The 47,410-nt window shown below is 45.8% G+C and carries 42 protein-coding genes and 1 pseudogene; 28 read left to right on the forward strand and 15 right to left on the reverse strand.

What is annotated here, in order from left to right:
* Positions 1-147 precede the first annotated feature (147 nt).
* Positions 148-357, forward strand: coding sequence for a hypothetical protein (locus RMO52_RS04845; protein WP_309743382.1), 210 nt, complete (start codon positions 148-150; stop codon positions 355-357).
* A 203-nt stretch (positions 358-560) separates the two neighbouring features.
* On the opposite strand, the gene cofH is transcribed toward RMO52_RS04845, so the two are convergent.
* Positions 561-1,724, reverse strand: coding sequence for a 7,8-didemethyl-8-hydroxy-5-deazariboflavin synthase subunit CofH (gene cofH / locus RMO52_RS04850; RefSeq protein ID WP_396134889.1), 1,164 nt, complete (start codon positions 1,722-1,724; stop codon positions 561-563).
* A gap of 294 nt (positions 1,725-2,018) precedes the next feature.
* Between cofH and RMO52_RS04855 the strand changes: the two genes are divergently transcribed.
* From RMO52_RS04855 to purL, 4 genes are all read left to right on the forward strand, one after another.
* Entirely contained in the window at positions 2,019-2,723 is a 705-nt protein-coding gene (locus RMO52_RS04855) for a TIGR02466 family protein (protein WP_309744738.1), read from the forward strand.
* 373 nt (positions 2,724-3,096) lie between these two features.
* Positions 3,097-3,441, forward strand: a complete 345-nt coding sequence (locus RMO52_RS04860) for a hypothetical protein (RefSeq protein WP_310411406.1) — start codon at positions 3,097-3,099, stop codon at positions 3,439-3,441.
* A 33-nt stretch (positions 3,442-3,474) separates the two neighbouring features.
* The gene (locus RMO52_RS04865; protein ID WP_310411409.1) at positions 3,475-4,500 is read left to right on the forward strand and encodes an agmatinase family protein; all 1,026 of its coding nucleotides are present in this window, start codon (positions 3,475-3,477) and stop codon (positions 4,498-4,500) included.
* A 279-nt stretch (positions 4,501-4,779) separates the two neighbouring features.
* Positions 4,780-8,604: a phosphoribosylformylglycinamidine synthase subunit PurL gene (purL, locus tag RMO52_RS04870; RefSeq protein WP_310411412.1), complete on the forward strand. Its 3,825-nt coding sequence runs from the start codon at positions 4,780-4,782 to the stop codon at positions 8,602-8,604.
* A gap of 83 nt (positions 8,605-8,687) precedes the next feature.
* Here the strand turns inward: purL and RMO52_RS04875 are convergent, their stop codons facing one another.
* On the reverse strand, positions 8,688-9,623 hold the full coding sequence (locus RMO52_RS04875; protein WP_309743287.1) for a ribonuclease Z: 936 nt from the start codon (positions 9,621-9,623) through the stop codon (positions 8,688-8,690).
* 279 nt (positions 9,624-9,902) lie between these two features.
* On the opposite strand from RMO52_RS04875, the gene RMO52_RS04880 reads away from it, so the two are divergent.
* From RMO52_RS04880 to RMO52_RS04905, 6 genes are all read left to right on the forward strand, one after another.
* The gene (locus RMO52_RS04880) at positions 9,903-10,127 is read left to right on the forward strand and encodes a DUF2281 domain-containing protein (protein ID WP_309743289.1); all 225 of its coding nucleotides are present in this window, start codon (positions 9,903-9,905) and stop codon (positions 10,125-10,127) included.
* A complete protein-coding gene (locus RMO52_RS04885; protein ID WP_309743291.1) occupies positions 10,124-10,507 on the forward strand; it encodes a type II toxin-antitoxin system VapC family toxin in 384 nt (127 codons plus the stop codon). Before RMO52_RS04880 ends, RMO52_RS04885 begins: the two co-directional genes overlap by 4 nt.
* A 103-nt stretch (positions 10,508-10,610) precedes the next feature.
* Positions 10,611-12,104 carry an AAA family ATPase gene (locus tag RMO52_RS04890; RefSeq protein WP_310411416.1) on the forward strand — a complete coding sequence of 498 codons (1,494 nt, stop codon included), beginning with the start codon at positions 10,611-10,613 and terminating at the stop codon, positions 12,102-12,104.
* 260 nt (positions 12,105-12,364) lie between these two features.
* Positions 12,365-12,916: an SH3 domain-containing protein gene (locus RMO52_RS04895; RefSeq protein ID WP_310411419.1), complete on the forward strand. Its 552-nt coding sequence runs from the start codon at positions 12,365-12,367 to the stop codon at positions 12,914-12,916.
* A 197-nt stretch (positions 12,917-13,113) separates the two neighbouring features.
* Positions 13,114-13,323 carry a hypothetical protein gene (locus RMO52_RS04900; protein WP_309743104.1) on the forward strand — a complete coding sequence of 70 codons (210 nt, stop codon included), beginning with the start codon at positions 13,114-13,116 and terminating at the stop codon, positions 13,321-13,323.
* A gap of 315 nt (positions 13,324-13,638) precedes the next feature.
* Positions 13,639-13,938: an RNA-binding protein gene (locus tag RMO52_RS04905; protein WP_309743106.1), complete on the forward strand. Its 300-nt coding sequence runs from the start codon at positions 13,639-13,641 to the stop codon at positions 13,936-13,938.
* Positions 13,939-14,057: 119 nt separating this feature from the next.
* Here the strand turns inward: RMO52_RS04905 and RMO52_RS04910 are convergent, their stop codons facing one another.
* The 5 genes from RMO52_RS04910 to RMO52_RS04930 all read right to left on the reverse strand — a co-directional run bounded on the left by RMO52_RS04910 (position 14,058) and on the right by RMO52_RS04930 (position 19,605).
* Positions 14,058-14,552 carry a hypothetical protein gene (locus RMO52_RS04910; protein WP_310411422.1) on the reverse strand — a complete coding sequence of 165 codons (495 nt, stop codon included), beginning with the start codon at positions 14,550-14,552 and terminating at the stop codon, positions 14,058-14,060.
* A 228-nt stretch (positions 14,553-14,780) separates the two neighbouring features.
* Complete coding sequence (locus RMO52_RS04915) at positions 14,781-15,761, reverse strand: RNA polymerase sigma factor, RpoD/SigA family (protein WP_310411425.1); 981 nt, start codon at positions 15,759-15,761, stop codon at positions 14,781-14,783.
* A 582-nt stretch (positions 15,762-16,343) separates the two neighbouring features.
* The gene (locus RMO52_RS04920) at positions 16,344-17,576 is read right to left on the reverse strand and encodes a DUF445 family protein (protein ID WP_310411428.1); all 1,233 of its coding nucleotides are present in this window, start codon (positions 17,574-17,576) and stop codon (positions 16,344-16,346) included.
* Between the two features lie 170 nt (positions 17,577-17,746).
* Entirely contained in the window at positions 17,747-19,408 is a 1,662-nt protein-coding gene (locus tag RMO52_RS04925) for a DNA phosphorothioation system restriction enzyme (protein ID WP_310411430.1), read from the reverse strand.
* Positions 19,409-19,455: 47 nt separating this feature from the next.
* Positions 19,456-19,605: a hypothetical protein gene (locus RMO52_RS04930; protein WP_309738840.1), complete on the reverse strand. Its 150-nt coding sequence runs from the start codon at positions 19,603-19,605 to the stop codon at positions 19,456-19,458.
* Between the two features lie 35 nt (positions 19,606-19,640).
* On the opposite strand from RMO52_RS04930, the gene petD reads away from it, so the two are divergent.
* From petD to RMO52_RS05005, 15 genes are all read left to right on the forward strand, one after another.
* Positions 19,641-20,123, forward strand: a complete 483-nt coding sequence (gene petD, locus RMO52_RS04935; protein WP_309738839.1) for a cytochrome b6-f complex subunit IV — start codon at positions 19,641-19,643, stop codon at positions 20,121-20,123.
* A gap of 9 nt (positions 20,124-20,132) precedes the next feature.
* Positions 20,133-20,756: a cytochrome b N-terminal domain-containing protein gene (locus RMO52_RS04940; protein WP_310411434.1), complete on the forward strand. Its 624-nt coding sequence runs from the start codon at positions 20,133-20,135 to the stop codon at positions 20,754-20,756.
* A 235-nt stretch (positions 20,757-20,991) separates the two neighbouring features.
* Entirely contained in the window at positions 20,992-23,712 is a 2,721-nt protein-coding gene (locus RMO52_RS04945) for a TnsA endonuclease N-terminal domain-containing protein (RefSeq protein WP_310411437.1), read from the forward strand.
* Between the two features lie 2 nt (positions 23,713-23,714).
* Positions 23,715-24,896, forward strand: a complete 1,182-nt coding sequence (locus RMO52_RS04950; RefSeq protein ID WP_310411439.1) for an ATP-binding protein — start codon at positions 23,715-23,717, stop codon at positions 24,894-24,896.
* The gene (locus RMO52_RS04955) at positions 24,883-25,824 is read left to right on the forward strand and encodes a TniQ family protein (RefSeq protein WP_310411441.1); all 942 of its coding nucleotides are present in this window, start codon (positions 24,883-24,885) and stop codon (positions 25,822-25,824) included. The genes RMO52_RS04950 and RMO52_RS04955 overlap by 14 nt, the downstream gene beginning before the upstream one ends.
* Positions 25,825-26,101: 277 nt before the next feature.
* Entirely contained in the window at positions 26,102-26,509 is a 408-nt protein-coding gene (locus RMO52_RS04960) for a TniQ family protein (RefSeq protein ID WP_310411444.1), read from the forward strand.
* 89 nt (positions 26,510-26,598) lie between these two features.
* Complete coding sequence (locus RMO52_RS04965; RefSeq protein WP_310411446.1) at positions 26,599-29,826, forward strand: DUF499 domain-containing protein; 3,228 nt, start codon at positions 26,599-26,601, stop codon at positions 29,824-29,826.
* 114 nt (positions 29,827-29,940) lie between these two features.
* Complete coding sequence (locus RMO52_RS04970; RefSeq protein ID WP_310411451.1) at positions 29,941-30,369, forward strand: hypothetical protein; 429 nt, start codon at positions 29,941-29,943, stop codon at positions 30,367-30,369.
* A gap of 452 nt (positions 30,370-30,821) precedes the next feature.
* Positions 30,822-31,595 carry a TIGR04255 family protein gene (locus tag RMO52_RS04975; protein WP_310411454.1) on the forward strand — a complete coding sequence of 258 codons (774 nt, stop codon included), beginning with the start codon at positions 30,822-30,824 and terminating at the stop codon, positions 31,593-31,595.
* Positions 31,592-32,164 carry a hypothetical protein gene (locus RMO52_RS04980; RefSeq protein ID WP_310411457.1) on the forward strand — a complete coding sequence of 191 codons (573 nt, stop codon included), beginning with the start codon at positions 31,592-31,594 and terminating at the stop codon, positions 32,162-32,164. The genes RMO52_RS04975 and RMO52_RS04980 overlap by 4 nt, the downstream gene beginning before the upstream one ends.
* Positions 32,165-32,167: 3 nt before the next feature.
* Positions 32,168-32,728, forward strand: a complete 561-nt coding sequence (locus RMO52_RS04985; protein ID WP_310411459.1) for a hypothetical protein — start codon at positions 32,168-32,170, stop codon at positions 32,726-32,728.
* 168 nt (positions 32,729-32,896) lie between these two features.
* Positions 32,897-35,710, forward strand: a complete 2,814-nt coding sequence (locus tag RMO52_RS04990; protein WP_310411462.1) for a DUF1156 domain-containing protein — start codon at positions 32,897-32,899, stop codon at positions 35,708-35,710.
* A 2-nt stretch (positions 35,711-35,712) separates the two neighbouring features.
* Positions 35,713-38,913 carry a helicase-related protein gene (locus tag RMO52_RS04995; RefSeq protein WP_310411465.1) on the forward strand — a complete coding sequence of 1,067 codons (3,201 nt, stop codon included), beginning with the start codon at positions 35,713-35,715 and terminating at the stop codon, positions 38,911-38,913.
* Between the two features lie 194 nt (positions 38,914-39,107).
* Complete coding sequence (locus RMO52_RS05000) at positions 39,108-39,719, forward strand: hypothetical protein (protein ID WP_310411469.1); 612 nt, start codon at positions 39,108-39,110, stop codon at positions 39,717-39,719.
* The gene (locus RMO52_RS05005; protein ID WP_310411472.1) at positions 39,712-40,569 is read left to right on the forward strand and encodes a hypothetical protein; all 858 of its coding nucleotides are present in this window, start codon (positions 39,712-39,714) and stop codon (positions 40,567-40,569) included. The genes RMO52_RS05000 and RMO52_RS05005 overlap by 8 nt, the downstream gene beginning before the upstream one ends.
* 96 nt (positions 40,570-40,665) lie before the next feature.
* On the opposite strand, the gene RMO52_RS05010 is transcribed toward RMO52_RS05005, so the two are convergent.
* Positions 40,666-41,127: a hypothetical protein gene (locus RMO52_RS05010; protein ID WP_310411475.1), complete on the reverse strand. Its 462-nt coding sequence runs from the start codon at positions 41,125-41,127 to the stop codon at positions 40,666-40,668.
* Positions 41,128-41,469: 342 nt separating this feature from the next.
* Between RMO52_RS05010 and RMO52_RS05015 the strand changes: the two genes are divergently transcribed.
* The gene (locus RMO52_RS05015; RefSeq protein ID WP_310411478.1) at positions 41,470-41,934 is read left to right on the forward strand and encodes a hypothetical protein; all 465 of its coding nucleotides are present in this window, start codon (positions 41,470-41,472) and stop codon (positions 41,932-41,934) included.
* 79 nt (positions 41,935-42,013) lie between these two features.
* Here the strand turns inward: RMO52_RS05015 and RMO52_RS05020 are convergent, their stop codons facing one another.
* Both RMO52_RS05020 and RMO52_RS05025 read right to left on the reverse strand, forming a co-directional pair.
* Positions 42,014-42,199 carry a hypothetical protein gene (locus tag RMO52_RS05020; protein WP_310411480.1) on the reverse strand — a complete coding sequence of 62 codons (186 nt, stop codon included), beginning with the start codon at positions 42,197-42,199 and terminating at the stop codon, positions 42,014-42,016.
* Positions 42,196-42,348: a ribbon-helix-helix domain-containing protein gene (locus RMO52_RS05025; protein WP_310411483.1), complete on the reverse strand. Its 153-nt coding sequence runs from the start codon at positions 42,346-42,348 to the stop codon at positions 42,196-42,198. Before RMO52_RS05025 ends, RMO52_RS05020 begins: the two co-directional genes overlap by 4 nt.
* Before the next feature lie 168 nt (positions 42,349-42,516).
* Here RMO52_RS05025 and RMO52_RS05030 point away from each other — a divergent pair, with 168 nt between their 5' ends.
* Positions 42,517-42,834, forward strand: a complete 318-nt coding sequence (locus RMO52_RS05030; protein WP_310411486.1) for a hypothetical protein — start codon at positions 42,517-42,519, stop codon at positions 42,832-42,834.
* A 354-nt stretch (positions 42,835-43,188) separates the two neighbouring features.
* On the opposite strand, the pseudogene RMO52_RS05035 reads toward RMO52_RS05030, so the two are convergent.
* The 5 genes and pseudogenes from RMO52_RS05035 to RMO52_RS05055 all read right to left on the reverse strand — a co-directional run.
* A pseudogene (locus RMO52_RS05035) lies at positions 43,189-43,653 on the reverse strand (Clp protease N-terminal domain-containing protein); the annotation flags it as partial.
* 40 nt (positions 43,654-43,693) lie between these two features.
* Positions 43,694-45,289: a leucine-rich repeat domain-containing protein gene (locus RMO52_RS05040; protein ID WP_310411489.1), complete on the reverse strand. Its 1,596-nt coding sequence runs from the start codon at positions 45,287-45,289 to the stop codon at positions 43,694-43,696.
* 129 nt (positions 45,290-45,418) lie between these two features.
* Entirely contained in the window at positions 45,419-46,021 is a 603-nt protein-coding gene (locus tag RMO52_RS05045) for a hypothetical protein (protein ID WP_310411492.1), read from the reverse strand.
* A gap of 18 nt (positions 46,022-46,039) precedes the next feature.
* Complete coding sequence (locus tag RMO52_RS05050) at positions 46,040-46,738, reverse strand: SOS response-associated peptidase (RefSeq protein WP_310411494.1); 699 nt, start codon at positions 46,736-46,738, stop codon at positions 46,040-46,042.
* Between the two features lie 235 nt (positions 46,739-46,973).
* Positions 46,974-47,204, reverse strand: a complete 231-nt coding sequence (locus tag RMO52_RS05055) for an MbcA/ParS/Xre antitoxin family protein (protein ID WP_310411497.1) — start codon at positions 47,202-47,204, stop codon at positions 46,974-46,976.
* Between the last annotated feature and the right edge of the window lie 206 nt (positions 47,205-47,410).

Below are 47,410 nucleotides of genomic sequence, written 5' to 3' on the forward strand. Positions count from 1 at the left end.
CAATAAATCCACACTTGCTCGACACGATCGATCCCTGGTAGATCGATCGCCGTAGCTCGGAAATCTCCATAATTTAAAATCCTAAAATCGTGGAATCCGGGATACAATTGCCTTGAGTGTGAGTAAGTATAAATAACTATCAAAGCTATGTCGCCCAGTTCCCTAACCCCAGTTGCGCCCCGATCTACTACCCAAGAGCGTGCAGTTGGATCTGCTAATTCAGAGTACGAGCAGCAAATTGCCAAATTGACCAAAGCTCTATATCCAGCCGATAGACAAGAAAAATTCCTCGAACTGCAAGCAGAAGTTGACACCCTGTTATGCCAGTTGCAAGCATTGCAGACAGTGCGCGTGTAGATTTTGAGTCAGCACAACTTTTCGACCGTTTAAAATACCAGCCTCATCCAATCTTAAAATTACAAACAGAGCGATCGAAGATATTTCGATCGCTTTGTCTTTAGATCTAGATTCGTGATGGTGCGTTACGCCTACACCAGAGCGATAAATTAACGGTAGGGTGCGTTACTGCGCAAGCATAACGCACCAATTCTCTGGTCGATCTAAAGTAATTCGTATAGAGTACTACGCTGCCGATAATCCCGATCGAGATCGCCAATCGCCCCCTGCAACTGAGCAACCGATAAACAAGTCCCGCCTTTGGCTCCCGCCATCATGGTAATATGCTCCTCCATCAACGTGCCGCCCAAATCGTTGCATCCCCATGTGAGCGCAGTTTTCGCGCCTTCTAGCCCCAATTTGACCCAACTGGGCTGATGATTGGGGATGTAGTTACCCAAGAAAATGCGCGCGACAGCCGTGAGTAAGAGATTGTCAGCCAGAATGGGCTGATCGCGTCCGACACGACTGCGCAGCGGTGCGGGTGCAGATTCACCCACAAAAGGAAGAATGATAAATTCGGTAATGCGCGTGGGATACTCAGACTCGATCGCGTATTGTTGAATTTGTTTTAACTGCTCTAAGTGCGCGATTTGCTGGCTGGGAGTCTCGATATGTCCGGCTAACAGCGTACTAGTCGTGGGTAGCCCCAATCGATGAGCCGTAGAGATAATCTCAATCCACGTCGCACTAGAGATCTTTTCCGGGCAAATTACCCGCCGCACCGTATCATCGAGTACCTCCGCCGCCGTTCCTGGCATCGAACCGACACCAGCACGTTGGAGCGCCATAATTACATCAGCATAACTCAACCCATCTTGACGGGCGATAAACTCTACTTCTTGGGGTGAGAAAGCATGAAGATGGAGTTGCGGAAATGTCGTTTTAATCGCACTAACTAACTCTACATAATAAGTCAGCGATCGACCCCCAATCTTGGCACCGGGATGTAAACCGCCCTGCATACAAATTTCCGTCGCCGAGAGCGAGACAGCATCAGCGGCTTTAGCTAAAATCTGTTCGGTACTCAACCAAAATGCGCCCTCAGTACCTGCATCGCGCCGAAAAGCGCAGAAACTACAGTGCTGCTCGCAAATATTGGTGAAGTTAATATTGCGATTGATAACATAGGTAACTGTATCGCCAACTTGCTGGTGTCGAAGCTTGTCGGCTGTCAACCGAATCTGCTCGATAAGATCGGGACTAGTTTGAATCAGGAGCAAGAGTGCATCGGCTGTAGAAATATCCTCGCCTTGCAAGGCTCGATCGAGAATCCGCTCGACCGTGCTAATGTCTGAAGCAATAGTAGAAGCGGCAATTTCAGACATATAGAAATGATAACCAGAATGGAAAATGAACGAGTCAGCGATTGGTGAATATTAGTCCGATCGAGTTCCAATCATTATAGCCACTCTAGTTGAATAGAACTCGAACATTTATAAAATAGACCGAGCCTGAAATCTAGATGGTGGTGGGAAGCGGTTCCCTATTCCCTATTCCCTATTCCCTAAAGCCTATTCCATATTCCCTAAAGCCTAAAACCTAAAGCCTACCGATCGCATTGATGTCACTGACTTGCTAAACTCGATCGGGGAACTAGCGATATTGAGGAAAAGATTTTTATGCCGATCGAGACTTTGTTTCCACTGGCAATTTATTATGAAGATCTGCAAGATGCTGCCAAGCATCAACAAACCTTACTCGATGCGGTATTACAGCTAGAGCGAGAAGGTGGCGAACGCCGTAACTATCCAGAAATGGCCTGGACGGGCGATCTTCATGGCGTGGCTCAAATTCATACCAATCCGGCGTTTGTGTGGATTGTGGAGCAAGTAGAGCGGCATACAGCGATCTATTTGCTAGAGCTGGGAATCGATCTGAGCAAGGTCGATTTATATATTCAGCGGGCATGGCCGATCGTTTCACGGACAGAGCAAGAAGTTGGTGCCCATTGTCACAATACCGCTCACGTTAGTGCTGTTTACTATATTAAAGTCCCGAGCGAGGGGACTTACGATCCGGGGCGGCTGGTGTTTATTGATGAGGCGTTGGTAAATGAGGTGAGTCCGGGATTGGGCAGTGAAAATACCGATATCATTGCTGAAGATAACTACCTCAACCAGCTTCAAGCAGCCTATCTCCCTGTCGAGGGCAGATTATTGATGTTTCCCGCCAAGCAACGTCATGCTGTCACGATGAATGAGACGGAGGAGCTACGCGTCTCTCTATCATTCGATATCGTGCTGACAGCCAAGGGTGCGGCGTCGGGTGCGTATGAGTTCTTGACACCACCACCTACTCAGTGGCAGCAGTTTAAGTCTCATTGATAATTGATAATAAACCAGTCCACGAAGGCGGACTTTGTAGCGTTAGCCCCGATTTCAATCGGAGGCGATGCTAGTGCGGAGCAAATATCCCTAACCCGTTGGCGTAGCCTCTCCGCTAGGAGAAACTGATGTTAGACTAGCAAGATTTACGGCGATCGCCAACCTCAGCCGCCGTTACTCACAGCTTGTACCAGGGAACATTAAGCAAAGTAAATATAGTCGAAGCAGATAAGATTGCGGTCAAAACTGGTGAATATTAGCTACAGCGATGATTTGATGCCAGTTTTGCTGGTATGTACCCGGTTGACTAACCTCGCTGCGATCGGTTAGTGTTCAGAATCAAGTGGCGTTAATCTTTAAGATTAATTAATTTATGAAAAGATTTTTACTTCTATTTCTGTCGGCACCTACAGCTCTTAGTACGATTTTACCGTTTGTGACCGCAGCACCCGCTCTGGCTGGTAACAAACCAAGCCTTGACAATAAGTTTTGCGTCAGCACTCACAATCGACTCGTGTGCGTCAAATCTTCACAACTAGCAAGTAACGACCCCAGAGCAGTTCTCATCGCTAAAGCTGCCGCAGAAGCCAAAGATCCCGATGCTTTCGTCAATTTTAGCGATGAAGAAAGTGATGCCGCCGCAGCAATGTTTGGTTGTGACTGCCCTGCTTGTATTCGCTCCTTGCGTCACCTGCGTGTTATGGCTCAAGTTAGTTAGACTAGTAGCTAGTCGATAGTTGAGAGTGGCGCGATGAATAATCTAGATAATTACGATCCTAGTGGTGTCGGGCAGGTCAATGGCAACTTATTTGGCTTGCCGTTCGATTACGATTCGGCACAGACGATCGTCTTTGGTGTGCCGTGGGAAGTGACTGTTTCATACAATCCCGGAACAGCAGCAGCACCGCAACGGATTCTCGCTGCTTCGCCGCAATTAGATTTATATGATTTTGACAATCCTCAAGGCTGGCAAGGGGGTATTTATATGCCGCCGATCGATCCAGATCTGCTGGCAAAAAACCATTATTATCGCCAACAAGCAGCCTTAATTATCGATCGATTGGAGCAGGGTAAATCGCTGGATTTAGCACCAGATTTAAACCCAGTATTAGCCGAGATAAATCAGGCTGGAAGAGATCTCAATCGGTGGTTGTTCGATCGCACTCAAGCCGCGATGAATGCTGGCAAAAAAGTTGGTGTCATCGGTGGCGATCATAGCGTGCCATTGGGTTACATGCAGGCTTTAGCCGATCGATATCCCGATTACGGCATTCTCCATGTAGATGCTCATTCAGATTTGCGCGATGCTTATGAGGGCTTTGAATTTTCTCATGCGTCGATTATGTTTAATGCGCTCAAAATTCCCCAGATTTCTAAGCTGGTACAAGTAGGAATTCGGGATGTTTCTCAAGTAGAAATCGAGACGATCGAGCAGTCTCAAGGACGGGCGATCGCCTACTATGATTCACTCCTCAAACAACAGATGTATTCAGGTGCTAGTTGGCTGAGCATTTGTCAAGAAGCGATCGCTCATTTGCCGCAGCAAGTTTATATCAGTTTCGATGCCGATGGCTTAGATCCCAAACTATGTCCGAGTACGGGGACTCCGGTACCTGGCGGGATGGAATTGGAGCAAGCTTTTTGCTTGTGCCGCGAAGTGATTCGCAGTGGACGAAAGATAATTGGGTTTGATGTTTGTGAAGTGGGAAATGCCGAATGGGACGGTAATGTAGGTGCGAGAATTGTTTACAAGTTAATCAATTTAATGAGTTTGTAGTGGATAGTGGATAGTGGATAGCTTGCACTGTTGGCGTAGCCTGCCGTAGGCATAGTGTGGATGGGCGACCGACATCACAGGGCGAGATTGTCTATGTTCTCAAGTGGGAAAAGAGTAAGTTTTGTGGGCAATCGCCCAGCAGCACTTCTGGCTATCCACTATCCACTATTCACGTTTCACTATCCGATGTAAGGATATTTATCTTCAAATCAGCTTCCGGCGCAGATAGTGTTAAAATTTTTGTCCCACCCTGCTTTTATTTTCCCTACTACTGCACACATGACCCCATCCCCCTTCACCGACGCTGAAATTGCCGCTCAGGGCATCAAACCCAATGAGTATGCAGAAATTGTCAAAAGACTGAATCGGCACCCCAACAAGGCCGAATTAGGGATGTTTGGGGTGATGTGGTCGGAGCATTGCTGTTATAAAAATTCGCGTCCTTTGCTCAAGCAATTTCCGACGACGGGCGATCGCATCCTGGTCGGGCCGGGTGAAAATGCGGGGGTGATCGACTTGGGTGACGGACTGCAACTAGCTTTTAAAATCGAGTCTCACAATCATCCTTCGGCGGTCGAACCTTTTCAAGGTGCGGCGACTGGGGTAGGTGGGATTTTGCGGGATATTTTTACCATGGGTGCGCGGCCGATCGCAATTCTCAATTCGCTGCGGTTTGGCGACCTTAAAGATGCCAAAACCCGCCGCTTATTTACAGGTGTCGTGGCGGGGATTTCCCACTATGGTAACTGCTTAGTCGGTTCGGAAACCTTCATCTGGAGAGACGAGCGGGGGATTCACTGCGACACGATCGGCAATTTTGTCAATACCCATTTGCCAGCTCAGGCGCATACTCACGAACTGCCCTTGGGCATCGAGACACTCTCCCTCGACCCCAAAACCAATCGCAGTTGTTGGCAACCCGTTACCCGGATCTTCAAACGCCAGACAGATAAGCTGGTAAATATCCGCACCTCCTTGGGGCGTAGCCTAACAGTCACCCCAGATCACCCGATGTTACGGGTGGAAGCTGAAAATAAAGTGCGGATTCGCTACGCTCAAACCTTGCGCGTCGGCGATAGTCTGCCGATCCTTCAGCAGCTCCCCGAACTTGGGCAACCGCCACAGCCACTCGATTTAATTGCGCTAATTAAGCCAGAACATCAGATCGATCGAGAGTTGTGTATCAAGCTCCCCGATGCTTGGCAACCGACGGATCTAATTCGGACTACGCTCGAATTATTTGAACCCTCGATCCAAAAACGCAACCATTACCTCAGTACCAAAACCTTACCCCTAGAGCGATTCCTCAATCTCGAACAGCTCCTGGGATTCGATCGCGCCCTCAATTTCTCCCGTGCGGATCTCAAAATCGGTCAACATGGGAAAGATGACTGGTTGCCTGCAATAATCGAGCCAGATGCCGCTTTTGCCCGTCTTGTGGGCTATTATGTCGCCACGGGAATGGTCTCGCCAGCGGGTAATATTTACCGGATTTTCTTTAACTTCAGCCATCATGAAGCGGCAGCGGCTACCGATGTGATGGCGATCCTCCACGATTTAGGGATCGAAGCAAGTACCAAACAGCGCACATCTGGCATGGCAGTATGCGTCTCATCCTGGCTATTGGGCTATTTATTCATCCACGCCTGGGCATGTGGGAATGAATCGACACACAAACGCCTGCCCGATTTTGTGTGGGAATGGGATGCCTCATTGCAACAAGAATTACTCAAAACTCTCATTCGTAATAACCCGACGATTCCTAGTCCCACCAGTGGTTTAGCAGCACAAGAGAAAATTTTCTGCTCCACTTCTAGCCGTCAATTATTCGACCAACTGATGCTGTTGGTGCAAAATCAAGGCATCCTGCCCCAAGTCCACCATCGTCCGGCTTCAGTGGGCAAAATCAAAGGACGAGAATTTGATTATGCTGCCCTGTGGCAAATTGAAGTTCGCCGCGATTGGATGTCTAGTCGTCCCCCAGCCATGCCCGTTCAGCAGCGGGAAGTCGGCAATGTCGCCACTCAGACTAGCACGGCGGTTTCGACTCTCGCAACAGTCAAGATTCACAGCATTGCCACCCACAATGTCGCACCCTGCGATGTCTACGATGTGGAAGTCGATCGCACGCATTTATTCGTAACTAGTTCCGGCATTATCGCTCATAATTGCGTCGGTGTGCCGACAGTGGGCGGCGAAGTGTATTTCGACCCCGCCTACAGTGGCAATCCCTTAGTCAATGCGATGGCAATGGGGTTGATGGAAACAGCCACGATCGTCAAATCCGGCGCAGCAGGTATCGGCAATCCCGTCCTGTATGTGGGTTCTACCACCGGACGCGACGGCATGGGCGGTGCGAGTTTTGCCAGTGCCGAACTAACTGCCGAATCGATCGACAATCGCCCCGCCGTCCAAGTTGGCGACCCCTTCCTCGAAAAATCCCTGATTGAAGCTTGTCTGGAAGCGTTCAAGACTGGCGCAGTCGTCGCCGCGCAGGATATGGGTGCGGCGGGCATCACCTGCTCTTGCTCGGAAATGGCCGCTAAAGGTGGCGTGGGGATTGAATTCGATCTCGACTTGGTACCCGCCCGCGAACCCGGCATGGTGCCCTATGAATACCTCCTCTCCGAATCCCAAGAACGGATGCTCTTTGTCGCCCACAAAGGACGCGAACAGGAGCTAATCGATATCTTCGAGCGGTGGGGACTCCATGCCGTCGTCGCTGGGACGGTAATTGCCGAACCGATCGTCAGAATCTTATTTCAAGGCGCGATCGCGGCGGAAGTGCCCGCAACAGCCCTGGCAGATAACACCCCGATTTACGAGCGGGAATTGATGCAGGAGGCTCCTGAATACGCCCAAACAGCCTGGGCATGGACACCAGACCAGTTACCCCCAGCCACCCCCCAAGGCATCGAAATAAACGGCAAATCCCACACTTGGAATGACGTTCTGTTGACCCTCCTCGATACCCCCTCGATCGCGTCCAAACGCTGGGTGTATCGTCAATACGACCACCAAGTTCAAAATAATACCGTCATGCTCCCCGGCGGTGCCGATGCCGCGATTATCCGCATCCGCCCCTTAGAGCCGATCCAAGGTCGCCAATCCACGGTTAATAACCCCAATCTCGGCGTCGCCGCCACCGTAGACTGCAACCCCCGCTACGTCTATCTCAACCCCTTAGAAGGCGCTAAAATGGTCGTCGCCGAAGCCGCCCGCAACCTTAGTTGCGTCGGCGCAGAACCCGTCGCCGTCACCGACAATCTCAACTTTGGCAGCCCCGAAAAACCGATCGGGTATTGGCAACTCGCTAACGCCTGCATGGGTTTAGCCGAAGCCTGTACCAAATTTAATACCCCCGTCACAGGTGGTAATGTCTCCCTCTATAATGAAACCTTCGATCCCGCAGGCAATCCCGTCCCGATTTATCCCACCCCCGTCGTTGGAATGGTCGGCATCGTAGAGGATATTACCAAAATCTGCGGTCAAGGCTGGCAAAATTCCGGCGATCTCATCTACCTAATGGGTGTACCGACAACCCTAGGGTACCCACAAGCGGCGTTTTTATTCGGGGGTTCCCCCCGAATAGAAAAACGACAAGACGGGGCACCCCTACAGGTGACTTTAGGCGCTTCTGAATATCTCGCCACCCTGCATCAAACCGTCGCCGGACAACCCCCAACCGTGAATTTCGACCTCGAACTCCAAGTTCAAGCCGCCTGTCGCCACGGGATTCAGCAAGGCTGGATTAAATCGGCTCATGACTCCGCCGAAGGTGGTTTAACCGTCGCGCTGGCGGAATGTTGTATCTCTGGAAACAAGGGTGCGACGATCGAGATTGGCGCAGTCGAGAGTCGGTGGGATACGGTGTTATTTGGGGAAGGTGGCGCGAGAATTATCGTCTCGATCGAGCCTACTTATCAAGCTGAATTCGAGGCTTATTTAAACACCAATGTGACTGACGCTTGGCAATATTTAGGCGCTGTCGGTACTGCTGACGATCGGTTTCAAGTAACTGCGGAAACTAACTTAATCGATCTCGATATCGCCGCAATTACCGAAACTTGGGCAACTGCGATCGAGCGTCGTTTGGATGTCTAGTTAGGAATAAGGATTAAATAACTTGCGTAGGTTGGGTTTAAGCCCGCGAAACCCAACTCTCTAGGGATGTTGGGTTTCTTAAGCTAATCGATCCGCCGTGCGATCTCATGAGTCATCAGATCGTAAGCCATCCGCGTATTCGGAAAAATCGCCCGTGCAGCTTGTAACAAATCGTCCAAACCGATCGGGCTACCTGGTGAGTAACGGGGGCTAAAATGAGTCAGAATTAATTCTTTAGCTCCAGCACCTAGAGCCACTTGTGCCGCCATTGTCGAGGTCGAATGCAGCCTGTCGAATGCCATATCGGCATCTTGATGGGCAAATGTCGATTCGTGAATCAACACATCAGCATCCGCCGCCAGCTCGATCGAATTCTCACAGAACACCGTATCGGTACAGTAGACAAACTTGCGTCCGATCTCAGTTTCACCACACAAATCTCGACCATTAATAATTCTGCCATCTGGTAAAGTTACCACCTCACCATTTTTTAACTTCCCATAAATTGGCCCCGAGGGAATGCCTAATGCCTTCGCCTTTTCGAGATTAAATCTGCCGGGTTTATCGGTTTCACTGACACGATAACCGTAAGCCGGAACCTTATGCTTGAGCGGAATACAAGTGACTGTAAAATCAGCTTCTTTGTAGACGATCCCTGGCTCGATCGTGTGAACTTTCAGCGGATAATTAAGATGAGTATAAGAGTATTTCTGACACGCGCGGAGATACTCATCTAAACCTTTAGGGCCATAAATGTCAATTCGATCGGGACTACCTGCCATGCCGTAGGTCGCCAGCAAGCCCATCAATCCGAAAATATGATCGCCATGCAGGTGCGTCACAAAAATCCGCCGAATCTGGCTGATTTTGACATCGCAGCGCAATAATTGATGCTGAGTCGCTTCACCGCAATCAAATAACCACACCTCGGCCCGTTGCGGGAGATTGAGGGCGATACTAGAAACATTGCGTGTCCTGGTGGGGACACCTGAAGATGTGCCGAGAAAAGTGATTTGCACGTTACTTCGATCTGTCGATCGAGACTGATTGAAACTGCGCTGAGTGGGCATTGACGATCGCGATCGCCTGATGACCCATCCAGATATTATGGATAGTCATGTTGCCACAGGATAACAATATTTTACCCTGCCGATCGATAACCGCACCGGAAATCTTCGCTTTGCTTTACGACTCATTAACGGAAAGGTATTGTCTATGCTCACAGAGAAATATGCCCGAGTTGGCGATCGCGCTGACCTGCTAACCTTCTACAATTAAGGTGTAGTCACACTAAAACTATGCAAGTATCTGTAACAGAAGCCGCAGCTAACCTGGACGAGTTAATCCAAGCTGCCATCAGTGGTGAAGAAGTAATTGTGCTTAACGGCGATCGACCTGCAATTAAATTTACACCGATAGAATCGGTGAAACCTCGTCCAAAATTTGGAAGTGCTAAGGGGCTAGTTTGGATGTCTGAGGATTTCGATGAGCCGTTGGCAGAAATGCAGGAGTATATGGAGTGAGGCAATTACTCGATACGCATACTTTTTTGTGGTTTGTGATGGGAAATCCCCGCATTACGGCAAAATTGAGAGCGCAGATCGAAGATAATGAGAATCTTGTCAGCACTGTTAGCATTTGGGAGATAGCGATAAAATACGGAATTGGCAAGTTAAATCTTGAGATACCTTTCGATGATTTTATCGATCGACAAATAATTCCCAATGGTCTTCAAATATTAGATATTAAACTAGAACATCTCAAGCTAGTCTCCGCTCTGCCACTCCATCATCGCGATCCGTTTGACCGTCTGCTAATTGCTCAAGCAATAACAGAAGACATCTTACTTATCAGTGCCGATCGAGTATTTTCGCTCTATCCAGTTCGATCGATGTGGGAATAGTGGCTAGATGTCCAGCTTGTTGAGTGTAGATTGTATTAAGCTAGGAACAGATATCGAGCTGCAATCTGGGAAATCCCGAGCCGAAGCGCTTGGCGACCATATTATGACCTTTAGTACCGAATTTGAATTACTTCTGCGGGCGCGATCGCCGCTGATATACATCCCCACCACCGAAGAAGAACGGGTAGAGGGATCGATCGCCAAAGTTGCCCAGCAGCAAGGCAATCGTCCGGTGTATATCTGGGATTTTGTCGATGGTTATCAGGGCAATCCCAACGATTTGGGCTATGGTAAACGCAACCCATTGCAAGCTCTCGAATTTGTCGATAAACTCAGTCCCGATATCTCAGGCATTTTTATTCTCCGCGACTATCACCGCTTTCTCGAAGATGTCTCGATCGCCCGAAAGCTCCGCAATCTCGCCCGCAAACTCAAATCCGAACCGAAAAATATCGTCATTCTCTCGCCCCAGATTACCATCCCCAGCGACCTGAGCGAAGCGATCGTCCTGTTAGAATTTCCCCTCCCCACCGCTACAGAAATCAAAGTCGAGATCGAGCGATTGACTAAAGCGACTGGCAATAACTTGACAAATCAGCAGTTGGACGATCTGGTTCGTGCCTGTCAAGGCTTATCACTAGATCGGATTCGCCGCGTTTTAGCACGCGCGATCGCTACCCACGGCGAGATTCGCCCCGATGATGTCGAACTGGTACTGACCGAAAAACGCCAAACCATCCGCCAAACCCAAATTCTCGATTTCTACCCCGCCAAGGAACAGATTACCGACATCGGTGGCTTAGATAACCTCAAAGACTGGTTGCTGCGTCGTGGTGGCTCCTTTTCCGATCGAGCGCGTCAATATGGTCTCCCGTATCCGCGAGGGCTGCTCCTGGTCGGAATTCAGGGCACTGGTAAATCACTCACTGCTAAAGCGATCTCGCATCACTGGTATTTGCCGCTGTTGCGGTTGGATGTCGGACGCTTATTTGGCGGATTGGTGGGTGAATCCGAATCTCGGACTAGACAGATGATTCAGCTCGCCGAAGCACTCTCGCCCTGCGTGCTGTGGATCGATGAAATCGACAAAGCTTTTGCAGGTATCGATGGTAAAGGCGATGCGGGTACATCCAGTCGTGTATTTGGGACGTTCATCACTTGGCTGACTGAGAAAACCTCCCCCGTGTTTGTCGTCGCCACGGCAAATAATATCGATTCCCTCCCGGCGGAAATGCTCCGCAAGGGAAGGTTTGATGAGATTTTCTTTGTGGGCTTACCCACTAGAGCCGAACGTCGCGCCATTTTTAACGTCCATCTAACAAAACTGCGTCCCCATAACCTCGCTCAGTACGATCTCGATCGATTGGCGTATGAAACTAATGATTTTTCAGGTGCCGAAATCGAACAAACTCTCGTCGAAGCCATGCACATCGGCTTTAGTCAAAACCGCGATTTCACCACTGATGATATTCTAGAATCAGCCACCCAAATGATCCCCCTCGCAGTCACCGCCCAAGTCCAAATTCAATTCCTCCAAGACTGGGCGAATTCTGGTAAAGCACGACTCGCTTCTCGGCAAGCTTTAGGTAAGGGATAGGGTAAGAGGTAAAAGGTAATAGGTAAAAGAGCCAGTTTTTTAGCCTCCTAGTTACACATCCCCTCGATCCCTTTTACTTAGCATTTCCACTGAAAAAGCGCAGGTATTAACATTGGAAAATACGACGCTGGTGGAGCTTCGGCGAAGTAGTTACCCATTACCCCTTACCTCTTACCTCTTACCTCTTACCTCTTACCTCATACCCCTTACCCCTTACCACTTACCCTATCCCCTAACCCCTATTCCCTATCCCCTAATTTATGAATGTCGCCCTAAAATCGCTTCAACTCATCCTCGGTATGCTGACTGGACTGGTTGGCATCATTGGAGTCTTAGGTGGGGCGGGTTACTACTTCTTTGTCACTCAGATGAGTACCCGTCCGCCTAAACCCGTCTTTGCGGAGGAACGGGATGGGGGTAAATCGCTAGCAGCTAAACCTAAAGCCAAAACTGGTGCGAAACCCGCACCAGCACCAGTTAAAAACCCTCAAAATCCCGACGCAGCAGGAAAGCCACCGCCCGAAGCTTTTGATGCCAAAGTTGTCTGGAAAGATGGATTGTCACTTAAAAAAGACCCCGATTCGGGTGCCGAGAAAGTTGGAAGTGTGGCATTTAATGGCAAAGTCGCGATCGTCAAAACTAGCGACGATAAGCAGTGGGTACTGATTCGATCTCAAGTGGATAATGCCGAAGGGTGGGTGAAAGCTGGCAATATCGACAAAGCAGCCGCCGCCGCAAATGAAGTCCAAGCGGCTCCCAAACCAGCCACACCCGTTAGAACTAGAAACATCAGAAGAGTCAGATCGCAGTAGAGGCTTTAGGCTTTGGGCTTTAGGGGAAAGGGGAAAGGGGAAAGGTAAAAGGTAAAAGGTAATGGGTTTAGACTCTCTCCTCGTCTCCTCGTCTCCCAGTCCCCCCATCTCCCATCTACCCTCTACCCTCTACCCTCTCTTTATCTGTTTGAGCTAAGATCGAAAGAGATCTTCTCCAGGTTAACCCGACAGGTCCTATGCCATTTAACGAACTAACACCGATTCTGAAAGAACTTGCCAAAGAACCTGCGGCTTTTTGCAGTGGGTTCATCTCTGGGGCGCTCCGGCTCAACTTGACGGATGACCCCGTTAGAACCTGGCTGGAAAAGCAAGCTGGATTTACGCCAACAACCAGTCAAACTGGAACTAACGATCGCCAAAGACCGCAATCGATCGATATCGACTAGATCGACGAGGAGATTTGTACCGATGGCTTTATCCGATCTGAGCCAATCCCTAGCTACCCAGAAAAGTCTTTAAACTTGTAGTCTGGACGACTCAGAAAACCTAGGAGATCGGGTATGATGAAAATAATAATTACTAGTGCAGTTCGATCGTGGGAGAGCTTTGTAGTTTAGACAGCTACCTATCCTAAGTTAGTCGTTCTAAAATCATCATAGCCCACTAGAATCGATCGGACTTAGTTACGTCGCCTTGTAGCGAACGTCCTATTGTCTGTTTGCTGTCTGGTAACTTTCTCGTCCAGCTTTATCGATGCTCACATGACCATTTATATCGGAAACCTATCTTACCAAGCCACCGAAGAAGACTTAAAAACAGTTTTTGAGGACTACGGCACAGTCAAACGAGTTGTACTCCCTACAGATCGCGAGACTGGCAGAATGCGTGGCTTTGCTTTTGTTGAAATGTCTGACGACGCCAGTGAAGATAACGCAATTACCAACCTTGATGGTGCTGAATGGATGGGTCGTTCGCTCAAAGTAAATAAAGCACGTCCCCGCGAAGAAAGTGGCGGCGGTGGCGGTCAAAATCGTGGAGAATTCCGCAAGCCGTCTTACTAGAACCCGCTCTACAGATTCATCTCGATTGCGGTACTAGCGATCGCAATCGAATCATTCTATGTTGATGGTGAAGGTATCCATGTTACCTTCACTCTTTTGCGCTGGAATTTGCGATCGGATTAATTATTAATTAATTTAAGTTGTAGTTTACAAATACCTAAAATCCGGCGATCGTTCTGACTAACTTTGCTCAGAAGTTGATAGTTAGGTTGCCCCATCAGCGGCTGTTTGCTGGCACTTAGACCACGCTGATTATAAGTAAGTGTAGATTTTGACTTCCGACCGTCGAATGGGTCGATAATGGTCAAATTTAGCCGTGCTTCTTTAAATTGTCCATAGAAGCAACTAAACTCCGATCTTGGTAAGTAAAAAGCACCGATCGCCCGATCGCGGGTCGTTTCCAGAATAATATATTCTTTACCTACTACATCCGGTCGATCGGATTCACCATAGAGATACACGCCATTGGCAATTGAATTGGCACTCGACTGCTGCCTCTGAGCTAGAGCGCCCGGATCGCCGGGAATAACTAATAGGGCGATCGCGATCCTGGTCAGCCAGGATTTTTTACGGCGGTGGATTGACTGTAATAAAGCAATAACTACGCTCGACACTCACCCCTTCCCGAACAATAATTCATGATGGTATCAGACCGAATAATGGGAGCTACATTTCAGATTGTGTCTATCTATTATTATCCAGCATTTATCAGTATCCAGGACTATTGGGCAACAAAGTTATTTAGTGCTAATGATGCGGCAATCTCATTAGTATCGACCAAAAAGTCGGGGCAATTCATGAATTGCCCCGACTTTTTGGCGATTCGAGCTAGAAGACAACATCTAACTCGCTACATAGTCGCGGAAACTGCTATGACGGCGGCGAAAATGCGACAGCGCTTGATGTTCTAGTTGGCGCACTCGTTCGCGGCTGAGATTGAGGATTTCCCCCACCTTCGCCAGTGACAGCTCCGCACCACCTTCCAAACCAAAGCGCAAACTAATTACGTCCTGTTGCTGACTGGTGAGTTCGGCGAGCGTGGAATGTAGCTCTTGGCGCAAAGACTCTTGAACGGTGTACTTCTCGGGAGAAATCCCGCCATCTTCGAGCAGTTCCGAGAGTTCGGTGTCCTGATGATCGCCGACGCGGACATCGAGCGAGATCGGCTGACGGGAGATGTTGAGATAGTCCCGAATCTGTGCGGGTTCGAGTTGGAGCGCGACGGCGATTTCGGCTGAGGTCGCACTGCGTCCGAGTTGTTGGGACAGCTCGCGCTGGGTTTTTTTGATTTTGTTGAGTTTTTCGGTAATATGAATGGGTAAGCGGATCGATCGACCTTGTTGAGCGATGGCGCGGGTAATTGCTTGGCGAATCCACCAGTACGCATAGGTTGAGAACTTATAGCCGCGAGTCGGATCGAATTTTTCGACGCCGCGTTCTAGTCCCAGGGAACCCTCTTGAATCAAATCGAGGAATTCGAGATTGCGCTTTTGGTATTTTTTGGCAATGGCGACGACTAAGCGCAGATTGGCTTCGATCATTTTCTGCTTGGCTTGCAGACCCAACCGTAATACTCGATCGAATTCGGCTGTGGATAGCTTAGCTTTTGCCGCCCATTCTGTTGTCGTCGGCGGACGATCTAAGGCCTGTTCTAGGCTCTGTTTGACCTCTTGTAAGAGCATCATTTGTTGCACTTGCTTACCATAGCAAATCTCTTGCTCTTGGGTGAGCAATGGAACGCGACCGATTTCGTGGAGATAGGTGCGCACCATATCGCCGGAATAGTGGGTTTGACCGATCGTTCGAGTTTTAACACTAGGCATGAGTTTCTATTTAACTCCCTTTACAAGTGGCTAGTAAAACTTTTCACCAGACTACTGTTTCTATCTTCACATTCGATGTGGATCGCAATGAAGATAAGCTGGTAAATGGATTGATAGTAGATGTCTCCATCTGGGCACAGCTTGAGCTGGGGTATTCTCCGGTGCCTTAAAAATAATGACGTAAATAGCTAGATTAAAGTTCTCCACTATCTAAAAACATAGCAGTCTAGGTCGAGGTGAAAACTTAATTAATCATTAAGTTAGGCTTTAGGCTTTAGGCTTTAGGCTTTAGAAATAATATGTAGGGTGGGCAGTGCCCACCAGCTAGGTTTCAGACGTTAGCTACTTAATAAACAATTGCATCTGTCTACTTTATTTGTAACAACTGGGGTAAATTGTTCTTAGCTTATAGATAGTGGGCAGTGCGATTAGGTATTAGGCTTTAAGATTTAGGCTTTAGGTTTTAGAAAAAATAGCACTTTTCACCCGAAGAGATATCTACAACCTAATACTCAGCCTTGAAAATCTAAAGCCTAATAACCGATCCCTAATACCTAATCCCTAAAGCCTAATACCTAACACCTAATTCTGGAACCAAAGAAATCCGGTTTGCATCAAACCGACGATAAAGCCGAGAATCCCGCCGAGATTGACAATGCCTTGCAGTTCGCTTTTGACAATGCCTTGAATTCCCGCTTCGAGTTCGGCGGGAGAAGTCGCTTTTACCCTGTCGATGATTACTTGGTCGATATTGAGGATCGGAATGACTTGGGTGACGATTTGTTCGAGATCGCGTTCTAAATAACGATCGATAATAATGGCAAGTTCCGCACTGACGACATCCAATGAAGATGTCAAAATTGTCGAACTGCGGAGCCGACCGATAACTACATTGGCAATCCCATCCCAATCGATCGAATCTGTTAGTCCTTGAATGAGTTCGACGCCTTTGTTCTGCATGTAGCTCCGGACATTGACGCTAATCGTTTTGCGGAGTCCTTTAACGGTAGAAACAGGTAAGTTTTGGAGGGAAAGATCGCGTAATAATTCTTGAACGCGATTGCGGATATTGAGGGCGACGATCAGTTGAGAGATAATCTGATTGGCTTTTTCACGATCGTCCAAACAAAACGTCCGAAAACGATTGAGGGCATTTTTAACACCAAAAAGATTGGCAACTACCCAATAAGTACCACTACTTTTTTCGCGCAAGCCTTCATCGATGACTTGAATATTGCGATCGGTCAGAAAATCGACGATCGCCACCCGCAAGACCTCGGGGGGTAAAATAACATTGATCAACCAGTCAGACAATTGCGCTGCTTGGCTGTCGGTTAACTCGAATTCGAGGATCAACCGATCGAAGATTTGATTGATTTGGGGTTCTAAAAAGTCGGGTTTGCGTGCTAAGACTCTCAGCCAGCGGGGAAAGGATTCACCGAGTAAATCTTTGAGAATATTGGCGAGTAATTTGACCGTTTTTTGCTCTTTGTCGGCTTGAATCTGTTCTAGAGCCAATTGGAGCAGCCAGGTAATCGCGGATTGAACTCGCTCCACCTCTAGCAATCGCTTGGCGATCTTTTGTAGCTCTACTGGCGTGAGCAAAGAACCCATGATCGTATCCGAAATCCGGGTCGCCAATCGTTCTTGGTTACTCGGAATCAATCCCGGCGTAAACGGAAGTTGATATTTACCAATGAATTTCGCCGTATAAGGACGAAACAACATTTTGATCGCGACATCATTGGTAAAATAGCCGACAACAGCACCAGCCAGAGGCGGTGTCAAATATAGCCACAGTTGAAACGAGGACAATGTATTACCGGGATGCAATCTGGGTTGATTCTACAATTATACCCAGTGTGAGTTCGATCGGTTCGGTATGTGTATCCACCGGATCGATCGCGGTTATCCACATCTGAGGATTGTACTTCAATTTTCGCTCCGTAGGGTGTGTTTCTGCGTCAGCAAAACGCACCGAGCCTCTAAATGTCTAGCAAGCCGTAACGTTTCTGAATCGCGAGGAGTTGGGTTCTGGCGGCGGCAGCGTTGTCGGCGAGATCGGCAAATTCGATCAGGCGCAGGAGTTCTTTTTTAAGTAAATTTCGTTCGATCGCGAGTGTCTCTCGGTCTAATTCTGGTGGCAAAACGACCATATCATAGAGGGTAGCGCGATCCTTGCCAACATCTGGGCGGAGAATCCGCCCTCGGCGTTGGATAAATTGACGCGGATTGGTGCTGCTAGCGAGGATGACGGCATGTTTGATGGCGGGAATATCGATGCCTTCATCCAAACAGCGGATCGCGACTAGTCCTTGGAGTGCGCCAGATTCAAACTGGTGGCGGAGTTGTTCGCGATCGAGTAGTGATGTGGTGGCGGTATAAGTGTTGACGCGATAGCCGAGTTCGGTACCGAGTAAGTGCGTGACGGCGGCGAGTTGTTGGGTGCTATCGCTGCTACCATCGCCGCAGTAAAAGAGGGTGTGACTGGTATCGAGGCGATCTTGCATCAAGGTTTTGAGCGCGACGAGTTTGTTGGCAGCAGCACCGATCAGTCGGGAGCGTTGCATGAGTAAGGGTGTGAGATCTGGGGTGTCAAATTCATCGTGGTTGGCACCGCGATCGGAACTATTGTAAAGGAGTTTGCGGGCGATCTCGCGGCTGAGTTGGAGATAGCGATCGCTCTCATCTGGAGTCAGTTCGACGAGGATCGGATAGTATAAATAATGGACGAGGGCACCACAATCGATCGCGTCTTTGAGGGTAAATTCGGGCTGGAGGATATCTCCAAAGTAGTCGATGATATTTTGGGTGCCGATGTCGTCATAGTGGCGTTCGGGAGTGGCTGAGAGGGCAAGTCGCAAGCCGACATTCCGGGGGAGGCTGGACTCGCGCTTTTTGGCACCGAGGTTATGCACTTCGTCGCCGATAATCAGGGTACGATCGGGTAAATATTTGAGCTGGGATTGAAATCCGGCGGTAGTTAGGGTTTCGTTGGTAGTAACGATCGTCAGAAATTTTTGTTGTCCGGTATGGATTCTGGCAAGTTGGTGGGAAAATTTGCCTTGCCATTTATGGATGCTTTCGCAGGCGAGAATCGGCTGAAGATGAAACTTTTCGCACTCTCGCCCCCATTGATTGACGAGGTGCCGAAACGGACAGATAATAATCAGAACTTGCAGTCCGATCTGTTGATATAGTTGATGTGCGATCGCGAGGGCAGTAATTGTTTTACCGCTACCAGTCGCCATCTTCAGGGTACCGCGACCTTGATTTTTAAACCAGTTGGTAATTGCTTGTTGTTGGTACGATCGCAGTTGTAATAGTGCGGGTAATTGCGGACATCCCGGCGGCACTGGCTCGACTTGGTAGCGCACCTGTGCTTCGGCTACGGCTACCAATCGATTGATGCTCAGCCATCCCGCTGCTGAATTCCCTGCAACCTGAAGATCGGGAATTTTTGCTACTCGATAGATATTTTGTGAGTCGATCGACACCAGCAACCACCGAACGATGTGCCTTTTGATACTATCACAGCCAGACTTAGATCGGCAGCTTGCGATCGCCCGATCTTGGCTGGTACGGCAGTCGGGGCTGTAAGGGATAATTAACGTCAGATGACCCGATTGCCAAGTCTGAGCCGTCATCACGATACCGCCTTGATGGACGATCGTTAAATCCCCGCTCGATCTACCTAAAATGGTCGTTCTGCTTTTCTTGTCAATGTTGGATAATAAATCTTAATGACCGATCGGCGAGTGTCGATTGCGGTACCTTCGTTACCATAAGTTGCCATTACTCGATCCTTGCCAGACACAGACTGCTCGCGATTTTGCTCGGACATAACACAGCAAGCTTGACTTCAAACAGGAGTAAATCATGACCCAAGATCGACAATCTGCTGGTAAAACCGATCTCCCGCTGATTCCCGAACTCACCGTACCAAAACGCACGGATCGCCGTCGGTGGGCGTGGTTGAACAATTTTTTGTATCTGTTTCCGACAGTGGGATTGGGGACGATTGGCTTGTGCATCGCTTTAGCCGTGCTAAATCCGGTGGCAATGCCCGATCTGGCAGATCCATTTGCGACACCCGAACATTTGCTGCCGGAGTGGTATCTGCTCCCGGTATATCAGCTCGTGCGGCTGATTCCCTACAAGATCGTGGGCATCGTGACGATGGTGTCCTTTGCGACGGGATTGTTACTCTTACCCATCATTGAAAATCTCGTGCGGTTCGATCCGCGCTTGCGGCGGGGGGTGTCGATCGCGATTTTCTCAGTTAGTACGATTGTCACGCTGTGGCTGGGTTTTGGTGCGCGGTTGCCGATCGAAGATGCGTTTTCACTAGGTCTATTTTAGGAGTTTGCAATGACGATCGAAAATACTACTATTATCAAGCTGCAAAAACTAGCTACCATCATCGCGGTATCCCTGCTCTCGCTGGTACTCACTGCGGCAATTTCTGGCTTGCTGATAGCGTTTTACTACGAGCCGAGTGCGGGTGGTGCTTACACTTCACTCAAACAGATCGATACCCAAATTAATTTTGGCTGGTTGATTCTGACGGTGCATCACTTGGCGGGAAATGGCTTTACGATCTTGGCATTGATTCAAATTGTCGTTATGTTTTTTAGCGAGCAATTTCGTCCGGCGTGGATCGTCGCTTGGGTAAGTGGGATTTTATTAACGCTCAGTGCGGTGGGTTTAGGCTGGACATCGATGATTCTCGACTGGTCGCAGCAGGGCTTCTGGCGGTTTAAGATCGAGCTAGGCACGATCGAAGCCATCCCGCTGATCGGTTCGACGCTGGGCACCATTCTGACTGGTGGCGATGCGATCTCTACCGAAACGGTCGTTCACCTATACACTTTGCACAGTTACGTTTTGTCTTTCGTGGCGATCGGTTTAGCAATTTTCCATCTGGCTGGCTTATCCATTCAAGAAATAGAAATCGATCCGACGATCGCACCCGATCTCGATCCACCTGTCTGACAGGATTCAAGATCCATACAAGCATCAAGTTGTGACTTAACCCATAACTTTGCCGTGCATGGAATCATAACTTTGCCGTTAATGAGTCTGTAGATCCCATTCTACTGTAAAAGCATCTTACGCGATTTCGAGCCTTTAGAACCATAACTTTGCCGCAAGTATCAAATGCAACCATAAGCTTGCCGCAAGTAACTTGCGATATAATGGAGCAGACAAATACTAACGGCAGTATTCTATGCTTACCAAGCAAGAGTTCGATAGCTGGTGCCACCAGCTAAAATTGTCGGATCTTCAAAAAAGTGTCGTCGAACGAATTCGTGAATCACAACCATCTCGCCTTGTCGGTGGCGGACGGAAAAACGTTTCTGGTCGCTACCCCAGCAAAAAAATGGGAGTGACGATTCAATTCGAGTCTCATCGCGTCGAACTTCCTAAAGTCTATGAGTTGGAACACGATGAAGACGTTTTAGAGTTCTACGATCAACCTGCGCCCATCAAACTGGAATATCAAGGTAAGAATGGACGAAACCTCGGACACTTTCATACCCCTGACTTCTTTGTGATTAGAAAAAATACAGTTGGGTGGGAAGAGTGTAAGACTGAGGAAAATTTAAAACAACTGTCAGAAAAAAGTCCAAATCGCTATATCAGAGAAGAGACAGGTCTTTGGTCAGATCGACCAGGTGCAGAATACGCCAAACAGTATAATTTCTACTATCGGATTTGGTCTGATGCTGAAATTAATTGGATACTCGCACGTAACACAATCTTCTTAGAAGATTATTTTCGGAGAATTGAATCATTAGTTGTAAAAGATGATGCTGCCACTGAAGTGCTGGCGTTGGTAGCAGAAGAACCAGGAATATTGCTAGCAGATTTACTCGATCGCCTTGAGAAAGCTAGCTCGGACGATATTTACATTTTAATTACCACCGAAAAGCTATATGTGAATTTGAATGCGACACCATTAGCAGAGCCAGATTTGGTGCGAGTTTTTAGTAACAAAGGAATAGCTGATTCTTATATCTTACTCCATGAGACGAGATCGCTAACTCCGATGATTAGTTCTCCAGCCATCAATCTTGTCAGCGGTGAAGCTGTTTGTTGGGACGGTAAGGGGCTGAGTATTATTCATGTTGGTGACAAAGAAATAGTTCTTCGTGGAGAAGACGAACATATAATCCAGCTAAAAAAGACTGAATTTGAGAATCTGATTCGACAAGGTAAGATTACAAGCCTCCAAATAAATGAGGAGCAAAGCATTAGCGATGAAGCATGGGCAAGATTTCAACAGGCGAGTCCTCAAGACCAAGCAGAAGCTCTCCGTCGGTACAAAGTAATCGAGCCATATTTGAACGATCGACCACCAGAAGTGGAAACCGTATCTGAAAGGACGATTCGGGATTGGAAAGCCAAATATTTAGCTGCGTTAAAAAAATTCAATTGTGGTTTTGTCGGACTTCTTTCCTTTAGTCATGCCAAGGGAAATCGTACTCGGAAATTGCCTGAAGATACGCTCGCAGAAATCAAGAAATTTATTGAGGATAAATATGAAACCATCACGCAACAAAACATGCGTGCCGTTTATGGCTCCCTAGCTAACGCTTGCGAACAAAAAGGTATTATTGAACCAAGCTACAAAACTTTTGTAAAAGAAGTAAATCGACGTAAGGGTTACGAGCAAACAAAGAGTCGCAAGGGGCATCGAGCAGCATATCAACAGCAAGAATTTTATTGGGAATTAGAGAGAACCACGCCTCGTCATGGAGATCGCCCTTTTGAGATCGGTCATATCGACCATACAAAGCTAGATATTGAATTGGTCTGCTCTCGAACACGTCGAAATCTGGGCAGACCTTGGGCTACATTTTTAATGGATGCTTACTCGCGAAGACTGTTAGCGGTTTACCTCACTTTTGATCCACCTTCTAAGCGTTCTTGCCTGATGGTATTGCGGCTTTGCGTTAAAAATCATGGACGGTTGCCCCAAGTTGTAGTCGTAGATAATGGGCCAGAATTTGGTAGCGAATATTTTGAGACACTGTTAGCAACTTTTTCAAAAACGATAAAAAAACGTCCCCCTGCCAAAGCTCGGTTTGGTTCGGTTTGCGAACGTCTGTTTGGTACTTCAAATACTGAATTCGTTCACAATCTAGTGGCTAATACTCAAATTACCCGTAACGTTCGGCAAGTAACTAAGTCGGTTAATCCCAAAAATCATGCTATTTGGACCCTTGGAATCTTGTATGAGTACTTGTGTACCTGGGCTTACGAGGTGTATGATACTGATGACCATCCAGCTTTATGGCAAACTCCCCGCGAAGCTTTTGCAGCAGGGATGCTCCAAGGAGGTAGTCGAATCCATCAAATGATTGCCTATGATGAAAACTTTCAGAAGATCACTTTGCCAACGAATTTAAAGGGGACAGCAAAAGTTCAAAGCGGTAGTGGGGTGAAAATTAATGCTATTTACTACTGGTCGAATGATTTTAAACACCCAGAAATAGTAAAAACTTCCGTTCCAGTCAGATACGATCCCTTTGATTGTGGAACTGCTTATGCTTTTGTCCACGGGCGTTGGGTAAAGTGCATATCCGAACATTATCAATCGTTCCGTGGTCGCTCGGAAAAAGAAATACAACTGGCTAGTAGTGAGTTACGTAAACGCAACCAAAATCATCAGTCTCAATTCACTATTTCATCTAAAAAGTTGGCAACATTCCTTGAATCAGCAGAGGGGAAGGAGATTTTGTTAGAGCAGCGATCTCGTGATGCAGAGGCTCAAGAAGTATTTAAGGCGATCGAAGGTGGACAAGCTGGAGAAAATATTAATAACGTATTGAATATAGCAGAGATGAGTACAAAAACAGATGTCAATCATAATTACGTAACACAGCAGTCTGTAAGTGAATTTTCGTTTTCAGATGAGGATCTTGAAATGTGTGAGGAGTTCTAGGAATGTCTGATGGATTTCCCCGTGAGTTACTTCAGCAGCCAGTGGCAAGCCGACTTGCTTACTTTAAGAAATATGCTGTGCTGCATCCCAAGCTTAAAGAAGCAAAAGAAGCTCTCCTAAGTGCAATTCAAGAGCCAGGAGGTGCATCAATAATTTTTATTTTTGGACCAACATTTGTTGGTAAAACTACACTGAGGTTGGGAGTACAAAAAGAACTGATTGAAGCAGCTCTACCATCCCTTGAAACCGATAGGGGGCGTATTCCTGTCGTTGGGATAGAACTTCAACCACCTGAGACGAGAAATTTTAGTTGGAAAGATTATTGCACAAATGCTCTGATCGCATTAGAGGAGCCACTAATAGATTACAAGATTAATTATGATGTTCGGGGGATTTCGCGCAATAATGCAGGTGAACTTATTATTCAAAATCGGGCAACTGCACACGATCGACGAAGGGCATTGGGAAATGCACTAAGTCATCGGCGGCCAGACATATTTTTTATTGATGAAGCTCAACATTTAGCAAAAATAGCCAGTGGTCAGAAGGTTAAAGATCAATTGGATTATATTAAATCATTAGCCAATACAACCGGGGTGACACACGGATTATTTGGGGTTTATGAATTGAAAATATTCCGCAATTTAAGTGCCCAATTGAGTGGTCGTAGTCTTGATATTCATTTTAAGCGTTACGATCTCAAGTGTGAAGAAGATATGCGTGCTTTTATGAGAGTCGTCAAGAGTTTCCAGTACCACTTGCCACTGGAGGAAACACCAAAATTATTAGAACATGGAGATTATCTTTACTTCGGAACACTTGGCTGCATCGGCCTCCTAAAAAACTGGTTGTTAAAAGCATTGAATGCAGCACTAAAAGAGGGGGCAAAAACTTTAACACTCAAACATTTAGAAGCTCATGCTATATCGACAGATAAACTCAAAGAAATGATGGAGGAGATAGAGGAGGGAGAGCAACTATTCGTGGAAAAAGAAGAGGATCGAAATTGGCTACGAAAGGCTCTCGGTCTTGCACCGATCGACGCATCAACTTCCGACAATTCAACGTCCAAATCGGGGACATCCGAACCCGTAACATCTGCCAAGCCAGCCACTAAGGGTAAAGTTGGTAAACGTAAGCCAAAGAGAGATCCAGTGGGTGTAGAGGATAATGCCGCCAGTTAACGGCTTTAATATTTACGATCGCGATCTCGATCCTTACGAATCTTGCTCGATCGAAATACCATCCATCCCGCCACGGAGCATTCTCTACTCAATCTCACCGATCGGTATCGGTACTGGTGATGTTGAAGGTTTGACGAGTTATCTTTGTCGGCTGGCTGAGGCTCATTGTGTGTCGCCGACTAATCTTTTGCGTTATCAAATCGAGCCTGTTGCTGGTAAGGGAGGTGGCAAAACTGCTAAGTCGGTGAATTTGCAGAGTCATCCTAGTGGTGATAATCGAGTGGCGGCGCGATATGTTAGTGCGCTGGAATATCTCACCATGCAGCCAAATTTGACAGAATTGACCCTTTCGAGTTGGTTGATGGGCAAACGACCGATCGGGAATGTTTTAACTTCGCTATTTGTCGATCGACCGATTAGTATGTTGAAAACTTGTCGGGAATGGTGCCCAGATTGCCTTGAGGAGTGGAAAAATAGCGATCGGGATATCTATGAGCCGCTATTGTGGTCGCTGTCTCTGGTGGCCATTTGCCCGCACCACGATCGATGGTTAGAAAGGTGTTGTCCTCACTGTGCCGAGACTCAACCGATCTTTGCAGCTAAAACAAGAGTAGGACACTGCTCTAATTGTCATGCCTGGTTGGGGATGAGTTCAGACTATTCAAAGCAAGAAGGCGATCGATGTGGCGATCGAAAAGTTTGGCTGTCTTGGTTGGCAGATCGGGCATTAACAGTAATCGCTGCCTCAAGCCACAGACCCACCGAACTAATTCGGCAGGAAATCAGGGATTATTTGAATGGTGCGGGTAAGGACGATCGCAATTCACTGTGGTGGCAGACGTATTCAGCCGATGCACCAAAGCATCAAATTAGTGATGACGATCGATTAGCACTGTTAAAAATATTAGCAAGAGAAATTCCTATTTAGCTGAAACAGCAGAAGCCCCGCGCTCAATTCGCTTCGGATGAGCGTCGGGTAATCGAACCTTTGCCAGGAGAGAGTTTGAGTCATTAGACATCCTGCGAAAGTATTCGAGCGATCCTTTAACATCAACTATTGTGGACATTATTAACTAATAATCAAAGATTGGCTGAATATACTGGAAAATATCGGTTCTGCCGTTGGCGTAGCCTCTCCCTGGAGAATCGGGTTAGGGCTTTCGCAGGATGTCTATTTTCTAGGTTGGTTTCGTCGATCGAATGATTTGCCTCCAGGGGGATTGGCAAAGGCTGCTGGATTTGGTGGTGCAATCATTTCTCGATGGGAAAAGTTTCGATTTAATCCGCCACCATCTCCGAGTCAATTGGCGGCTTTAGCTTTAGTTGTGGGTGTTGATATGGAGAGATTAGTAGAGATGTTGCCACCAGCGGGAATGGGGATGAAGATGGAGCCGATGCGGTTGTGTGGGGCTTGTTGTGGCGAATCACCTTACCATCGGATTGAGTGGCAGTTGAAGAGTGTCGATCGATGCCATCAGCATCAATTAAGGTTGTTATCGGAATGTCCTAAGTGTGGGGCGCGGTTTAAGGTTCCGGCTTTGTGGGTGGATGGATGGTGTCAGCGTTGTTTCACGCCTTTTGGAGAGATGAAAGAGTGCCAAAAGTCGATTTAGATCTAATGATTCTCCTTTAGACTGTAGATCTTTGAGACTTTTCAACCCACAATAGACCAAGGTGAGATTGGTTTAAGGGAAAAAGCATCATGCTGTCGTCAATTTTAGATACTTGTACTCCACGAACAGAAATATTATCGGGAGAGCTGTCTCTGGATTTGTTTGCAGCCAAGCTCAAGCTGGTTGTTGATGGTAATGCGCCGCCAGTTTATCAAAACCCAGAACTTTTCTTTGCTAACACTTTTCCCACAGCAGGTTTAAAGACTTTAATTGCCGAAGTCTTTGGCAGATTAACTGGCACAACGGTAGGATCGCCAGTGATTCGGTTAGAAACGAGTTTTGGCGGTGGGAAAACCCACGATGAAATTGCGCTCTGGCATCTGGCACGGCAAGGGAGACAAATTCCAGGGTTAGATCGATTTACCGATCGATTGGAACAGATTCCGATTAGCCCGATTCAAATTGCGGCAATCTCAGGGCAAGATTTAGACCCGACGAATGGTGACTTCCATGCTGATACGGGTATCTCGACTTATACGCTTTGGGGTGAGATTGCTTATCAAATTGGGGGAATTGAGGGCTATCAACTATTACGGGGTTCGGACGAACAAAAAGTCAGTCCTGGCACTAATGTATTGCAAAGATTGATTGGCGATCGACCAACGCTGATCGTACTTGATGAAATTGCTCAGTATCTCCGTAAAGCTAAGGCTGTAAAGGTTGGTAATAGCGATCTAGCCGGACAAGTAGTGGCATTTTTGTTCGCGCTGATGGATTTAGCAGGCTCCTGTCAAAACTTAGTATTTGTCTATTCGTTAGCTTCTGCTAGTGATAGTTTTGCCGATGACACCACCGAATTACAAGAAGCGATTAAGGCTTCGGCGCGACAGGAAAAAATCCTGACTCCCAGCACCGATCTGGAGATTTACAACATTGTTAAACAGCGGCTGTTTAGTAGCGTTGATGATAAAGCTGCCAAAAAAGCTGCTCAGGAATATCTGCAATCCTATCGATCGAGTCGATCCAATCTCCCCGATGGCTGTAAAGATGCAGCTTATACTCAAACGATCGAAGCTAGCTACCCCATTCATCCCGAACTTTTTAATTTATTAACCAAAAAGATCGCCTCAATTCCCAACTTCAATCGGACGCGCGGCGCATTGCGACTATTTGCGATCGCGACTCGTTATCTGTGGCGAGAGGGCATCGCTTTGCCGATGATTCATCCTCATCATTTACCCGTAGGTATCGATGATGAGATTACTAATGAACTGACTTCGCGGCTACAACGTCCACTGATGCGCCTACCGATTCAGGCAGATTTGTATAATGCCAGTGGGCGTGAGGCTCACGCTCAAATTCAGGATCGAGAATGGTTAGCCGCAGGAAAGTCTCCTTTTTCTACTTGGGTAGGGCGAACGATTTTTCTCCATTCGATCAATCAAGGGATTGTTGCTGGGATTCGTCAAACCGAGTTAAATTTATCCTTGCTAATGCCAGGAGGCGATACTAATTTTGTCGATCGAGCATTGGAACGATTAACTGAAGTAGCTTGGTATCTGGACTTTGACCCCATTTTAACGATCGCTCGATTCAAAGAAGAGCCGTCGATCAATAAGATTGTGGCAGAGGAGAAAGAGCAAGTTGGACGTGGTGAGGCAAAGGAAGAACTGCGAAAACGTCGAGATTCGATCTTTGCTACCCGCTATTTCCGCCTCGTACCCGCCCCTACTAGTCCAGGTGATGTTGATGATAATGCCGATGAGATTACCCTGTCTATCATCGATTTTCAGGAGGCGATGGTGACATCTTCGATCGATCCTGCGCCAACAATTATCGAGCAGATTTTTCAGCAGACGGGAGAATTTGGTAAGTTTCGGATCTTTCGCAATCGGTTATTGTTTCTAGTCGCTAATAAAGTTGACTTAGAACGAGCCAGCGAACTAGCGCGGGAGTTTCTAGCAATTAAAAATATTCTCAAATCGGAACATCGACTAACCGATCTCTCGGAAAGCCAGCAGAAGCAACTGAAAAAGAAGGAAGGTGAATTAGATTTGGGAGTGCGAATTGCTTTGGCGAATGCTTATCGCCATCTATTCTATCCAGCCCAAGATCTAGTCAAAGCCCCAAAAGGCTTGATGCACTACACTTTACCCGTTCAGGATACTAGCGATCTCAAGGGTAAAAATAACCAAGATATAATTCTCAAGGCGTTAAAAGATTGTCAGAAAGTTCGGGCTGATGATGCACCTAACTATGCGCCTGCTTACATTTTGCAGAAAGTGTGGTCGCCAGGATTGGAGTCAATTACAACCAAGGGTTTGAAGGAAGCTTTTGCTAAAGATTTGGGACTCAATTTCTTCGTGGAAAGCGAGATTCTCAAACTGCGATCGACTATTCGTGCTGGTTTAGAAGCTGGACAGTGGGATCTAAAAATGGGCGATCGCGTGTATATCAATACGCCCCAAGCTAAGGTGGTTATTCCCGATAATATCGAATTTTCCGATCGCCAGGTATTGTATCGACGCGGGATTCTCCAACTACCAGTTCCCCGTGAAATCGAACTTAGTGCCCAAACTTTACCAGGGGAGCCAGATAGTCAGAAAGTACCTGTCAGAGTCAAATGGCGAGCGATCGGGGCGATCGGCGTACAGTTGTTTCAAGATGGAATCTTAGTTCCCAATAGTTTCCGTCCGGCGGATGAATATACGGGCGAGATAACCAGTACCAGCTTATTTAAACTGGTGGTTGATTATGGCGATGGGGAGGTGCTATCTCAGGAAGCTAAAGCCGTCCAGTGGACTTCCTATCGCAATGATGGGGAGATCGGAGATCCTCTCGTGGCAACTCAATTGGGTGTCTATGCGGTGAAAATTAACCCTGTGGAGCTACCAGTAGGTAGTTTGAATAGTATTTTCAACGAGTGGCGCGATCGAGTCCACGATCGCAAAATTGCCGCCGTTGAGAGTTTGGAGTTAACAGTTTCTGAGATTGTAGACTATCGCAAGCTGACTACCGCCTTACCCCTATTGATGCGCTTCCCGATCGAAATCGACCAATTAGTCACCGTTCAAACTGGCAATCGGTTTCTGCGGTTGGAATATCAGGGGGAGATTAAGGGCTTCCAAACACTAGCTAGTTCAGTAAATACCTTTTTGACCGATCCAGAGATGCGGGCGGAGGTTTCGCTGAAGATGCGCCTAAATTTTGCTACTCCAGTTTTACCGGAAGGGACGGAAATGCAATCGATCGAGCAGACATTGGGCAGAAATCCGATCGAACGGGGACATCTAGCGGTGACGGTGGTTTATGACTGAGGATGTGGATGACAGGCAAGATGCCTGTCTGAGTCAGGCTTAAATTTGTGTGTACTCCCCTAGACCAAAGGACGGGAAGGAGAGAAAATAGAAACGTTACCTGGAGAGTCTGTCGTGCAAGAGTTTCAACTGCGGGTTGTCCCGATCGACAATAATAATTTTGCGCTGGAGCTATACCAATGCGCCTATAAGCAAGCGGGGGAAAAACGTCGTCCCCCTGCCAAACGAGTTGGACGGCTGAAGGGGCAATCTTTGGTACAAGCACGGCAAGCGGTGTATGACTGTCTCAAGGTTAATAACTACGATCCCAAGACGTTAAAACACTCTCGCCAAAACGCCTATGTTCTGAGTGAGTTGTCAGGTGTAAATTTGGCGTTGCTGTTTCAAGCTCTCCAACCCTTATCAAAGTTAGAACGGATTGCCAACATTACAGCGGGAGTAATGGCGATGAGTAATGAGGAAGCGCACTACTGGTTTGCTAAAGTGAGTAATGGCGACAGGCACCGTGCTTTACGGGCAATTCGGGTATTATTGGGCGATTGAGATGATGAAAGAGCGAACGTGAAGTGCCTTGAAATGTATCTCGATCTCTATGGGATGCAAGTTATCGGCTAAGTAATGGGTATATTTATAAAATACATAATACACATATTTTCATTTCCATATCTGCATTTTTACAGCACATAAGTACTACGTTGTGTGACTAGCTACCTTGTAAACTGTGCAAAACCGTACAAAGCGACAACCTATCGATCGTATAGATTACGTCATAATCTTCTAGACTATGTGTAAAATCGATATATATAAGTAAATAATTTGCTAAACCATACATACTTCACTCTCATACATGGCTAGTTCAAATATAAATCCTGTATATTCCTCGGACTGAGACTTCCAGAGATTGTATCCGAACTCTCTCGATCTAAAAACCGCTCTACCTTTTTCAATAGAACAAAAATACTATTATAAATTCAACGGTTTCTTGTAAATGAAAAATGACATTCTCTAAGCCACCGATAGTTGAAGCTATATTTCATTTAGTTGTCGAGCGTGACAGTGATTTCGAGCGTGAGGTATTGAATGAATATGCAAAATACATTACACAAACTTTTCCTATTTTTAACCAAGAAGAAAAAAGATTTTTAAAGAATGAGATAACAGTTAAGCTGGACGATTTAGACAATATCACTTCTTCTGTAACCAATATTTTAGAAGGATATAAGCTATCTTCAAATGATAGGGCTAAAGTTATTCAAGCCAATACGAGCAGCTTCTCCTTTAGCAAACTACATCCTTATGAAACATGGGATATTTTCTATGAAGAAGCAAACAAATTTTGGGAGAAATACGTTGAGACGACCTCAGCTACTAGAGTCAAAAGGCTCAGTTTGAGATACCTCAATCGTATCATGATACCTTTTGAAAAAAAAGTGATTCAACTGCATGATTATATTAAGGTTTTCCCCGAAGTTTCTGATGATTTGTCTATGATAATCTCTGGATATTTTATGCAAATATCCCTTGCGTCAATGACTTATCAGCCATCGCAAGCAATTGTCAATCAAACAGTTGGTAGCGAAGAAGTTGGAGGAACTAATGGTGATTCAACATTTATTCCTTTAATTTTTGATGTAGAAGTTTTTCAGGATGTAGATCTTGATGTTCGAGATAGCTCTATAAATTCTATTTTTGTTGACAACTTGCGCCCATTCAAGAACGATATATTTTTTAACAGCATTACTGAGAAATCGCAGGAGTTTTTTCAATGATTAACAAAACTAATTCCAGAAGCTGTATCGATACTTTAACAAAGCCAGCTTACGTTATTGTTGCAAGTTCTAGCAAAGGTCAAAGTCAAGAATACGGACGAGTTGAAGCACAGATACATCATCAAGAGCGTAATGACACTCAACTTAAATATGTCCTGGCGAGTATCAGTGACATTGCGGTGTTTGAACGTCGAGCAGAATGTCTAAGAGATTTACTACTTGAAGATCGCACTGCTTTGTCGGAACAAGAGATCTTAGACATCAGAAATATTTTCAATCAAAGTCAACAATTGAGTGACAAAATTCAAAATAAAAATCAGCTTATTTTACTGTCACTGGCAAGTCTTCTAGAGCCACTAATCGAAAATTCTGCATATTCACATGAGATAGCGTCTATTGTTAGAATTTTATTAAAGTCTCCTGTAGAAACTTTGAGATATGCTGGTCTAGATATTATTGCGGCTGGACTAAATATATCTCCCATCGCAGATAAATTATTGGAAGAAGCAAGAATATTGCTCAAGGCTGAAGAGTCAGGGTACGTTCGTGATTACTTGGAGTCCCTTTAGTTTGTGGAGCAATTTTTTTATTATCGAAGTTTAAGTAACCGTCCTGTTATTTGGAGAGATGGAAAGAAAGTAAAAAGCTTCCCGTCTAATCTGACAAAGGATGATTACTTGAGACATATGAAGTTGGGAAAAGGATTTCCTTCAATCTGGAAATCATCAAGTGATGAGGATTTAGAAAGAATTGCTCTGGGTACTATGTTGTGCAGGGGACATCTTGACAAGCTAGAATTAATTGGTTTCGATCCATGCTGCTTCGAGCAAACTAAAATCCGTGTTGTGCAAGCGACCGATCCTCAATTTCCTCTACCTCTAGTTGCAAATCTTCATCATGAATTGTGTGTTGGTGATAGTGATGACAACGATCTAATAGGTTCAATAGAAATTTTCCTACAATGTAACGGCGATATCAAAAGATTTCCAAAATTGCCAACAACAGGATTAGAATTGAGTATCTTAGATTTAGCAAATAAATACATTGAAGAAATTAGTGGGGATAATCATTTAAAAACTGCCCATAAATGGATTGAAGACCATGAGAAAAAGCTTAAATCACAACAAAAGTAATACATTACGTAGCTGCGGAAACTGACTAATTATGCTATGTGCGACCGATTCAGAAGGGAAGGATAAACAGATCGGTCTTTGAGATCGAGCGAGCTGTTACCGCGCCACAGAGTTATGATTCAGAGGGGCTGTATTGCCTATTCTTAAAAGTCCGCCCTCTGATTTCCCATGACTAAACGTAAGCCTGTTTTCATCGAAAAGATTTTCCCGATTAAGTTGCTCAATGAGCAGGTGTATTACGAAAATGGGGGGAATCCATTTAAGGGGTTGCATCGGTGGTATTCGCGGAAGCCGTTATCTTTCAGTCGGGCTTCGGTGTTGGGTTCGATTTTGCCTGCGGATGTCTCGATGGAGGAGTTTGAGTATCTATTGGGCTTGGAGAAGCGGGAATATCGTAACAAGGAGACGAAGCTATACAAAACGCCGCCTTCACCAGATCGCATCAAACAGGTTCATGCTTTGTGTGAGGGGATGTGGGGAACTGCTACGCCAACTGTGCTGGATGCCTTTGCTGGAGGCGGAAGTATCCCGTTTGAGGCAGCGCGGTATGGGTTGAATGTGCTGGCTTCGGATTTGAATCCGGTGGCGGTAGTGACGATGAAGGCAGCTATCGAATTTCCGCTCAGGTTTGGCCCCGATTTACAGCAGGATATCGATAAGTGGGTAAAGTGGGTTGGGGATGAGGCTGAGAAGCGGTTGGCTGAGTTTTTTCCGTCGGAGCCGAATGAGACGGTGCAGAATTATTTATGGGCGCATACGGTGATATGTCCGAGTTGTGAGTCGGTTGTGCCTCTGAGTCCGAATTGGTGGTTGAGTAAAACGACTAATTACGCTGGGAAAGGACAAGCTAGGAAAATTACTAGTGATTGGTATGCGGTGCGCCCGATTCCGAATCTTGAGCAGAAGCGGGTAGATTTTGAATTGGTGAAAGGGAAGAAGGGGAAGGAAACAACTATCGTAACGGAAGATGGTCAAGAGTTCGATCCTGATGAATTTATAACTATTGCTAGAGGTGTTGGAAAATGTCCTAATTGTGGAAATGTCATCGGCGATGATGTGATCAAAATGCAAGTAAAGTCAGGGCAACTAGATCATCAACTATATGCAGTTGCCTATAAACAAGGGAAAGAAATTTTAAAGTTTAGGAATCCTCATGATAAAGACTTACAAGGATGGAAATTAGCAAGATCGACAATTATCAAGAAATATGCTGACCTTCAATCACATACAATCTTTCCATCAGAAACAATAGTCAACGATCATGGTCAGATTCTTAATTATTGCAGAACATGGTCGGATATTTTTAATCATCGTCAGCTTTTAACACTTGCTAATTATGTAGAAATTATCAATGCGGCGAAGGAGCTAATGAAGAAAGAATATGAGATTGAGAGAGTAGAGGCAATCGTCACTTATTTGACATTGGTACTCGATCGATGTGTTGATGTAAATTGTCGATTGGCGCATGTTAATACGATGGGGCCAAAAATTGAAGGAGCTTCAGGACAACATTCTCTCAACCTTATATGGAACTATCCCGAAGTTAATGGGGCTAATCGTTTATGGCGGTGGTGTGCAGACAAAGTAATTACAGACTATCCCAAGCTTTGTGAAATATTAAATATAAATCTAAACTTTTCAGGCACTTTGAATGTAGAGCAATATATTCCCAAATTAATTCAGATATCATTAGCATCATCAGACTCATTAGCTCATATTGATAACAAATCTCTTGATGTCATCGTTACCGATCCACCTTATTATGGGACAATTCCCTATTCCGATCTGTCAGACTTTTTTTATGTTTGGCAAAAACGTACTCTAGGCGATATTTTCCCCAATCTATTTTGGGCAGAGTTGACCGACAAAGATCGGGAAGCCGTTGCTAATCCCTCTCGCTTTCGAGGAATGGGAGGTAGCCCCGAAGAACTCGCCAACCAGGACTATGAAGCAAAAATGGCTCTGGCATTTGCTGAATACTATCGCGTCCTCCGAGATGATGGAGTAATGACCGTCCAATTCAACCACAAGGATTCTGGCGCGTGGGATGTGCTTGCCAAATCCTTGATTGATGCGGGGTTTGAAATTACCGCTTCTTGGGCTGTCAGTACCGAAAATCCTCAAAATCTCCACCAAGCTCAGAAAAACTCGGTTTCTAGTACAGTCTTGCTCGTCTGCCGGAAACGCGATCCCGATGCTGGTAGCGCGTGGTGGGAGGATCTGCGCCCAGAGGTTGCGAATTTAGTCGAAGAACGCGCCCCAAAATTTGAGGAAGCCGATATCAATGGGATCGATCTCTATCTGTCGACATTTGGCCCCGCGCTGAATGTCTTTTCGCGCCATTATCCAATCCTCAATAGTAGCGGGGAGGAAGTCCGCCCAGAGGAGGCTTTTACCGAAGCTCGTAAAGCCGTGGCAAACTATCGCTTCCGCAAACTCGCCCACATCGACACCGCCGGATTCGATCCGCTAACAATTTGGTATCTGCTGGCTTGGGATGCTTTCCGCGCCCGTGAATTTCCCTTTGATGATGCCCGTCAATTGGCACTAGCGATCGGTGGTTTTAATATTAGCGAACTCAAAGGAGCGATGAAACTCCTCGAAGTAAAATCGGGCACTTGTAGACTGCTGACTCCCGCCCAACGCGCTCAGAAACGCGCCTTCTCGACTAATCCCGATGATTTTACCCTGACTTCCCTCGTCGATGCCCTCCATGCCACGATCGCCATCTATCAGGAAGAACAGACGATCGAACCCGTGCGCCGTTTCCTCCGAGCAACAGCACTGATTAATAACGATCTGTTCATGCGGGCATGGGAAGTCACATTGAAAGTAATTCCCCTGATTCGGGATAGTAAAAAACGCATCCCCGAAGAACAAGCTCTCGCCGATCTGTGGCTGGCAATGGATGAGATTAAGGCTAAGGTAATCTACGTTCAACAGGAATTAGATTTGGGCACCGTTCAGCAATCCTTATTTTAACCATGTCTAATCCTCCTGCGCTCCGCGACTATCCTTGGAAGATCGGTTACTCCAGCGATACCCACAATCCGATCGTCGATTTTTATATTCCCGCCCTCGAACGTGCCAGTCAATACGATCGCAAGGCTGGATTCTTTAATAGTGCGATTCTCAGTAGTGTGGCGCGGGGGATTGGTGCGATGCTTGCCCAGCAGGGCAAAATTCGGTTGATTATGGGCTGTCAATTTAGCCCCCAAGATATCGCCGCCATTCGTCAAGGCTATAGCCTGCGGGATGCCCTAAATGCGCCACTCGATCGAGCATTGACTCCACCCCAAAACTGGAGTCAACTCAAGCACTTCGAGCTACTCAGTTGGTTGATCGAACACAATTATCTCGATCTCCGCATTGCCATCCCCCTAAAGTCCGATGGTTCCCCAGAAGATCCCCATACTCAACTCGCCCCAGAACGCTTATTCCACGAGAAAGTGGGGATTATTACCGATAGTTTTGGCGATCGATTGGCATTCAGCGGTTCTAATAATGAATCCCTCGGTGGTTGGTATGCAAATGTCGAATCTTTCCATGTCTATCTGGACTGGGAAGGCGGACGCGATCGGGAACGGGTAGAACTCGAAGCAGAACGATTCGATCGGTTGTGGGCGAACCAAACCCCCAATGTGGCGATATTTACCATCCCCGATGCCGTCCGCCGACGGTTGTTGAGATATACGCCCAAGCAAGCTCCGATTTGGCAACAGGAACTGGAATTCGATCTGCGCTCGATCGTGCCTAGTCAACTTCCTGCTGATGAAGTTAATTCAGTCCCGCCAGTAATTGATGATAGCCTTGGCTCTAAAGATAGGCAAGATGCCTGTCCCACAGTTGCTGAAATCGAAGATTTTCAACGCCTTCACAATCTCCATACCGATCCTAGTTGTCTCGCCTACGTTCTCCATTCCATTCCAATTCAACCTTGGCTGCATCAACTCAAAATCCTCTACCGTTACGTCGCCGAATTTCCTCGCAACTCACTGATTGCTGATGAAGTGGGCTTAGGGAAAACGATCGAGACGGGCTTAATTCTCCGCTATCTCCTCGTCTCCCAAAAAGCGAAACGCATCCTCATCCTCGCTCCCGCCAGCGTTCAACCCCAATGGCAAAGCGAACTCCGCGAAAAATTCAATCTTCATTTCCACAGCTTCAGCCAAGGCGAACTCCTCGATCCGTTTGGGCAATCCACACCCCTAACGGATAATCCTTGGGATAGTCATCATCTGATCCTAGCTTCCAGCCACCTCGTCCGTCGTCAAGATCGGATGCGAGAACTCCTAGCCTCTCAGCCGTGGGATTTAGTCATCCTCGATGAAGCTCACCACGCCCGTCGTAAATCTCCCCAAAACCGTCAAGATACGCCCAATCGACTCCTAGAGTTGATGCGCCAATTAAAAGATCGCACTCAAGCCTTACTCTTACTTTCGGCGACCCCAATGCAGATCGATCCGATCGAGATTTTCGATCTACTCCACCTATTGGGATTAAGCGGACATTGGCAATACGGCGATAACTTCTGCAACTACTTCCACTACCTAACTCAAAGCAGCGATCCACAAATTCTCGCCTTCTGGCAACAATTATCTGTCGATTACTTTACCAGCGGCGGTAAACCATGTCCGCGCATTCAGCAATATTGGCAATCTCGCGATCGACTTTTAGCCAGTAAACTCTCCGATACCTGGCAACGTGGGCGCAAGATTACCAATCCCCGTCAAATGCTAGCTGATGAAACATTTATCACCGCTTCCCGCCAGTTCCTGACAGCCAATAACCCACTCAAGGATCTGATGTTTCGCCACACGCGGGATACTCTACGCCAATACTACCGCCTGGGCGTACTGGCTAAAGATATTCCTCAACGGGAAGTCTGGGATGTGGCAATTACCCTCGAACCATTGCGTGAAGCAGATTTATATCGATCTGTCAGTAGTTATGTCCGCGACTTTTATCGTCTCGCCCAAAAACAAAATCGTAAAGCCTTGGGCTTTCTGATGACGCTCTATCGCAAACGTTTAACTAGTTCTTTTTATGCAATTCAACAATCCCTCACCCGCCGTCTCAACGATCTCCTCACCGGAAAACCAACTAGTCTCAGCGTAGACGATCTATTAGAACTAGACGACTTAGATGATAGTGCGATCGATAGTTTGGCAGCACTAGCCGAATCCGTCCATCCCCAAGAAATCGAATATTTACAAGATTTACTCCGACAATTCGATCGCACAGGGGAAGATACTAAATGTGCCCAATTTTTAAAAGTACTCAGGTGCGAATTGCAAGCGCGAGATAGTGCGATCGTTTTCACCCAATATACTGACACGATGGATTATCTCCGCGAATTCCTCCAATCCAGTTTTGGCACGACGGGGGTAGCCTGTTATTCTGGTCGCGGTGGAGAACTTTATCAAGATAGTCAATGGAAAATCGTCCCCAAAGAGAGGATTAAAAGTCTGTTTCGCGATGGCAAAATTGATATTCTCCTCTGCACAGAATCTGCCAGTGAAGGCTTAAACCTCCAAACTTGTGGTGTCTTAATCAACTACGATCTCCCCTGGAATCCCATGCGGGTAGAACAAAGAATTGGGCGGATCGATCGGATCGGACAGCGTTATCCCACCGTCCGCATCCACAACTTCTACTACGATGGCACCGTCGAAGCCAAAGTCTACCGCCGTCTCCGCGAACGCATCGATGCCTTTGCCACCGTCGTGGGCAACCTCCAACCAATTCTCGCCCAAGTCCCCACCTTCATCGAACGCGCTGTCATGAGTGCCGATCCTGAAGAAGAAGATGTCCTATTATCCGAATTTGAACAGATCCTCGATACCCCTCCACTCCGCCCTGCACTCGACGAAATGCTCGAAGCCGATGTCCGAGCCGATTTAGCTGAAACCAGCCGCCCTTTTGCCCCTACAACTCTGACTAACGATCGCATTGAAACTCTCTTCACCTCTTCCGCAATGCTCAAATCCCAAGGAGTTGAATTCATCTCCCAAGGCGATCGATGTTGGCAACTTATTTTAAACAATAAGCTCTATTTAATTACTTTTCACCCCGAAGTATTTGAAGAACGATCTTCTTCTCTCCGCCTACTAGCCTTCGGCGATCCTTTATTCGATCGGCTACTTGCTCTTACCGCAGTTCAAACTGATTCGATCGAGTCTTGAGGCTAAAATTCAATCTTTTCTTCTCAATATTCTAAATAAATTTAGTAGCGAACTAAAAATTAGACTACAATGGCGTATGTAGCCGTTAAAATTTGGACAAGTAATTGCCCCATCTGTACCTCGGCTTCGCTTTATTGAGTTGGTTCAGCTTGGCGGCGATTTAACTCAATAAAGCTTTCCCTCGGATATTAAATATGAGTCGCACTTGGCGCATGTCGTGCCATTTGCGATCCATCAACCAACCACCTTTTATTAAGGAGTCAATTTTATTTGTGTATCTCAATCATCTAACCGATCCTCCCGATATGCAAGTCTATGCGTCGTCATCTCAAAATGATCTCATTCATCAAGAAGACGACACAGGCGAAACAAGCTATGGCGACAACGAGCAAGACGATCCCAGCATCGAACAAGACGATGCGCTTCGCGAACGCATCTTATCCATAGCACTGGAACTTTTTAAGTCCAATAGTGAAATCACGATCCAAGATGTTGTTGATGCTTCCAATATTAAGGAGTCGCCGATCCGTCATCGATTAGGTCAGTTGGTTTCTATGGGGAAATTGAGTTTTGCCCGTGGAACAGGTCGAAGACCCAATTATTACTACTTGCCAAAAGAAGTAACTACCGAAAACTCCGATCTTGATGATTTACACGAGCTAGCAAAGCTTGTTAAGCAAAAAGAGATGAACATCCATCAGCAAATAGTCAGTCTTCAACAAGAACGTGAGAAGGTCTTAGCTGACTTATCTGCAATTGAAAGAACCATAGAAATCAAAGAAGAGTATAGAGGTACTTATGACTAATCCAGAAGATCCTAGTAAAAAGTCACAAAAAGCGGTCAAGGCAGAAAGAGCCACTATTCTTTTAGGAGAGATCTCTTTAGAGGTATTCAAAATGCCAGATGGACACTACAGACTGAGCCAGACCCAGGTAGCTGGGGCGGTCGGAAAAGACGAATCCTCGTTCCGGAAATTTAGAACGTCTAAATCGCCGGATGCGTTGCGGCTTAACGGATTCCGTTCCGGAAAGATCGGTATTGAGGGTAATAACATCAAAGTATCTACGATACCAGTGGAATTAGCCGCAGCCTACTGGGTTAAGGAATCCATCGCGCAAAATGCTGTTGCGAGTCGATTGCTAGGTGCGTGTGCAGTTGAATCAATCGAACGTCGAGCAGACATCGCTTTAGGCATTAAGCGAACCGAGCAAGAATACAATCAGCGTTTTGCCGTCAGGGTGGATTTGAAAGATGTAAAGCGCAAAAAACTCGTCAGTGCAATAGCTCACTGGCTGCACAAGCAGAAAATATATGGATCTAAGAGTGGGCAGACATCCTTCAAAGAAGCCCACGACCACATAAACTTGGGATTGCAAAATTTGAGATCGAGAGATATTAAAAAATCGAACAATCTCCCCAAATCTGCGTTGATTCGAGATTACTTTGAAGTTGCTGTACTTGTTAATTATTCATCAATTAGTCAGATAGCTGCCAATTTCTTGAATAACGAGATGGCTTGTAATCCTATTGAGGCGATCGATATGGCTTTTGCCTGCTACTTACCATCGAACTATATTGCCAAACCCTGCGATCTTATCGAGAATATCAACAAAGTCGGAAGTAATTTGAAAAAGATGAAGAGCAAAGCTTCGTGATGTTTATGATTGGTTAATTTTAGAGAAATCTCCGTAGCTGTGCTGCGGGGATTTTTTTCTGTCGTTATTTATCCCACATTCCGCTGTTTCGATAGATTATTTGTCCGATCGACCAACTTCAAGCACAGGATCTGGCTCAATGACGAATCGCTCATGATAGATAATTGCTAGCCAAAAGTCTTCTCCTACGACCTTATCGCAGACAGCTAAAAAACCAATCTCAGACCAATCGCTTCCGAAAGTCGTGTCTGTCAAAAATATCGTTACCGAATTACCATCCACACTCCAAATAGTCCGACCGATCTCAATATTGGGGTGATATTTGCGAGGAATCGGTAGTAAAACTGGACAGTTATCGACGATCAAAAACTCTGGAACATCCTCGATTTGACGAGTAAATGGATCGTACTCTGGACGATTGACAAAGACTACTCGATCGGAATCATCAGCAACGAGGCAACTCCAATCTTCAGGCCCTTCATGCTTCTCGATAATTCGATCCCATCGGACTTTCGCAATCTTTTGACGTGTCGCTTCGGATAAATCTGCTAATTTCATACGCTGGAGATTGTAATGAACCCGATTTACTAATACATAAATACTCTATATGGACACATCAGAAAATGCAAGTGCCATTTCAATTGCATACCTTTCCGTAGACGATTCCGCAAGCAGACGCATTGGATCGAGTTGTCGATCCAATGCGTCGATGTTCGTCGAGCCAGTCTCCTCTTGGCAAAATCTAACAGAAAAATGCTATATTCAATTTTAGGTAAGTCACAGACTTACCTTCCGCCCAACAAATAGGAATCTCGATGACTGACTGATAGCAGACCCACTCCTAATGACACACAGATAACCCTGTCCGCAGGAATCTTGTGTTCGTTTATCAGGAGAGAGATGATGTCAATTATCGGATTAAGATTTCGGAGCATGGCGGCTCGACTCAAGATTTTAACTCTCAACCATCCAGACCTAGAAGTTGAGAAGGTGCAGCTAGTGATTAGCGATCGACTCACACACATTGTCGATAAAGCTCGGTCGATCGGCATAGATTTAGACGATCCCTATGAGGTATGGGAATTACTCAGCATTGATGCCGTTATCTCCCTCGAAGATATTCAAGGACAACACCATCGGGTCGCAATCTCGATCGTCGAGAATGAAGCTCGTGCTTACCGATTGATGAAGCAACGGCAAACTTATTCATGGAAGGATGTGCGCGTTGCTCTAGGAATGCACTGCCACTGGGTATTTTGTGTCAACGCAAAGCATCTGCCTGATGACGGGGAATGGATCGATATTCTCTACCATCAGATCGACATACCTCGCGGTTGGTCAGATTGTCGATTAATTAACCTCTAGATTTCATAACAAGCTTAGGGGTTTGTCAACAACTGATGTTTTACAAACCCTTAACCAGTATTCTTCCGCAACTAAGCAGCTATTCAACCTCTGGACTATCTGAAATCTCGCCCAAATCTAGATTGACATCTGCTTGCAAAATCGATTCCTGAGCAGCTTGAGCCAACTCCGCGATCGAACATTGATACAACTCACATAAAACCGCCAACTTATCGAGCGTTAACTTCGGCATTATCCTAGCACTTTTCCAAATTGCCCACTTCACTTTGACTCTTTCTCCTCTATTGCCTTAGCCACAAGCCGCACCACCAAATTACTAACCGATCGATCCTCCTCCTCAGCCCACTTCACCAGGGCGGCATATACCTCTTTAGGAAAATAAACAGATGTCTGTACTCGATCGGGTTGACTCATCAGCTTCAATCAAAATTTTCAGCAAATTCATCGTACCCTCGCAACCTTGCTAGACAGTCAAATAATGTATAGTAGATTTTTATAATGTTTTGTACATTGTAAAAATCATTAAATTATTTGCCAGGTAAAACTCAGAAGCTTGTCTAGCAACAATTACAGGTACAGAAAATGATAAACACACCGCGTAAATTGGCGCAGCGTGAACTCGATTTGATTCAGAAGCTAGCTAATTGTCAGTTCGCCATGACTCCCCGTGAATTTGAAGCTAAGTGGGATGTAACGCGAGTGCAGATGGCAGCTTTATGTAGTTGTTCTCCAGGTAGTGTCAAACGCTGGTTTAAGAGTGGCAGAGGTTATATAGCCCCCAGTCGTTATCACTTACGATACTTGGCACTAGCAGACCTGGTATTTGAGTACTTTGATGAGATCCCACCAGAGCTATCACGATCGATTCTCCAAAGCAGACACTCCGTAGAGGGATTTTAGGCATCCCGCTAGTACCTATTTATTGTTCAATTTGCAGTCGAAGTTTGGTAGATAACATTTCGAGATTGTCTTAGATCGCCGTAAAGATAATACCTATGTCGATCTGAGATCGACATAGCCAAGCGAACATAAAATAAATTCTACTTCCATTTTCATCTGTAAATAGATCGATCGATATTTTTATTAAAATTACTAAGAGCATATTAATACCTGAATTACATACGGCTACGTTATGCAACGGCGCAAAGCTGCGATGTCCTGCTTTAGTTCATCAACAGCCCGATCGATCGCAACTGCCTTAGTCTCAATTGATTTTAAGAGGAACAACATTTCTATCTGCTGGACTGTCATTGAACTAGATGGAGATGGACTAATAACTTCTGTCGTCTCGCCCAACATCCGAATCACCTGCGGTCGTATTTTGGTTAAATCTACGCCAAAAGTTTCCATCACTTTCACCGCCTGATTTTCACTTTCACTAATTAAGCCGAGTAGTAGATGTTCTGTGCCAATATAATTATGCCCAAGCTCCTCAGATTCTGCTTGAGCGAACTCTAAAACACGTTTTGCTTCTGGGGTAAAAGGAATTTCGAGAGCCACAAACCCCGAACCGCGTCCGACAACTTTTTCAACTTCGATTCTGGCATCCTTTAAATTAACTCCCATCGATCTTAAAACCTTAGCTGCGATGCCATTCTCTTCACCAATTAAGCCAACTAGAATTTGTTCGGTACCAACAAAGTTGTGTCCCAATCGCCGTGACTCCTCTTGACTAAGCATGATTACTTTAATGGCTTTCTCTGTATAACGTTCAAACATAACTTGCTTCGTTCTCTGATTAATACAATAATAAACATACTTAAGTTTCTATATCAAAAGAATTAGGATGAATGCCATGATTTATCCAAGTAATTGCTTTCTCTGCACTCGCCATCTCTGGCGGTACTCGGAGAATATGAATATGTGACGTAGATGGGCAAGTCATTTTTAATAATACCATCGGCTCTGTATTGACAATTACACTTCCTCTATTATAAATTTTTTCGATACCATCAATTTTCACCAAGGTATATTCTCGCCAAACATCGAGTACGATAGCATTTAATTCATCACAAATTCTCTCATAGCCAATTTGTGTGACTAATACACGTCTAATCTCTGCGTTATCTTCATCTAATAACCATTTAGGCTCCCAATCACTGATCTTAGTCCAGTATCGACGAGAAAGATTAACACCTAAAAATTTAACTTTATTCAAACCTGGTGCTCTTTGCAGAATTGATAAATCTGTCAAAGGGTTATTATCTAGATTCAACTCAATCAAATTAGTAAGGTCGATGATACTTTCCGGTAATGTTTCTATCTGATTATTTTCTAAATGTAATTCAGTTAAATTATTAAGATTGCCGATACTTTTTGGTAGTTCAGTTAAACTATTGTGTCTTAAATTCAGTTTAGATAGATTACTAAGATCGCCGATACTTTCTGGCAGACTAATTAGGTTATTACGATCCAGATCTAAAGCGGTCAAATTATTAAGATTACCAAGACTCACTGGTAAACTAGTTAACTGATTTTCACGCAGACATATTTGACCTAGTTTTGGAAAATTGCATATACTTTCTGGCAAACTACTTAGTTTGTTGTTTTGTAAGTCTAAATACGTCAAATTGCTAAGATTGACCATACTATTTGGCAGAATACTTATCTGATTATCTCTTAATATTAAACAATCTAATTTCTTAAAATCACTAACGAATTCTGGAATGACAATTAGCTGATTCCATCCTAAATTCAGATAAGTTAAGTTAGTAAGACTACTAATTTTTTCTGTCAAGTTAGTTAATTCGTTTGCACATAAATATAGATGTGTCAAACCGACTAATCTACTAATAACTTTTGGGATGGTACTTAGCTGATTTTTAGATAAATTTAAGTTAATTAAGTTAGGAATATTCTCTATACTTTTTGGCAGATCGCCTAACTGATTACAACTCAAATCTAAATGAGTTAAATTAACGAGATTACCAATACTTTCTGGTAAAGTAGTTATCTTGTTACTTTTCGGAGTTAAGTGAGTTAAATTAATGAGCTTACCAATGCTTTCTGGTAGAGTAGTTAGCTTACCCTGCCTTGGACATAGGTAAGTTAAATTAATGAGATTTCCAATACTTTCCGGTAAACTAAGTAGACTGCGATTATCGTAGAGATCTAAATAAGTCAGACTAGTCAGATCGCCAATATTTTCTAAGTTAGTTAGCCTTGAGGCGCACATGGATAGTTTGGTCAACTTGGTTAGATTACCAATGTCTTTTGGTAATTCTTTAATCCGATCGGCATGATGTAAAATCAAGCTCTTTACATGAGCAATATCATCCAAGTTTTCTGGTAGATCGTGTACCCAAAGACTATCACCTTGCCGAAATGGTTTGCTCGAATCATTAAGGTCGTCCATATTTGATTATGTTAAAATTTTAAATAATTGATAAGATTAATGCACGTCAGATTTGATTTCTATGAATCCATAATTATCTTATTAGAGCAAATTATCGATTCCGCAAGCGGACGTTACACGATCGATTAGTTAACCAGATTCATCCACCATCCACTTCAGAATACCTAAAATCCGCTCGACTGGAATGACATAATATTGGTGAGGATCGATGGTAACATTTTTACCTTCGAGCTTGAAAAACTGCCACCACCTACCGCTGGTTACACTGCCATAGATAACGGAGATTTCGTTACCTTTGCTGGTATTGAACTTCTGAGCAGCAATCATCTCGGCGACACACTGCCCCCAGCCTAGATCTAACCCTTTCTTGTCCGCTTCTACCAGCATTACAATCGGAGCTTTGATAATAGATTGAATTGTCGATTTACTCAGCAAAAAATCGACAACTCCATCTAGACTCTGCTCTGAATCTACATTAAACTCTTGACCAGAAAATAGCTGAACTTGCTCTTGAGTTAATTGCACTACCTCAGCTAAAATCGGACTAACCAAAAGTTCGGATCTAGCTTTAGCGGATTGGGCTGTTTCCGCCAACCGAAACCACTGTTGAAAGATTGTTAAGAACGCTGGTTGTGGATCTGCCGTTGGTAAGAATTCGCAGAAGGGAGCCTCCAGAAGATTTAATTCAAATTGGTCGTTGACAGTTTCGAGGGTGAAGTTGTTATAAGTCATCGATTTCTACTTTCCAATTCAAATACTAAATTGATGATTCGATCGACTCATCGGCTGTTTGCAGTCGGGACTGTCGTTTTTAGGATTATTTACAAGACTGCTGACAGGATAGAGTTTCATCTCACTGGCTGGATAGGGATCGAGTAATACTTGCAACCGATCGATCTTCTCAAAGCTAGGATCGAGCCACTGTGTGTACTCTTTCTCCGCAAGAATTACAGGCATTCGTTCGTGAATTGGTGCCATCAGCTCGTTAGCAGTAGTTGTAATAATGGTACAAGTTTCCAAAACATCTCCACCAGGACTTCCCCATTGCTCGTACAAGCCCGCAAATGCAAATAGTCCTTCATCCTGCAAACCAATAAAATACGGCTGTTTCTGGCGGCTTCCTTCCACCTGTTGCCACTCATAAAAGCCATTGACTGGAATCAAACACCGCCGTTTCCGAAAGGCGGAGCGAAACGAGGGTTTTTCACTTACAGTCTCGGCTCTGGCATTAATTAGCTTGTAGCCGATCTTCGGATCTTTTGCCCAAGACGGAATTAGTCCCCACTGCAAGCTCTTCACTTGGGGATCGTCAGGATCTGGTAATCTCACAATTGCTACCACCGCTTGGGAAGGTGCGACATTGTATCGCGGGGATATTTCGCTGCTTTCAGCCTTAAAAACTGCTGCAATATCCGCTGCTGAACTCACTTGACAAAATCTGCCGCACATAATCCTTTCCTAATTGCTACTATCTAGGATCTTAAAATTACTAGTACACAAATACTTTAACAGTAATGAATACTAGCTGCAAGTGCATTAGTAACGTTTCGCTCGTCCACACAGCGCGATTGAGATTCCAGAGTAAAAACACGTTCGGCGATTCTTAGCGGAGTTGTCGGATGTCCGCTCGGTTGCTATGAGTATGCTTTAAGAAGTCCTCTATTGATGCTGCGCCAAATCCCCACTAGCCGTAAATTCCGTACTCAGCGCGATAGAGAAGTTCTTCGACTTGTTTGGCACCTTTGTCGGAAGACAGAGCCGCCAGCGGGGTAATACCTGCCAAACTGTGCTTGGGAGTTTGCAACCATTTCATCGCCCCTTGGCGATCTTCAAATAGACCGATCGCTTGTTGCGTGATGCGATTAAATCTGTTCGATCGTTGGCATAGCCTCTCCTCTGGAGAATCGACTATCAAGGAGGAGGATTGAGCGGATGGAATCGCGCTGAGGTTCCCTCAGCGTGCGTTCCACCCAGCAGCGACCCAAATCACGCGGAGAGTAGAGGATCATGTGTTGCCCCAGCGGCTCGCGCACGCCTTTGTTCCCCGACGGTTTGCGGATGCGCGCTCTGGAGGTTCCCTCCAGGTATAGCGCACCAAGCAGCGAGGCAAGACAAGCAGAC

Origin of the sequence: Chamaesiphon sp. OTE_8_metabat_110 (genome assembly GCF_031382685.1) — a bacterium.
Taxonomy (GTDB): Bacteria; Cyanobacteriota; Cyanobacteriia; order Cyanobacteriales; family Chamaesiphonaceae; genus Chamaesiphon.

Coding starts and splice junctions, on each gene's coding strand:
- RMO52_RS04845 (WP_309743382.1), top strand. CDS start 148: ATGTCGCCCAGTTCCCTAACCCCAGTTGCGCCCCGATCTACTACCCAA.
- cofH (WP_396134889.1), bottom strand. CDS start 1,724: ATGTCTGAAATTGCCGCTTCTACTATTGCTTCAGACATTAGCACGGTC.
- RMO52_RS04855 (WP_309744738.1), top strand. CDS start 2,019: ATGCCGATCGAGACTTTGTTTCCACTGGCAATTTATTATGAAGATCTG.
- RMO52_RS04860 (WP_310411406.1), top strand. CDS start 3,097: ATGAAAAGATTTTTACTTCTATTTCTGTCGGCACCTACAGCTCTTAGT.
- RMO52_RS04865 (WP_310411409.1), top strand. CDS start 3,475: ATGAATAATCTAGATAATTACGATCCTAGTGGTGTCGGGCAGGTCAAT.
- purL (WP_310411412.1), top strand. CDS start 4,780: ATGACCCCATCCCCCTTCACCGACGCTGAAATTGCCGCTCAGGGCATC.
- RMO52_RS04880 (WP_309743289.1), top strand. CDS start 9,903: ATGCAAGTATCTGTAACAGAAGCCGCAGCTAACCTGGACGAGTTAATC.
- RMO52_RS04890 (WP_310411416.1), top strand. CDS start 10,611: ATGACCTTTAGTACCGAATTTGAATTACTTCTGCGGGCGCGATCGCCG.
- RMO52_RS04895 (WP_310411419.1), top strand. CDS start 12,365: ATGAATGTCGCCCTAAAATCGCTTCAACTCATCCTCGGTATGCTGACT.
- RMO52_RS04900 (WP_309743104.1), top strand. CDS start 13,114: ATGCCATTTAACGAACTAACACCGATTCTGAAAGAACTTGCCAAAGAA.
- RMO52_RS04905 (WP_309743106.1), top strand. CDS start 13,639: ATGACCATTTATATCGGAAACCTATCTTACCAAGCCACCGAAGAAGAC.
- RMO52_RS04915 (WP_310411425.1), bottom strand. CDS start 15,761: ATGCCTAGTGTTAAAACTCGAACGATCGGTCAAACCCACTATTCCGGC.
- RMO52_RS04925 (WP_310411430.1), bottom strand. CDS start 19,408: ATGACGGCTCAGACTTGGCAATCGGGTCATCTGACGTTAATTATCCCT.
- RMO52_RS04930 (WP_309738840.1), bottom strand. CDS start 19,605: ATGTCCGAGCAAAATCGCGAGCAGTCTGTGTCTGGCAAGGATCGAGTA.
- petD (WP_309738839.1), top strand. CDS start 19,641: ATGACCCAAGATCGACAATCTGCTGGTAAAACCGATCTCCCGCTGATT.
- RMO52_RS04940 (WP_310411434.1), top strand. CDS start 20,133: ATGACGATCGAAAATACTACTATTATCAAGCTGCAAAAACTAGCTACC.
- RMO52_RS04945 (WP_310411437.1), top strand. CDS start 20,992: ATGCTTACCAAGCAAGAGTTCGATAGCTGGTGCCACCAGCTAAAATTG.
- RMO52_RS04950 (WP_310411439.1), top strand. CDS start 23,715: ATGTCTGATGGATTTCCCCGTGAGTTACTTCAGCAGCCAGTGGCAAGC.
- RMO52_RS04955 (WP_310411441.1), top strand. CDS start 24,883: ATGCCGCCAGTTAACGGCTTTAATATTTACGATCGCGATCTCGATCCT.
- RMO52_RS04965 (WP_310411446.1), top strand. CDS start 26,599: ATGCTGTCGTCAATTTTAGATACTTGTACTCCACGAACAGAAATATTA.
- RMO52_RS04975 (WP_310411454.1), top strand. CDS start 30,822: ATGACATTCTCTAAGCCACCGATAGTTGAAGCTATATTTCATTTAGTT.
- RMO52_RS04980 (WP_310411457.1), top strand. CDS start 31,592: ATGATTAACAAAACTAATTCCAGAAGCTGTATCGATACTTTAACAAAG.
- RMO52_RS04990 (WP_310411462.1), top strand. CDS start 32,897: ATGACTAAACGTAAGCCTGTTTTCATCGAAAAGATTTTCCCGATTAAG.
- RMO52_RS04995 (WP_310411465.1), top strand. CDS start 35,713: ATGTCTAATCCTCCTGCGCTCCGCGACTATCCTTGGAAGATCGGTTAC.
- RMO52_RS05000 (WP_310411469.1), top strand. CDS start 39,108: ATGAGTCGCACTTGGCGCATGTCGTGCCATTTGCGATCCATCAACCAA.
- RMO52_RS05005 (WP_310411472.1), top strand. CDS start 39,712: ATGACTAATCCAGAAGATCCTAGTAAAAAGTCACAAAAAGCGGTCAAG.
- RMO52_RS05010 (WP_310411475.1), bottom strand. CDS start 41,127: ATGAAATTAGCAGATTTATCCGAAGCGACACGTCAAAAGATTGCGAAA.
- RMO52_RS05015 (WP_310411478.1), top strand. CDS start 41,470: ATGATGTCAATTATCGGATTAAGATTTCGGAGCATGGCGGCTCGACTC.
- RMO52_RS05025 (WP_310411483.1), bottom strand. CDS start 42,348: ATGAGTCAACCCGATCGAGTACAGACATCTGTTTATTTTCCTAAAGAG.
- RMO52_RS05030 (WP_310411486.1), top strand. CDS start 42,517: ATGATAAACACACCGCGTAAATTGGCGCAGCGTGAACTCGATTTGATT.
- RMO52_RS05040 (WP_310411489.1), bottom strand. CDS start 45,289: ATGGACGACCTTAATGATTCGAGCAAACCATTTCGGCAAGGTGATAGT.
- RMO52_RS05045 (WP_310411492.1), bottom strand. CDS start 46,021: ATGACTTATAACAACTTCACCCTCGAAACTGTCAACGACCAATTTGAA.
- RMO52_RS05050 (WP_310411494.1), bottom strand. CDS start 46,738: ATGTGCGGCAGATTTTGTCAAGTGAGTTCAGCAGCGGATATTGCAGCA.